Consider the following 57,671-nt stretch of genomic DNA (forward strand, 5'->3'; position numbering starts at 1 on the left):
AGGACGGCACTAACACCGATATGCCTCGGGGAGCTGTAAGTGAGCTGTGATCCGGGGATTTCCGAATGGGGAAACCCACTGTTCGTAATGGAGCAGTATCCATGTGTGAATTCATAGCACATGAGAAGGCAGACTCAGGGAACTGAAACATCTAAGTACCTGAAGGAAGAGAAAGCAAATGCGATTCCCCAAGTAGCGGCGAGCGAAACGGGAACAGCCCAAACCAGAAGGCTTGCCTTCTGGGGTTGTAGGACACTCTATACGGAGTTACAAAGGAATGGATTAGGCGAAGCGACCTGGAACGGTCCGCGAGACAGGGTAAGAGCCCCGTAGCTGAAAGTGCATTCCCTCCAGAGTGGATCCTGAGTACGGCGGAACACGTGAAATTCCGTCGGAATCCGGGAGGACCATCTCCCAAGGCTAAATACTCCCTAGTGACCGATAGTGAACCAGTACCGTGAGGGAAAGGTGAAAAGCACCCCGGAAGGGGAGTGAAAGAGATCCTGAAACCGTGTGCCTACAAGTAGTTAGAGCCCGTTAATGGGTGATAGCGTGCCTTTTGTAGAATGAACCGGCGAGTTACGATTGCATGCAAGGTTAAGGTGAGAAGCCGGAGCCGCAGCGAAAGCGAGTCTGAACAGGGCGAATGAGTATGCAGTTGTAGACCCGAAACCAGGTGATCTACCCATGTCCAGGGTGAAGGTAAGGTAACACTTACTGGAGGCCCGAACCCACGCACGTTGAAAAGTGCGGGGATGAGGTGTGGGTAGCGGAGAAATTCCAATCGAACCTGGAGATAGCTGGTTCTCTCCGAAATAGCTTTAGGGCTAGCCTCAAGATAGAGAATCCTGGAGGTAGAGCACTGTTTGGACTAGGGGCCCATCCCGGGTTACCGAATTCAGACAAACTCCGAATGCCAGTGATTTATGCTTGGGAGTCAGACTGCGAGTGATAAGATCCGTAGTCAAGAGGGAAACAGCCCAGACCACCAGCTAAGGTCCCCAAATATCCGTTAAGTGGAAAAGGATGTGGCGTTGCTTAGACAACCAGGATGTTGGCTTAGAAGCAGCCATCATTTAAAGAGTGCGTAATAGCTCACTGGTCGAGTGACACTGCGCCGAAAATGTACCGGGGCTAAACGGATTACCGAAGCTGTGGATGGACATCTGAGATGTCCGTGGTAGGAGAGCGTTCTAAGGGCGGTGAAGTCAGACCGGAAGGACTGGTGGAGCGCTTAGAAGTGAGAATGCCGGTATGAGTAACGAAAGACGGGTGAGAATCCCGTCCACCGAATGCCTAAGGTTTCCTGAGGAAGGCTCGTCCGCTCAGGGTTAGTCGGGACCTAAGTCGAGGCCGATAGGCGTAGACGATGGACAACAGGTTGATATTCCTGTACCACCTCCCCGCCGTTTGAGTAATGGGGGGACGCAGAAGGATAGGGTGAGCGTGCCGTTGGTTGTGCACGTCCAAGTTGTGAGATGAGAAACGAGGCAAATCCCGTTTCTGTATACATCAAGCAGTGATGGCAAGAGGTTTGACCTCAGAGTCCCTGATTTCACACTGCCAAGAAAAGCCTCTAGCGAGGCGGGAGGTGCCCGTACCGCAAACCGACACAGGTAGGCGAGAAGAGAATTCTAAGGTGAGCGAGTGAACTCTCGTTAAGGAACTCGGCAAAATGACCCCGTAACTTCGGGAGAAGGGGTGCTCTGGTAGGGTGAATAGCCCGAGAGAGCCGCAGTGAATAGGCCCAGGCGACTGTTTAGCAAAAACACAGGTCTCTGCAAAACCGTAAGGTGACGTATAGGGGCTGACGCCTGCCCGGTGCTGGAAGGTTAAGGGGAGTGCTTAGCGCAAGCGAAGGTGCGAACCGAAGCCCCAGTAAACGGCGGCCGTAACTATAACGGTCCTAAGGTAGCGAAATTCCTTGTCGGGTAAGTTCCGACCCGCACGAAAGGCGTAACGATCTGGGCACTGTCTCAACGAGAGACTCGGTGAAATTATAGTACCTGTGAAGATGCAGGTTACCCGCGACAGGACGGAAAGACCCCGTGGAGCTTTACTGTAGCCTGATATTGAATTTTGGTGCAACTTGTACAGGATAGGTAGGAGCCAGAGAACCCGGAGCGCCAGCTTCGGGGGAGGCGTCGGTGGGATACTACCCTGGTTGTATTGAACTTCTAACCCACAAGCCTAAGCGGCTTGGGAGACAGTGTCAGGCGGGCAGTTTGACTGGGGCGGTCGCCTCCTAAAGAGTAACGGAGGCGCTCAAAGGTTCCCTCAGAATGGTTGGAAATCATTCGCAGAGTGTAAAGGCACAAGGGAGCTTGACTGCGAGACGGACAGGTCGAGCAGGGTCGAAAGACGGACTTAGTGATCCGGTGGTTCCGCATGGAAGGGCCATCGCTCAACGGATAAAAGCTACCCCGGGGATAACAGGCTTATCTCCCCCAAGAGTCCACATCGACGGGGAGGTTTGGCACCTCGATGTCGGCTCATCGCATCCTGGGGCTGTAGTCGGTCCCAAGGGTTGGGCTGTTCGCCCATTAAAGCGGTACGCGAGCTGGGTTCAGAACGTCGTGAGACAGTTCGGTCCCTATCCGTCGCGGGCGCAGGAAATTTGAGAGGAGCTGTCCTTAGTACGAGAGGACCGGGATGGACACACCGCTGGTGTACCAGTTGTTCTGCCAAGAGCATCGCTGGGTAGCTATGTGTGGCCGGGATAAGTGCTGAAAGCATCTAAGCACGAAGCCCCCCTCAAGATGAGATTTCCCATTGCGCAAGCAAGTAAGATCCCTCAAAGACGATGAGGTAGATAGGTTCGGGGTGGAAGCGTGGCGACACGTGCAGCTGACGAATACTAATCGATCGAGGACTTAACCAACCAACTGAAACGCACGTTTCCCCCAATGTCGATTTATCCAGTTTTGAGCGAACAAGCTCAAAAAAGTCCAGTGATGATGGCAAAGAGGCCACACCCGTTCCCATCCCGAACACGGAAGTTAAGCTCTTTTGCGCCGATGGTAGTTGGGGGTCTCCCCCTGTGAGAGTAGGACGTCGCTGGGCAAGCAGCAAAGCCGTTACCGGTTCATTCCGGTAACGGCTTTTTTTGTATGAAAATTTTAAAAAAGGATTGAAATTATATTATAAAGGGAAAAAAGAAATGAGGTGAAGGTTTATGAAAGCTGGTTTATACAAAGTGAAAATTGTCGACAAAAGAACTGCGGTATTAGTTTCATTGAAAGACTCTGCTGAGCAATATACCTTTCCTGTGGAAAATTTCACTCACGATGTAAATAATGGGGATGTAGTAGAAGTGTGGCAAGAAGGTACACGTTGGAGAACTAAGTACGTTGAAGAAAAAACCCGTTCAGTATCGAGCCATACTAAAGATTTTATGAAACGGATGATGGATCAAGAATAAGGGGTCTCGGGATATTCTACCCGAGACTTTTTCTGTCCCAAACTAAGTATTTGATATCCGCAAAACGCTTATGTATAATTAAGTCAAATATAGTCAAAGTCAATCATTAGCGCATTAAAACGCTAAAGAGGTGAAAGCGATGCGGAATATTTCAGATATAATTGAAGGTTATTTAAAAGAGATTATCGAAATAAGCGGTAAGGACCATGTTGAAATTAAGCGAAGTGAAGTTGCAGAGAAATTTCAATGCGTTCCATCTCAAATTAATTATGTGATAAACACTAGATTTACATTAGATCGTGGATACTCTGTAGAAAGTAAGCGAGGCGGAGGCGGATATATTCGTATCAGGAAAATACGCCTTCATAAAAAATCAGATTTAATCGCTCAAATTATTAATCGATTGGAAACTGGTGCTTCACAAACTATGGCTGAAGATATTGTATGGAGGCTTTTAAGTGAAGAAGTTATATCAAAGCGTGAAGCTAAATTAATTTTGAGTGCCATTGATCGGTCTACTCTCAGGCTGCCTCTTCCTGTACGAGATGAAGTACGGGCGCGAATTTTAGTGGCTATGTTGTTTACTATTCAATATGAGTCGAATGGGCAAGGAGTGATCAAGTGATTTGTGAACAATGCGGGGAACGGCCAGCTACAGTGATCGTGAAGCAAAACCAGCAAGGCCATTTAACGGAACGGCATCTTTGTCACGTTTGTGCAGCAGAAAATCATAATATCAATTTTTCTTTTGACCAAGATCCGATGGCAATCCATAATTTATTAGCTAATTGGTTTCCGAAGCAGCAAGCAGCTGTTAGCCCTAAAAGAAAAGAAGTTCCAACATGCCCGTCATGTGGGTTTACTTTCCAAAAATTCTTGAGTCTTGGTAAGTTTGGCTGTGCTGAGTGCTATAGCACTTTCTCGCCTCAACTAACTGAGATTTTAAAGCGAGTACAGAATGGAAACACTGAACATACAGGGAAGATTCCTGCTTCGTATGGGACGACGTTGAAAATTAAAAAAGAAATAGAAGAACTGCGAAAACAAATGCAGGCTGCAATACAAGCTGAGAACTTTGAAGAAGCTGCACGGCTGCGTGATCAAGTAAAAGTCTTGAATGAGAAGCTTGAAGGAGGTGGGGACATTGGCAATTGACCGTTTCCTTCAACCACGGGCAAGCAGTTGGATGGCTAATAACGGTGAGCACGTGGATATAGCAATGAGTACAAGAATCCGGCTGGCCCGGAATTTAGAAGAATTTAAATTTCCTTACGCTTTTTCTGAAGATGAAGCATTAAAAGTCGATAAAGCTGTTTCTTCAGTTTTATTGGACCAAGGAAAAGAATTGGGATATGGGTTTACTCATATCAACGTTGAAGAATTGAATGATTTGCAACGTGAAGTGTTAGTGGAAAAGCATTTGATCAGCCCTTATTTAGCTAATAGCCAACATTCGAGTGCGGTATTATTGTCTGATGAAGAAGAGCTTAGCATCATGATTAATGAAGAAGATCATTTGCGAATCCAAAGTTTGCAGTCGGGTTTTCATTTGCAGGAAGCGTATGATATAGCAAATAAAATGGATTCGCTTTTAGAAGATCATCTTTCTTATGCTTTTCATGAGAAATTTGGTTACTTGACCAGCTGCCCTACTAATACTGGTACAGGTATGCGTGCTTCGGTCATGCTTCATTTACCTGCCTTGACTATGTCCCACCAAATCAACCGGATCATCCCGGCTATATCCCGTCTGGGGATGGTTGTTAGAGGGATTTACGGTGAAGGAAGTGAAGCGCTTGGTAATGTATACCAGATTTCCAATCAAGTAACATTAGGGAAATCGGAATATGAAATTTTGCAGGATTTGCAAAACATGACCGAGCAAATTATTGAACAGGAACGAAGAGCAAGGGAAGCTTTGAATGCAAATTCCCCATTGCTCTTAGAAGATAGGGTTTACCGGTCGTTGGGCGTTTTGACCCATGCCCGCCTGTTGAATACGGAAGAAGCTGCGACTTGTTTGTCAGATGTCAGACTCGGCATCGACCTCAATCTAATTACCGATGTGGACATGTCGATACTGAATGAATTGATGGTCTTTATGCAGCCTGCGTTTCTGCAGCAGTATGCAGGGCGTCCATTAGAAGCGAAGGAACGTGACCTTGCCCGAGCGAAATTGTTCCGGGAAAGGTTAGTCGATAACGGGATAAATAAAAAAGGAGAGGATTTTGCATGATGTTCAACCGATTTACGCAACGCGCACAGAAAGTTCTTCAATTAGCTCAAGAAGAGGCCATCCGCATGAAGCACGAATCGATCGGCACAGAGCATATTTTGCTTGGTTTGATCCGAGAAGGCGGCGGAATAGCTGCCAAAGCGCTTGAAGCGATTGAAGTGAATACACAATTGATTGAAGACGGTGTCAAAGAACTAGTCGGTGTCGGAGAAAAAGACGTCGGCCCGATCGTTCATTATACGCCGCGGGCTAAAAAAGTAATCGAGCTGTCTGTTGATGAATCCCGCAAGCTCGGCCATTCTTACATCGGCACAGAACATTTGTTGCTTGCGCTTATCCGTGAAGGTGAAGGCGTCGCTGCACGTGTTCTTGGGAATGCCGGTGTCAGCTTGAACAAAGCGCGCCAGCAAGTATTGCAGCTGCTCGGCAGCAATGAACAGGCTTCTACTGGCACGAGCCCGAATGCATCTGCCAATACGCCGACTCTGGATGGTTTGGCACGCGACTTGACACAAGTTGCGCGTGAAGGAAGCTTGGATCCTGTGATTGGGCGCAGTGACGAAATCACGCGTGTGATTGAAGTATTGAGCCGCAGAACAAAAAACAACCCGGTATTGATCGGGGAGCCTGGTGTCGGTAAAACTGCCATTGCAGAAGGACTTGCGCAACAGATTGTTAATAATGAAATTCCGGAGACACTTCGCGACAAACGCGTTATGGTTCTTGATATGGGTACGGTGGTTGCCGGAACGAAATACCGCGGTGAGTTTGAAGACCGCTTGAAAAAAGTGATGGATGAAATACGCCAAGCAGGCAATGTCATTCTCTTCATCGATGAGCTTCATACATTGATCGGTGCTGGCGGAGCTGAGGGTGCAATTGATGCTTCGAATATCTTGAAACCATCCCTTGCACGTGGCGAATTGCAGTGCATCGGTGCGACAACATTGGATGAGTACCGCAAGTACATCGAGAAAGATGCAGCGCTTGAGCGCCGTTTCCAACCGATTCAAGTGGACGAGCCGACGGTTGAAGAATCAATCGAAATCATCAAAGGCTTGCGTGACCGCTACGAAGCGCATCATCGCGTGAAAATTACTGATGAAGCGATTGTTGCGGCAGCGAAAATGTCTGACCGCTATATCTCTGACCGCTTCTTGCCGGATAAAGCGATCGATTTAATCGATGAGGCCGGTTCGAAAGTGCGTTTGCGTTCGTATACGACTCCACCAGATTTGAAAGAGCTTGAGGCGCGTCTTGAAGCTGCGCGTTCTGAAAAGAATGAAGCGGTGCAGAGCCAGGAATTTGAAAAAGCGGCTTCTCTTCGCGATGCCGAGCAGAAGTTGAAGGATGAGCTCGACCAGACGAAGAAAGAATGGAAAGAAAAGCAAGGCAAGGAAGAATCCGAAGTGACAGTTGAAGATATTGCGAAAGTCGTCTCTATGTGGACAGGCGTGCCGGTATCGAGATTGGCGCAGACAGAATCCGATAAATTGCTTAATCTAGAGCAGATCCTCCATAGCCGTGTCATCGGCCAGGATGAAGCGGTGACTTCGATTTCGAAAGCGATCCGCCGTGCGCGTGCCGGATTGAAAGATCCGAAACGCCCGATTGGTTCATTTATTTTCCTAGGGCCAACAGGCGTCGGGAAAACTGAGCTGGCGAAGGCTTTGGCTGAGTCGATGTTCGGCGATGAGGATGCGATGATCCGCATCGATATGTCCGAGTACATGGAACGCCATACAACTTCACGCCTTGTCGGTTCACCTCCAGGTTATGTCGGCTACGAGGAAGGCGGCCAACTGACGGAGAAAGTCCGCAGAAAGCCATATTCAGTAGTCTTGCTTGATGAAATCGAGAAAGCTCACCCTGAAGTCTTCAACATCCTTTTGCAAGTGCTTGAAGATGGGCATTTGACGGATTCTAAGGGACGCCGCGTCGATTTCCGCAATACGGTAATCATCATGACGTCGAACGTCGGTGCACAGGAATTGAAATACAATAAATATGTTGGCTTTAACTTGGAAGATACGAAAACAGATTATAAAGACATGAAGGGCAAGATGCTCGCGGAATTGAAGAAAGCGTTCCGTCCTGAGTTCTTGAACCGTGTCGATGATATGATCGTCTTCCATTCACTTGAAAAGAACGATTTGCGCAAGATTGTCGAGCTGATGACGCAGCAATTGACGGATCGTTTGAAAGAACAGGACATCGATCTGGAGCTGACAGAAGCAGCGCTTGATAAAATTGCCAAAGAGGGGTATGATCCGGAATACGGAGCACGTCCTTTGCGCCGCTCACTTCAAAAACATGTCGAAGACCGTTTGTCTGAAGAGTTGTTGAAAGGCACAGCAATTGCCGGGCAAAAAATCATCTTCGATGTACAAGGCGAAGAATTCATCGTCCGTACAAACGAAGGGGCCGTAGAGAAATCGTAACGATATCCCGCCCGCCGGATATGTCTCCGGCGGGCTTTTTCTATATATAGGAGGTAACTATGGCGAAGAAAAAAATAAAGTTCATCTGCCAGTCCTGCGGTTATGAATCTGCCAAATGGATGGGGAAATGCCCAGGTTGTGCAGCATGGAATACGATGACAGAAGAAACGGAAGTTGCAGCACCGAAAGGCACAAGGGGCGTATTCCAACATAGCGCGCCGCAAATCGCCCAAAAAGCGACACCGATCAATTCGATCGAAACGAAAGAAGAGCCAAGGACAAAAATGGAAATGGATGAATTGAACCGTGTGCTCGGCGGAGGCATTGTTTCGGGTTCTCTCGTGTTAATTGGGGGCGACCCAGGGATCGGGAAATCGACTTTGCTCTTGCAAGTATCGGCGCTTCTTGCGAAAGCTGGCAAGAAAGTGTTGTACATTTCAGGGGAGGAGTCGATTCGCCAGACAAAAATGCGGGCGGAGCGGCTGGATGCGGTGTCAGGAGACTTATTGATTTTTGCAGAAACCAATTTGGAGCTGATCCATCATACGATTGAAGAAGTAGCGCCGGATTTCGTGATTGTCGATTCGATCCAGACGGTCTATCATCCCGAAGTGACCTCTGCACCCGGCAGCGTGACACAAGTGCGCGAAAGTACGGCGGAATTGATGCGAGTAGCGAAAACGAAAAACATCGCGATTTTCCTGGTCGGGCACGTGACGAAAGAAGGCCAGATCGCAGGGCCCCGTATTTTGGAACATATGGTGGATACCGTGCTTTATTTTGAAGGGGAACGCCACCACACGTACCGTATTTTGCGCAGTGTGAAAAACCGCTTCGGTTCGACGAATGAAATTGCGATTTTTGAGATGCTGCAAGGTGGATTGAAAGAAGTATTGAATCCGTCCGAGCTGTTTTTGCAGGAACGTTCAAGCGGCACAGCGGGATCGACGGTTGTCGCTTCCATGGAAGGGACACGGCCGATACTGGTGGAGATTCAGGCATTGGTGACGCCGTCGAGTTTTAATTATCCGAAGCGGATGGCGACTGGAATTGACCAAAACCGGGTATCGTTATTAATGGCGGTGCTGGAGAAGCGCGTCGGTTTGATGCTGCAGTCACAAGATGCATATATTAAAGTGGCAGGCGGCGTGAAGCTGGATGAGCCGGCGATCGATTTGGCGGTGCTCGCGAGCATCGTCTCGAGTTTCCGGGATATTGCGCCGAAAGTGGATGATTGCATTATCGGGGAAGTCGGGTTGACCGGTGAGGTGCGCCGGGTGTCGCGCATCGAACAGCGCGTGCAGGAAGCAGCGAAGCTTGGATTCAAGCGTGCCATAATCCCGAAATCGAATATGGGCGGTTGGGATTTTCCGGAAGGAATCCGCGTCGTTGGTGTTGAAACTATAAACGAGGCGTTGAAGGAATTATTCCCGCAACAATAAGGGGCAGCAATGCCTCTTTTTTTCTATTAGCGGCAGGGCAAGGTTATGCAGAGAGTTTCGCATTTAAAACGTGTATAATATCAAGAGAAGGAGGTGGAATAGATGCTTCGGAAAATTATTCAGCTATTGTTTTTACTAATAGGCGCTACGGTCGGTATTTTGTTTTTGCCATATGCTTTTGAACTTATTTCTATCTCTAATAATCCATGGATCAACAACCCGTATGTCGCTGCCATTATCGGTGCTGCGATTTTTTATGTCTTGTCCTTATTGTTCGTCGATTCGATTGTCCATTTCATGAAATGGATGGAGGGCAAACTGCTCCATGCCCCGGCAGCGGATTTATTGTTCGGCACCATCGGGCTGATTATCGGTTTGGTGGTTGCCTTTTTGATCGGATTTGCGTTGAATACCATTGATGTGCCTTTGATTGCCACAGTGGCGCCGATCATTCTTTCCGTTGTTCTTGGCTATTTGGGATTCCAGGTCGGTTTCCAAAAGCGCGATGAACTGGCGGGAGTGCTCACGCCTGCAAAGCTTGCGAACGGCAAAAAGCCGGAAGATGAACCGGCGGAAAAGTCGATCTATAAATTGCTCGATACGAGCGTCATCATCGATGGGCGGATTGCGGATATTTCAGAGACCGGCTTTATGGAGGGAACCTTTGTTGTGCCGCAATTTGTCATTGCAGAGCTCCAGCATATTGCGGATTCATCCGACACGTTAAAGCGTACGCGGGGCAGGCGGGGGCTGGATATCCTGAAGCGCCTGCAGACAGAGCGCGTCGGGGCGATCATGATTACGGAAGAGGATTTCGGCGATGCGGCTGAAGTGGACATGAAGCTTATGCGCGCTGCCCAGAAGATGGGCGGGAAAGTTGTGACGAATGATTTTAATTTGAATAAAGTGTGTGAACTTCATAATGTGCCTGTTTTGAATATCAATGACCTTGCGAATGCGGTGAAGCCGGTCGTAATTCCGGGCGAGGAGATGCATGTGGTCGTCATCAAAGACGGCAAAGAGCAAAATCAGGGTGTGGCTTATTTGGATGACGGTACGATGATCGTCATCGAAGAAGGCAAAGGCCATATTGGCGAGGCGATCGATGTCGTGGTGACAAGCGTCTTGCAGACTTCTGCAGGGCGAATGATTTTTGCCAAGCCTAAGGGACTGGCTGTGAAGAAAAACGGATCAAAAAAATAAAGGATGTCTGTCATGAACTATACAGTCGTGTTGCCTGCTGCCGGCAGCGGGAAACGAATGAAAGCCGACCGCAATAAATTATTGCTTGAGCTCTCCGGCAAACCGATCTTCATTTATACATTGGAAGTGTTCGACCGGGACCCGGATTGCGAAGGCATGTGGCTTGCGGTCAAGGAAGATGAGCGCGAGCTGATCGAGAAGTATGTCGAGCGGTATGGAATCAAGAAAGTCAAAGGCTATGCTACAGGGGGTGCTGAGCGCCAGGACAGCGTGCGTGCGGGCCTTGAGATGGCAGGGCCGTGTGGAGTGGTGCTTGTGCATGACGCTGCGCGGCCGTTCATCAGCCCAGTCGTTGTCCGTGAATTGGTGGAGCGGGCTAATTTTTCGGGTGCTGCGATTGCCGGCGTGCCGGTAAAAGACACGATCAAAAAAGCCCGCCAAGGCGTCATTACGGAAACAGTGGACCGTGCGGAACTGTGGATGATCCAGACGCCGCAGGCATTTCGCTATGAATTGTTGATGGAAGCGGCGCAACGGGCTAAAGCCGACGGATTCCTCGGGACGGACGAGGCGATGCTCGTTGAACGCATGGGGCGTCCGGTACAGATTGTCGAAAGCACGTATGACAACGTCAAGATGACGACACCGGATGATTTGATTTACGGACAAGCGATTCTTGCGAGTCGATTACAGGAGGAATAATGATGATACGAATTGGACAAGGATACGATGTGCATCAATTGGCAGAAGGACGCCCGTTTATTTTAGGCGGCGTTGAAATCGAACACGACCGCGGGCTTCTCGGTCATTCGGATGCGGATGTGTTATTGCATACGATCACGGACGCAGCACTCGGCGCGATCGGCGGAGGAGATATCGGCAAGCATTTCCCGGATACAGACCCGGAATTCAAAGATGCCGATTCGAAGAAATTGCTGACGCATATTTGGGAATATGTAAAAGAACAGGGCTATGAACTCGGCAATGTCGATTGTACGGTCATTGCGCAAAAACCGAAGCTTGCCCCATACATCGAGCAAATGCGCGAGTCGATTGCGGAGCTATTGGAAGCGGATATTTCACAAGTGAACGTCAAAGCGACGACGTCCGAACACCTCGGCTTTACCGGCCGGGAAGAAGGAATCGCGGCGCTCGCGGTCATTTTGCTCAATCAGCGCCCGCTTTCGCTGGACGTTCCGGAGTGATAGAATAACTAAAGGATTAAGGCAATTTTAGGAGGAAATCAAATGACACAAGAAGTACGCGTACGCTATGCACCGAGCCCGACCGGCCATTTACATATCGGCGGAGCCCGCACAGCGCTATTCAATTATTTGTATGCACGCCATATGAATGGCAAATTCATCGTCCGCATCGAAGACACGGATACTGCCCGCAATATCGAGACGGGTGTCATGTCCCAGATCGATAACTTGAAATGGCTCGGCATCGAGCATGACGAATCGATTGATGTGGGCGGGGAATATGGGCCGTATCGCCAGATGGAGCGCTTGGATATTTACAAGAAATACGCTGATGAGCTATTGGCAAAAGGCGACATTTATAAATGCTTCTGTACGCCTGATACGCTCGAGAAAGAACGTGAAGCCCAGCGTGCCTCTGGTGTTGCGGCGCCTCAGTACAGTGGGACCTGCCGCAATTTGACGGCCGAAGAAGTCGCTGAAAAAGAAGCAGCAGGCGAAACCTATTCCCTTCGCATGAAAGTGCCGGCCGATGTCACGTATAAATTCGATGACATGGTGCGCGGCGACATTTCATTCGAATCAAAAGATGTCGGCGACTGGGTCGTCGTGAAAACGAACGGCATTCCGACGTATAACTTCGCAGTGGTCATCGATGACCATTTGATGAAGATCACCCATGTGTTCCGCGGCGAAGAGCATTTGTCGAATACGCCGAAACAGCAAATGGTCTACGATTCGTTCGGCTGGGAGCACCCGACTTATGGCCATATGACCTTGATCGTCAACGAAGACCGCAAGAAGCTATCGAAGCGTGACGAGTCGATCATCCAGTTCATTTCCCAGTACAAAGACCTTGGCTATATTCCGGAAGCGCTGTTCAACTTCTTTGCGCTGCTCGGCTGGTCACCGGAAGGCGAAGAGGAAATCTTCTCGAAAGAAGAATTGATCCGCATTTTCGACACCGAGCGTTTGTCGAAATCGCCATCGATGTTCGATAAGCAGAAATTGACGTGGATGAACAACCAATACATCAAGCAAATGTCGCTTGAAGAAGTCGTTGCCTTGGCGTTGCCGCATCTTCAAAAAGCGGGCAAACTGCCGGAAGAGCTATCCGAAGAACAAGCCCAGTGGGCAGAGAAATTGATCGCCTTGTACCATGATCAATTGAGCTTCGGCGCAGAAATCGTCGAATTGTCCGAGCTGTTCTTCACTGATGACCTGCATTACGGCGAAGCAGAAAAAGAAGTCTTGAGCGGCGAGCAGGTACCGGAAGTCATGGCCGCTTTCAAGGAGCAATTGGCGTCACTTGAGGCATTCGAGCCAGCTGAAATCAAATCCGCGATCAAAGCGGTGCAAAAAGCGACCGGCCATAAAGGGAAAAACCTCTTTATGCCGATCCGCGTCGTGACGACAGGCCAAACACACGGCCCGGAATTGCCGGATGCGATTGCGCTACTTGGCAAGGACAAAGCGATTGCGCGCGTCGGCCAATACGCAGGGGCATAAAGTTTTGACTTATGCGCATAAGCGTGTACAATGAATTTACCAATTATCAAAACGTTGACGGGAAGAAGTAAGGAAAGTATGCTCCAAAGAGAGGGTCATCATCGGCTGTAAGTGACCTGGGCCGCTGCGTTCCTGAAATGCCTCCCCGAGTGCTGAGTCGAATCAAGTAGACCAGACGTTTGCCTGCGTTAAAGGCTTCGAGAGAAAGGGACACGTCCTTTTAATCAGAGTGGAACCGCGCGGGAAAGCGTCTCTGTCAAGCAATTGACAGGGGCGCTTTTTATATTGGGACAGAAAGGAGCAAGCCGAATGTGGAAATTACTGAAAGAAGATATCGATGTCATTTTTGAACAAGACCCTGCTGCCCGCAGTTATTTTGAAGTGGTACTGACGTATGCTGGGCTGCATGCCATCTGGGCCCATCGTTTGGCGCATTTCTTCTTCAAGAAGAAACTGTTTTTTATCGCGCGGGCGATTTCCCAGATCAGCCGCTTTTTCACGGGGATTGAAATCCATCCGGGCGCGGTCATCGGTCGTCGTTTGTTCATCGACCATGGGATGGGTGTCGTCGTCGGGGAGACGTGTGAAATCGGCAACGATGTGACACTCTACCAAGGCGTGACGCTTGGCGGGACCGGTAAAGAACGCGGCAAACGTCATCCTACCTTAGCAGATAACGTGTTGGTCGCGACTGGCGCAAAAGTGCTCGGCTCGATTACGGTCGGTGAAAACTCCAAAGTCGGAGCGGGGTCGGTCGTCTTGAAAGACGTGCCGCCGAATTCGACAGTCGTCGGCATCCCCGGAAAAGTCGTCATCCAGGACGGCGTCAAAGTGAAAAAGCCGGATCTGAACCATCAGAATATGCCGGACCCTGTCATGGATAAATGCGATGGCATGGAAATGAAAATCGCCGCTTTGCAGCGGGAATTGGAGCAATTAAAACGACAAAACAACCAGCAACAGGAAGAAGGGAAAACCTTATGAGTATCCAGATTTTTAATTCATTGACGCGCCAAAAAGAAGCGTTCGTACCGCTGGAAGAAGGAAAAGTGAAAATGTATGTATGCGGGCCAACCGTTTACAATTATATCCACATCGGAAATGCCCGGCCGGTCATTGTCTATGACACGGTACGCCGTTATTTGGAATATCGCGGCTACGACGTGAAATACGTTTCGAATTTCACGGATGTTGATGATAAATTGATCAAAGCGGCCAATGAACTTGGCGAAGAAGTGCCGGAAATTGCGGAACGCTTTATCAATGCCTATTTCGACAACACGAAAGCGCTCGGCTGCGCAGAGGCGGATGTGCATCCCCGTGTTACAGGGCATATGCCGCAAATCGTCGAGTTTATCGAAGCGCTCATCGAAAAAGGCTATGCTTACGAATCGCAAGGCGATGTTTATTACCATACGCGTAAATTCGATGGGTATGGAAAATTATCCCACCAATCAGTGGATGAACTGAAGATTGGCGCCCGTATCGAAGCGGGGGACAAAAAGCAGGATGCCCTGGATTTCGTGTTATGGAAAGCGGCAAAACCTGGTGAAATTTCCTGGGAAAGCCCATGGGGCAAGGGACGCCCGGGCTGGCATATTGAATGCTCGGTGATGGCGAGAGAACACCTCGGCGATACGATCGATATCCATGCCGGTGGGCAAGATTTGACATTCCCGCACCACGAAAATGAAATTGCCCAATCGGAAGCTTATACTGGCAAGCCGTTTGCGCGTTATTGGATGCATAACGGGTATATCAATATTGAAAACGAAAAAATGTCCAAGTCATTGAATAACTTCGTGCTCGTCAATGACATTTTAAAAGAACTCGACCCGCAAGTGCTGCGCCTCTTCATGCTGTCGGTTCATTACCGCCATCCGATCAATTACTCCAAAGGGTTGGTAGAAGATGCGCAAGCGGGGATGGAGCGGATCCGCACAGCTTATGGCAATGTCAAACACCGCTTGGAGCATTCGGCCGGCCTTGGCGACCATAACGATATTTGGCTGTCAAAAATCGATGCGATCAAGCAGGAATTCATCGAAACGATGGACGATGATTTCAATACGGCGAATGCCATTTCGAAGTTGTTCGACCTGGCGAAACTGGCAAATACGTACCTGCTTGAGAAACAGACGGCTGAACTTATTCTTCAAACCTTCATTGGTGTGTTTGATGAGCTGGCGGGAGTTCTTGGCTTGCCGTTCGCGCAATCAGAGCTTTTGGATGCGGAAATCGAAGCGTTACTGGAAGAACGTATCGAAGCCCGCAAGAACCGCGATTTCGCACGGGCTGACGAAATCCGTGACCAATTAAAAGAGCAGAACATCATTTTGGAAGATACAGCACAAGGCACGCGCTGGAAGAGAGGCTAAGTGGCATGGCATTGAGAAAACAAGATGTTGACCAATTGAATGCCTTGGCACTTGCTTATATGGGCGATGCCGTTTATGAGACAGCGGTGCGTGCACATCTGCTCCACGCAGGCCGCGTCAAGCCGAATATCCTTCACCGGTCGTCCACGGCATTCGTTTCGGCGAAGTCCCAGGCGCTCATTTTGAAGCGTTTTGTCGATGAAGGCGTCCTGACAGAAACGGAACTTGCCGTCATGCGGCGGGGCCGCAACGCAAAATCCGGTTCAGTGCCGAGGAATACCGATGTCCAGACTTATAATTTCAGCACCGCCTTTGAAGCGGTGCTCGGCTGGCTGTATTTAAAAGAAGAGCAGGAGCGGCTGGATGAATTGATCAATTACGCGATCAGCATCGCCGAAGAGCCGAGAGGAGTGGTCAAATGACAGAGCAGACGCCTGAAATCATCGGAGGCAAGAACCCGGTGCTAGAAGCATTGCGCGCCAAGCGCGACATCAATAAAATCTGGATCGCGGAAGGCGTCCAGAAAAAGGGCATTGCAGAACTTCTGCAATTGGCGAAAGAGCAGAAGGTGCTGGTGCAATTCGTCCCGAAAAAGAAAATCGATGGATTGACCGACACGAACCATCAAGGAATCGCCGCTGCAGTCGCGGCTTACCGCTATGCAGAACTGGAAGAGTTGTTCGCAAAAGCCCAGGACAAGCAAGAAGATCCGTTCTTCCTTATCCTCGATGAATTGGAAGACCCGCATAATCTTGGGTCGATCATGCGTACGGCAGATGCAGTCGGCGCCCATGGCTTAATCATCCCGCAGCGCCGTGCAGTGGGCTTGACCGGCGTCGTTGCGAAATCATCGACCGGGGCGATCGAACACGTGCCGGTCGTGCGCGTGAATAATTTATCGCAAACGGTCGATGAATTGAAAAAACGCGGCGTATGGATCGCCGGCACCGACGCCAAAGAATCGGTGGATTACCGGCGCATGGATGCGACCTTGCCGCTTGCCGTCATCATCGGCAGCGAAGGCAAAGGCATGAGCCGCATCTTGCGCGATAAATGCGACTTTCTCTACCAATTGCCGATGGTCGGCCATGTCACTTCCTTGAACGCTTCGGTGGCGGCGAGTCTGTTGATGTACGAAGTCTACCGCAAGCGCCATCCACTCGGGTGACGCCATGAATATCCTGCTGGTGGATGGCTATAACATCATTGGCGATTGGGAAGAACTGAAAGCGTTGAAAAAAGAACGCCTAGCGGATGCGCGCGACAAGCTGATCGAACGGATGGCCGAGTATCAAGGATTCAAAGGCTGGCGGGTAATCGTTGTGTTCGATGCCCATCTGGTGCCCGGCATCGAAGCCAAAAACCTCCACAGCGATGTGGAGGTCATCTTCACCCGGTCAAGCGAGACGGCCGATGAACGAATCGAGAAACTGGCGGCCAGCCTGAACAGCCGGCGTGACCAAATTTACGTGGCCACATCCGATTCAACCGAACAATGGGTTATTTTCGCCAAAGGGGCGTTGCGCATCTCTGCGCGCGAACTGGAAATCGAAATGGAGGAAATCGACAAGCGCATTGCCAAAAAAGTGCGGGAGATTCAAGAGCAACGTTCCATTTCCAAAATCCCGCTCAAGGGGGAAGTGGCAGAAATTTTTGAAAAATGGCGCCGCGGCCTTAAATGAACTGTTGACGCTCAAATTTTTCTTCCTGTATACTGGAAATATCGAGGCTCACCCAATCGGAGGGATCACCCGTGGAAAATTTTGAGCAAGTTCGCAACCGTAACTTTACTGAAATGGCAGATGAAGAACTTGTCGGTCTGGTCCATAGCGGCAATACGGAAGCCTTGGATTTTCTCATCACCAAGTTCCGTCCGTTTGTGCGGATGAAAGCCCGTTCCTATTTTCTCATTGGCGCAGATAAGGAAGACATCATCCAGGAAGGAATGATCGGCTTGTATAAAGCCATTCGCGACTTCAGGAGCGATAAATTGTCTTCATTCCGCGCATTCGCGGAGCTGTGCATCGTCCGCCAGATCATCACCGCGATCAAGACAGCCACCCGCCAAAAGCACATACCGCTAAATTCCTATGTCTCTCTTGATAAGCCAATTTATGATGAAGAGTCGGACAGGACATTGATGGATGTACTCGCCGGAAGCGGCGCGGATGATCCGGAAGAGCTGATGATCCACAATGAAGAATTCCGTTATATGGAAGGCAAAATGGATGAAGTCCTGAGCGAACTGGAACGGGAAGTACTGACGCTGTATCTCGATGGGCAGTCTTATCAGGAAATCTCTGAAAAGCTGGAGCGGCATGTAAAATCAATCGACAATGCCCTGCAGCGGGTCAAGCGGAAACTTGAGCGGCATTTGCAGGCGAGTGAAAGCCGGTCCTCGTAAGTACTATTGACAGCAAGTTTTTATGATGATACTCTTGAAAAAGCTGTAAAATAGAGCAAGGTGAGAAAAATGGCTAAAAAAATCGTGTTGAGCTGCTCGAAATGTGCTTCCCGTAACTATACGGTACCTGCGAAAGCGGATTCAAGCACACGTTTGGAACTCAAAAAATTCTGTGCTCACTGCAACGAGCATACCGTGCATAAACAGACGAAATAATCATGCTTTGAATGCCGGACGATATAGAGTGATTTTGAAATTCGGAGGTTTTTACGATAATGGGTAACATTGGCGATTTCTTTAAAAATGTCGTTTCGGAAATGAGAAAAGTCAGCTGGCCAAGACGCAAGGAATTGACGCGCTACACAATCGTCGTCCTGTCAACGGTCATCTTCATGGCTCTTTTCTTCGCATTGATCGATACCGGCATATCGGAATTATTCCGTTGGTTCCTGGCACTGTAACACAGTCATAAGAATAACGAAAAATAGCCCGTCATTCCATGGAACGGGTTTTTTCATTTGTATAAAAAGGAGGGATGGACGCTTAGTCCGCTCGAATATGGAGAAAAATTGGTATGTAGTCCATACGTATTCCGGTTACGAAAACAAGGTGAAAGCAAACCTGGAAAAGCGCGTAGAAACAATGGGAATGGAAGATTTGATCTTCCGCGTCATCATCCCTGAAGAACAGGAAACAGATTTCAAGGACGGCAAAAAACGCACGGTGATGCGCAAAACCTTCCCGGGTTACGTGCTTGTCGAATTGATCATGACGGATGAGTCCTGGTATGTCGTCCGCAACACGCCGGGTGTGACCGGTTTTATCGGTTCATCAGGCGGGGGGCGAAACCGACACCGCTTCTTGAAGAAGAAGTCGACTTCATCCTCAAGCAAATGGGCATGACCGAACGCAAAGTGGACATCGATTTTGCGGTCGCGGATACAGTCGAAGTCATGGAAGGGCCATTCGCCAACTTCCAAGGGAAAGTCGAAGAGATCGACGATACGAAAGGCAAGGTCAAAGTGTCGATCGACATCTTCGGACGCGAAACGAAAATGGAACTCGATTTCGAGCAGGTCCAAAAAGTATAACGAGCCCCCTTGCTATTTCTTTGCAATGGTGGTATCATTTCATAGGTCAGAGCTGCCAAAGGGCAAGATCTGTACAAACCAATTAATTCTATCAACGAAAATCAAGTTGACGGACAGATATGAGTGGGAGGGGCGACCCTATTACCACATCACGGACTTAAGGAGGTGTGTTTCGTGGCTAAAAAAGTAGTTAAAGTCGTAAAATTGCAGATCCCTGCAGCAAAAGCTAACCCGGCGCCGCCAGTAGGGCCAGCACTAGGTCAAGCAGGTGTCAACATCATGGGCTTCTGTAAAGAATTTAACGCGCGTACTGCTGAACAAGCAGGACTTATTATTCCGGTTGAGATTTCGGTATTTGAAGACCGTTCATTTACTTTCATTACGAAAACTCCGCCAGCTGCAGTTCTATTGAAGAAGGCAGCAGGTATTGAATCAGGTTCAGGCGAACCGAACCGCAATAAAGTAGCGACTGTGAAACGCGACCAAGTTCGCGAAATCGCAGAAACTAAAATGCCAGATCTAAATGCCGCTTCAGTTGAAGCTGCAATGTTGATGGTTGAAGGTACTGCTCGCAGCATGGGCATTACAATCGAAGACTAATTTCAAGAAGTTGTTTTTGGATGGGTTGCGCAGTTCAACGCGAACAGCGCAGCCCTTAATCGTGGGAGGTTCAATCCGTTAGACCACAACAAGGAGGACGTTTAAAATGGCTAAAACAGGCAAAAAGCTGCAAGATGCAGCAAAATTGATCGACCGTTCTAAGCTCTACGATGCACAAGAAGCTATCGAACTTGCGAAAAAAACAAGCACAGTTAACTTCGATGCTACTGTAGAAGTCGCTTTCCGCCTAGGAATCGACACGCGTAAAAACGACCAGCAAATCCGCGGGGCAGTCGTGCTTCCAAACGGTACTGGTAAAACTCAAAGCGTTTTGGTTTTCGCTAAAGGTGACAAACTGAAAGAAGCTGAAGAAGCAGGAGCTGACTACGTTGGCGATGCTGAGTACATCCAAAAAATCCAACAAGGCTGGTTCGATTTCGACGTAATCGTCGCAACTCCGGACATGATGGGCGAAGTTGGTAAACTTGGGCGCGTTCTTGGACCAAAAGGTTTGATGCCAAACCCGAAAACAGGAACTGTTACATTTGATGTAGCGAAAGCTGTTCAAGAAATCAAAGCTGGTAAAGTGGAATACCGTGCTGACAAAGCCGGAATCATCCACGCGCCAATCGGCAAAGTGTCTTTCGAAGACAACAAACTTGCTGAAAACTTGCAAGCGATCTATGACGTGGTCTTGAAAGCGAAGCCATCTGCTGCTAAAGGCACGTACATGAAATCACTAAACGTAACGACTACTATGGGACCTGCTGTCAAAGTGGACCCTGCAAAAGTAGCAGTTAAATAAAATATTGACATTCTTTCGCAACTTCGTTATACTGGCGAAGTTGTGAAATAACCATTTGTACCGCAGACAGCAGGGGCGGCTTGCCGCTTAATGAATCCCTGCCGAGGACATGATGAATTCAGATTCCATCTTAATTGATGCTGATTTTATGCCTCTGTGTCTGCACTGGACCAGAGGCTTTTCTTATGGACGGACGGTATGAATGACAAATCTATAGGAGGTGCCCACATGAGCAAAGCAATTGAAACGAAAAAAGTTGTTGTGCAAACAATCGCTGACAAATTCGACGCTGCAGCATCTGTTGTCGTTGTTGATTACCGCGGATTGAACGTTGCCCAACTTACAGAACTTCGTAAACAGCTTCGTGAGGAAGGCATCGAGTTTAAAGTTTACAAAAACTCCATGACTCGCCGCGCGACAGAAGTTCACGGCCTTGAAGCGATCAACGAACACTTCACAGGACCGAACGCTATCGCATTCTCGAACGAAGACGTCGTTGCTCCTGCGCGAATCATTAACAACTTCGCAAAAGACAACGAAGCACTAGAAATCAAAGCCGGTATCATCGAAGGCAATGTTGCATCTGCAGATGAAATGAAAGCTCTTGCTGAACTTCCATCACGCGATGGCCTATTGTCTATGCTACTCAGCGTACTACAGGCTCCAGTCCGCAACTTCGCTGCTACAACCAAAGCAGTTGCAGACCAAAAAGAAGAACAGGGCGCTTAATCTCTTAGCATCCTGAGCATCACCAAAAAATTACCTATCATAGGAGGAAATTATAATGACACAAGAACAAATTCTAGACGCAATCAAAGAAATGACAGTTCTTCAACTTAACGACCTAGTAAAAGCAATCGAAGACGAGTTCGGCGTAACTGCTGCTGCTCCAGTTGCTGCAGCTGCTGCTGGTGGCGCTGCTGAAGCAGAGCAAACTGAATTCGACGTAGTCCTAGCTTCTGCTGGCGACCAAAAAATCAAAGTCATCAAAGTCGTTCGCGAAGTTACAGGTCTTGGCCTGAAAGAAGCGAAAGGTCTTGTTGACGAAGCTCCTAAAGCTCTTAAAGAAGGCGCATCTAAAGAAGAAGCTGAAGAAATCAAAGCTAAACTCGAAGAAGTTGGCGCTTCTGTAGAATTCAAATAAGATAATTTCACAATAAGAAAGAAAGCTCGTCAGTATTTACCGACGGGCTTTTTCTTCTTTTTAAATTCAATCCGGCGAGAACTTTGTGATTGTATGATAGAAGGAGGGCTCCGTATGTCCCAGCATTATTATTCCAAAAATCCTCAAACTAAAAGCAAACCCCAAGAGTGGACCTACACATTGCGGGGCGAGACGTTCCGGTTTCAAACGGATTCAGGCGTTTTCAGCAAAAATGATGTCGACTTCGGTTCGCGGCTATTGATTGAGGCGTTTGATGAACCAGTTATAGAAGGGCCTATCCTCGATGTAGGCTGCGGGTATGGACCGATCGGAATGGCTATCGCCAAAGCATTTCCACAAAGGCATGTGCACATGGTGGACATTAACGCCAGAGCCATTGAACTCGCACAAAAAAACACCGTCGTGAACGGCGTAGAAAATGTTTCGGTCTATGAAAGTGATGGGCTGTCGAATGTTAAGCAGGAAGGGTTCGGCGCTATCCTGACAAACCCGCCGATCCGGGCGGGAAAAGAAACGATTTTCCGTTTCTACGAGGAAGCATACGCGAAACTCGCGGATTCAGGGTCGTTATGGGTTGTCATCCAGAAAAAACAAGGTGCCCCTTCGACGCAGGAGAAATTACAGGGGTTGTTCGGCAACGTCCGGGTAGCCGATAAGAAGAAAGGTTACTTTATTTTCGAGGCCAGAAAAGTTTGACTTGACAAAATGCCTGTGATATTATAATGAAATGCAAAAATATTATTTTGAGGTCGTTTGCCCTTTTTCGGGCAGAGCATGACGGCCGATCTTTACATGTGTAAACCGAAAATGAGCTCATATGCGGTCTCGTTTTCTTTTTGTCTTTTCGATATCATACACTATTTTACAGATATCGCAAAGTCCTATAATCGTTTTATTGAGGGGTGAATAAGTTGACAGGTCAACTAGTTCAGTACGGTCAGCATCGTCAACGCAGAAGTTTTTCGAGAATCAGTGAAGTTCTAGATCTCCCGAATCTGATTGAGATCCAATCGTCTTCTTACGAATGGTTCTTAGAAGAAGGGCTTCGTGAAATGTTCCGCGACATTTCACCAATCGAAGATTTCACAGGGAACCTTTCCTTGGAATTCGTCGACTACAGCCTAGCGGATCCTAAGTACCCGGTTGATGAATCGAAAGAACGGGACGTCACTTACGCAGCGCCACTGCGTGTAAAAGTGCGCCTTCACAACAAAGAAACGGATGAAGTGAAAGAACAGGACGTCTTCATGGGTGACTTCCCATTGATGACAGAAACTGGAACTTTTGTCATCAATGGCGCTGAACGCGTCATCGTTTCGCAATTAGTACGCTCACCAAGCGTCTATTTCCACGACAAGACAGATAAAAACGGCAAACGTGGTTTTGGTGCCACTGTCATTCCAAACCGTGGTGCATGGCTTGAATATGAAACCGATGCAAAAGATGTCGTATACGTACGCATCGACCGCACCCGCAAATTGCCTGTGACGGTTCTTTTGCGTGCGCTAGGCTTTGGTTCCGACCAGGAAATCATTGACTTGCTCGGCGATAACGAGTATTTGCAGAACACATTGGAAAAAGACAATACTGAAAACACGGAGAAAGCGCTTCTTGAGATTTATGAGCGCCTACGCCCTGGAGAGCCACCGACAGTAGAAAGCGCAAAGAGCTTGCTCTACTCGCGTTTCTTCGACCCAAAACGCTACGATTTGGCGAATGTCGGCCGCTACAAGATGAACAAAAAGCTTCATATTAAAAACCGCTTGTTCAATCAGACGATTGCAGAAACGCTTGTCGATCCTGAAACGGGCGAAATTTTAGTAGAAGCTGGAACTGTTATTGACCGCCGTGTCCTTGACCGCCTGATCCCTAATCTGGAAAATGGAGTCGGTTTCCATACCGTTTCCCAAGCTGGAGGCGTGCTTGAAGACGACGTGACACTCCAATCCATTAAAATCTATGCGCCGAATGACGATGAACAAAAAGAAATTACCGTCATCAGCAATGCATATATCGAAGACAAGATCAAAAACGTAACGCCTGCAGATATCATCTCGTCTATCAGCTATTTCTTCAACTTGCTGCATGGCGTCGGCAATACAGATGATATCGACCACCTTGGTAACCGCCGTTTGCGTTCAGTTGGCGAACTTCTGCAGAATCAATTCCGTATCGGCTTGTCCCGTATGGAACGTGTTGTGCGCGAGCGTATGTCAATTAATGACACGCAATCGATCGTACCTCAGCAATTGATCAATATCCGCCCGGTTATTGCATCGATTAAAGAGTTCTTCGGCAGCTCCCAGTTGTCGCAGTTCATGGACCAAACGAACCCGCTTGCTGAATTGACGCATAAACGCCGTCTATCTGCGCTTGGGCCCGGTGGTTTGACGCGTGAGCGCGCCGGTTTTGAAGTGCGTGACGTTCACTACTCCCACTATGGCCGCATGTGCCCGATCGAAACGCCTGAGGGCCCGAACATCGGCTTGATCAACACGCTTTCAACATTTGCGAAAGTGAATAAATTCGGATTCATCGAAACACCTTATCGCCGCGTCGATCCGGAGACGAATAAAGTCACCGACCAGATCGATTATCTAACGGCTGATGAAGAAGACAACTATGTCGTCGCACAGGCGAACTCACGCTTGAATGAAGACGGATCGTTTGTCGAAGAAGAAGTCGTTGCACGCTTCCGCGGTGAGAACACCGTCTACAGCCGCTCGAGCATCGATTATATGGACGTTTCTCCAAAACAAGTCGTGTCGGTTGCGACTGCTTGTATCCCGTTCCTTGAAAACGATGACTCCAACCGTGCGTTGATGGGAGCGAACATGCAGCGTCAAGCTGTGCCTCTATTGAATCCGGAAGCTCCATTTGTCGGAACCGGCATGGAACATTTAGCTGCACGTGATTCCGGTGCTGCCGTGATCGCGAAGTATGGCGGAATTGTCGAATACGTGGAGGCAAAAGAGATCCGCGTTCGCCGCATCGAAAACGTAGAAGGCAATGAAGTCAAAGGCGATGTGGATACGTACCGCCTGCAAAAATTCATCCGTTCGAACCAAGGTACCAGCTACAACCAGCGCCCGATTGTCAAAGTCGGCGACCGCGTAGAAAAACGCGATATCCTGGCTGATGGCCCTTCAATGGAACGCGGTGAAATGGCGCTTGGCCGTAACGTGCTTGTCGGATTCATGACTTGGGACGGCTTTAACTATGAGGATGCGATCATCATGAGTGAGCGCCTCGTCAAAGATGACGTCTACACGTCGATCCATATCGAAGAATACGAATCAGATTCCCGTGATACAAAGCTCGGGCCTGAAGAAATCACGCGTGATATCCCGAACGTCGGCGAAGATGCTCTACGCAACTTGGACGACCGCGGCATTATCCGTGTCGGTGCTGAAGTGAAAGATGGCGACATCCTGGTCGGTAAAGTAACGCCTAAAGGGGTTACAGAACTGACAGCAGAAGAACGCCTGCTTCATGCAATCTTCGGTGAAAAAGCGCGTGAAGTTCGCGATACTTCCTTGCGTGTGCCTCACGGTGCAGGCGGGATCGTGCTTGATGTGAAAATCTTCAACCGCGAAGATGGCGATGAATTGCCGCCGGGCGTGAATCAATTGGTCCGTGCTTATATTGTCCAAAAACGGAAAATCTCCGTCGGGGACAAGATGGCCGGACGCCACGGGAACAAAGGTGTTATCTCCCGCATCTTGCCGGAAGAAGATATGCCGTTCATGCCGGATGGCACGCCGATCGATATCATGTTGAACCCGCTTGGTGTTCCTTCCCGTATGAACATCGGGCAGGTGCTTGAACTTCACTTGGGCATGGCTTCCCGTTCTCTTGGCCTTCACATGGCTTCATCGGTATTCGATGGCGCGAATGAAGAAGATGTCTGGGAAACGATGGAAGAAGCCGGAATGCCGCGCGACGGAAAAACCATCCTTTATGATGGCCGCTCCGGTGAGCCATTCGACAACCGCGTATCTGTCGGGATCATGTACATGATCAAACTGGCACACATGGTTGACGATAAACTCCATGCACGTTCAACCGGGCCATACTCGCTCGTTACACAGCAGCCACTTGGCGGTAAAGCGCAATTTGGCGGTCAGCGTTTCGGGGAGATGGAAGTTTGGGCACTTGAAGCATACGGTGCTGCGCATACCCTCCAGGAAATCTTGACGGTGAAATCAGATGACGTGGTCGGCCGTGTGAAAACGTATGAAGCTATTGTCAAAGGCGAAAGTGTTCCAGAACCAAGCGTTCCGGAATCATTCAAAGTATTGATCAAAGAGCTTCAGAGTTTGGGTATGGACGTCAAAATGCTCACAATCGACGATGAAGAAATCGAATTGCGCGATTTGGATGAAGAAGACGATCTTCAACCTGCAGATTCACTGAACATCTTGCCAATCGCTGACGAAGAATCACCAGTAGGCACGATTGAATAACGTATATATAGAAGAAACCGTCCGGCACAGCGCCGGGCGGAAACTTATCGATTCAGCCATAAACGAGGAAGAGCCGTACAGAAACTCGAGACAAAAGGGAGGTAGGCTCCTTGATAGATGTAAATAATTTTGAGTATATGAAAATCGGATTGGCATCACCCGATAAAATTCGCTCATGGTCCTATGGGGAAGTCAAGAAACCAGAAACAATCAACTACCGTACGTTAAAGCCTGAAAAAGACGGTTTGTTCTGTGAACGTATTTTCGGTCCTACAAAAGATTGGGAATGCCATTGCGGAAAATACAAACGCGTCCGTTATAAAGGCGTAGTCTGTGACCGCTGTGGCGTAGAAGTGACCCGTTCAAAAGTGCGCCGTGAGCGCATGGGCCATATCGAGCTTGCAGCACCGGTTTCCCATATTTGGTATTTTAAAGGAATCCCTAGCCGCATGGGCCTTATCTTGGATATGTCCCCGCGTTCTTTGGAAGAAGTTATCTACTTCGCTTCGTATGTAGTGATCGACCCGGCAGATACGCCGCTCGAGAAAAAACAACTTCTTTCCGAAAAAGAATATCGCGCATACCGCGATAAATTCGGCAAGAAATTCCAAGCTGCAATGGGTGCTGAAGCGATCAAACGTTTGCTTCAGGAAATTGACTTGGAGCGCGAAACCGATGCATTGAAGGAAGAACTTAAATCTGCTCAAGGCCAGCGCCGCACACGTGCGATCAAACGCCTTGAAGTAGTTGAGTCTTTCCGCAACTCCGGCAACAACCCGGACTGGATGATCTTGGACGTCCTTCCGGTTATCCCGCCGGAATTGCGTCCGATGGTTCAGCTTGACGGCGGCCGTTTTGCGACTTCTGATTTGAACGACCTTTACCGCCGTGTCATCAACCGCAACAACCGCCTCAAGCGTTTGCTTGACCTTGGTGCGCCAAGCATCATCGTCCAGAACGAAAAACGCATGCTTCAAGAAGCGGTCGATGCGTTGATCGACAATGGCCGTCGCGGCCGTCCGGTTACAGGACCTGGTAACCGTCCGTTGAAATCTCTTTCTCACATGTTGAAAGGGAAACAAGGACGCTTCCGCCAGAACTTGCTCGGAAAACGTGTCGATTATTCCGGACGTTCTGTAATCGTCGTCGGCCCGAACTTGAAGATGTATCAATGCGGCCTGCCGAAGGGCATGGCGATTGAACTCTTTAAGCCGTTCGTCATGAAAGAATTGGTTGAACGTGGGCTTGCTCATAACATCAAGAGCGCGAAGCGTAAAATCGAGCGTCTCCATTCGGAAGTTTGGGACGTACTGGAAGATGTCATCAAGGAGCATCCGGTTCTCTTGAACCGCGCACCGACGCTTCACCGACTCGGTATCCAAGCGTTTGAGCCGACACTCGTTGAAGGCAAGGCCATCCGCCTTCACCCGCTCGTTTGTACAGCTTATAACGCTGACTTTGATGGTGACCAAATGGCTGTTCACGTACCGCTTTCGTCTGAAGCACAAGCGGAAGCCCGTCTTCTTATGCTAGCAGCGCAGAACATCTTGAACCCGAAAGACGGAAAACCGGTCGTAACGCCTTCTCAGGATATGGTTCTTGGAAACTACTACTTGACGCTTGAGCGCAAAGGCGCAACAGGCGAAGGGGCTACGTTCTCCGGTCCTGAAGAAGTTTTGATTGCCTATCAAACTGGGCATGTGCATTTGCACACGCGCATTGCCGTTCAGGCAAATTCCGTCAATAACCCAACGTTTACGGAAGAACAAAACAAAATGCTTCTTTTGACTACGGTCGGGAAAGTCATTTTCAATGAAATTCTTCCGAAATCGTTCCCTTATATCAATGAACCGACCGATTACAACTTGCAAGTGGAAACGCCAGCGAAATACTTCGTCCCAACAACGACGGATGTCCGCAAGCATATCCAGGAGTCAGAACTTGTAACGCCGTTCAAGAAGAAAATCCTTGGTGAAATCATCGCAGAAGTGTTCAAACGTTTCCATATTACGGAAACTTCCCGTATGCTTGACCGCATGAAGAGCCTTGGATTCAAATATTCGACACAAGCCGGCATCACGGTTGGTGTGGCGGATATCGTCGTCTTGCCTGACAAAGGTGAAATCTTAGTCGAAGCTCAAAACAATGTAGATAAAGTGATGAAGCAGTTCCGCCGTGGATTGATTACGGAAGAAGAGCGCTACACACGCGTTATCTCGTATTGGAGCAACGCAAAAGATATCATCCAGGAAAAACTGATGGCATCCCTTGATACGCTTAACCCGATTTATATGATGAGTGATTCCGGAGCGCGTGGTAACGCGTCCAACTTCACGCAGCTTGCGGGTATGCGCGGACTCATGGCCAACCCGGCCGGCCGCATCATCGAACTTCCGATCAAATCTTCCTTCCGTGAAGGTCTGACGGTACTCGAATACTTCATCTCGACTCACGGTGCACGTAAAGGCCTTGCCGATACAGCGCTGAAAACCGCTGACTCCGGTTACTTGACTCGCCGTCTTGTCGATGTTGCACAAGATGCGATTGTCCGTGAAAATGATTGCGGAACTGACCGTGGCCTGCTTGTTGGCGCCCTCATGGAAGGCACGGAAGTTATCGAAGAACTGGAAGAACGGATCATCGGCCGCCATGCGAAGAAGACGATTCGCCATCCGGAAACAAAAGAAGTCATTGTGGAAAGAGACGCACTCATCACTCAAGACCTGGCCCGCCTCGTAGTGGAAGCCGGAATTGAAGAAGTGACGATCCGCTCTGCCTTCACATGTAATACAAAACACGGCATTTGCAAAAAATGCTACGGTACGAACCTTGCTACAGGCGACGAAGTGGAAGTTGGCGAAGCAGTCGGAATCATCGCTGCCCAGTCCATCGGTGAGCCAGGTACACAGCTCACGATGCGTACATTCCACACAGGCGGCGTAGCAGGAGACGATATCACACAAGGTTTGCCGCGTATCCAGGAAATCTTCGAATCCAGAAATCCGAAAGGGCAAGCCGTCATTTCTGAAATCACCGGTACCATTACCGAGATTGATGAAATCCGTGAAGGCCAGAAGGAAATCACGATTCAAGGCGATGTGGAAACACGCAAATACTTGGCACCTTATAATGCTCGCTTGAAAGTCCAAGTAGATGATACGATCAAGCGCGGTGAAGTGCTGACGGACGGTTCTATCGATCCGAAGCAATTGCTTCAGGTCAAGGAAGTTCAATCTGTCCAGTTGTATCTATTGAAAGAAGTTCAAAAAGTTTACCGCATGCAAGGGGTAGAAATCGGCGATAAGCACGTTGAAGTTATGGTCCGTCAAATGTTCCGTAAAGTTCGCGTCATTGAAGCCGGAGATACCGACTTGCTGCCAGGCTCCCTTCTTGATATTCATCAGTTCACAGAAGCGAACGAAAAAGCAGTCCTTGCCGGCAATATGCCAGCAACTAGCCGACCTGTCATCCTTGGGATCACGAAAGCTTCCCTCGAAACAGAATCGTTCTTGTCTGCTGCGTCCTTCCAAGAAACGACACGTGTCCTTACCGATGCGGCGATCAAAGGAAAACGCGACGAGCTTCTCGGGCTTAAAGAGAATGTCATCATCGGGAAATTGGTTCCTGCAGGTACTGGCATGCAACGCTACCGCCAGATCGAAATCGAGCAAAGCGAAAAAGCCGAGCAAGAAGAGATTGTCGGAAGCGAATCATAAGCTAGAAAAACAAATCCCGGAAGAGCATCCAGCTCTCCGGGATTTTTTTTGGAATTCCAGTTGACAGTTGCAGTTAAGGAATGATAGTATATTAAAGGTTGATGATTATCGATCTCTGCATGTCAGGAGCATGATCGTCAGGTACTAAGCAAAACAGTAAAAGCATTCAGCTTTTCTGGATGCAGCCATGATGGCATTACTGGATACCGGTTTTTGTGTGAAATCACAAAGACTTTGTTTTTTACCCAAAAATGAACCACCTGGATATGTGGTATTAGAACACCTTTTGAGAGGAGGAAAAATCGATGCCTACAATTAACCAATTGGTTAACAAGCCTCGTAAACCGAAAAGCACTAAATCAGACTCACCAGCGTTGAACAAGGGGTATAACAGCTTCAAAAAGTCACAGACTAACTTGAGCTCTCCGCAAAAACGCGGCGTCTGCACACGTGTTGGAACGATGACACCAAAGAAACCAAACTCCGCATTGCGTAAATACGCGCGTGTACGTTTGACAAACCAAATTGAGGTCAACGCATATATCGGCGGTGAAGGCCACAACCTTCAAGAGCACAGTGTTGTTCTTATCCGCGGCGGTCGCGTAAAAGACCTTCCGGGTGTACGTTACCATGTTGTACGCGGCGCACTTGATACTGCTGGAGTAAACGGCCGTATGCAAGGACGCTCTAAATATGGAACAAAACGCCCTAAAGCAAAAAAATAATAACAATGAATTAACGATAGTTTTCGTTGAAAGGAGGAACATACATGCCTCGTAAAGGTCCTGTAGCTAAACGTGACGTGTTGCCAGATCCGATTTATAGTTCGAAATTGGTAACTCGTTTGATTAACAAAATGATGGTCGACGGAAAAAGAGGTACTTCTCAAAAGATCCTCTACGGTGCGTTCGAACTAATTAAAGAACGCAGCGGGAAAGATCCGATCGAAGTATTCGAACAAGCTTTGGAAAACATCATGCCGGTTCTTGAAGTTCGCGCTCGCCGCGTTGGTGGTGCCAACTACCAAGTACCAGTTGAAGTTCGTCCAGAACGCCGTACGACTCTTGGACTTCGCTACCTAGTGAACTACTCACGTCTTCGTGGGGAGAAAACGATGGAAGAGCGTCTAGCTAACGAAATCCTAGATGCAGCCAACAACACTGGTGCTTCCGTTAAAAAACGCGAAGATATCCACAAAATGGCAGAAGCCAACAAAGCATTTGCTCATTACCGCTGGTAATTTCTTGCGAAACTTAAAATCTTATTTCAAGACGGAAGGAGAAAGACCATATGCCTAGAGAGTTCTCCTTAGACCATACACGTAATATCGGAATCATGGCTCACATCGATGCCGGTAAAACGACTACTACGGAGCGTATTTTGTATTACACAGGCCGTATCCACAAAATCGGCGAAACGCACGAAGGTGCTTCTCAAATGGACTGGATGGAGCAGGAGCAAGAGCGTGGAATCACGATCACATCTGCTGCGACAACAGCTGCATGGGAAGGCCACCGCGTAAACATCATCGATACTCCAGGACACGTAGACTTCACGGTTGAAGTTGAACGTTCATTGCGCGTACTTGATGGTGCTGTTACGGTTCTTGATGCCCAATCAGGCGTTGAGCCGCAAACAGAAACTGTATGGCGTCAAGCGACAACATATGGGGTTCCTCGTATCGTATTCATCAACAAGATGGATAAAATCGGTGCAGACTTCCTGTATTCAGTAGGCACTCTTCATGATCGCCTGCAAGCTAACGCACACCCGATTCAATTGCCAATCGGCGCAGAAGATGAGTTCTCAGGGATCATTGACCTTGTAAACATGAACGCACGTTTCTACGCAAACGATTTGGGAACTGAAATCACTGAAGGGGAAATTCCTGAAGAGTATAAAGAGCAAGCGGAAGAATACCACACGAAATTGGTAGAAGCAGTCGCTGAGCTTGATGAAGACTTGATGGAAAAATACCTTGGCGGCGAAGAACTTACTGTTGACGAACTTAAAGCTGCAATCCGTAAAGGAACGCTTGACGTTGAGTTCTACCCAGTAGTTTGCGGAACTGCTTTCAAAAACAAAGGTGTTCAATTGATGCTCGACGCAGTAATTGACTACCTTCCATCTCCACTAGACGTTCCGCCAATGACAGCGGTCCGTCCGGATTCAGACGAAGAAGTATTGCGTAAAGCATCTGAAGACGAGCCTTTCTCTGCTCTGGCATTTAAAGTAATGACAGACCCATATGTAGGGAAATTGACGTTCTTCCGTGTTTATTCCGGTACTTTGAAATCTGGTTCATACGTTCAGAACTCTTCTAAAGGCAAGCGTGAGCGCGTAGGACGTATCCTGCAAATGCACGCAAACTCCCGTGAAGAGATCGCTGAAGTATATTGCGGAGACATCGCTGCTGCGATCGGCCTGAAAGATACTTCAACAGGTGATACGCTATGCGACGAAAAAGACCAAGTAATTCTTGAGCGCATGGTCTTCCCGGAACCGGTTATCTCACTTTCAGTAGAGCCGAAATCCAAAGCGGACCAGGACAAGATGGGCCAAGCCCTTGCGAAATTGCAAGAAGAAGACCCGACTTTCCGTGCGCACACAGATCAGGAAACTGGTCAAACGATTATCGCTGGTATGGGTGAACTTCACCTTGATATCCTCGTTGACCGTATGAAACGTGAATTCAACGTTGAAGCAAATGTCGGAGCTCCTCAGGTATCTTACCGTGAGACATTCCGCCAGTCTGCAAAAGTTGAAGGTAAGTTCGTACGTCAATCCGGTGGCCGTGGTCAGTTCGGACACGTTTGGATCGAATTCGCTCCAAACGAAGAAGGCGCTGGCTTTGAATTCGAAAATGCGATTGTCGGCGGTGTTGTTCCACGTGAATACATCCCAGCAGTTGAAGCGGGTCTTCGCGACTCTCTTGATAACGGTGTTGTTGCCGGTTATCCATTGATCGACATTAAAGCGAAATTGTTCGACGGATCTTACCATGATGTTGACTCCAACGAGATGGCATTTAAAGTAGCCGCTTCTATGGCACTGAAAAACGCTGTATCGAAAGTTAACCCGGTAATCCTTGAGCCGATCATGAAAGTTGAAATTGTAATCCCTGAGGAATACCTTGGCGACATCATGGGTGACGTTACGTCTCGCCGTGGACGCGTAGAAGGTATGGATGCTCGCGGTAACGCGCAAGTGGTCCGTGCAATGGTTCCACTTTCTGAAATGTTCGGTTATGCAACAAACTTGCGTTCGAACACGCAAGGACGCGGTGTGTTCTCTATGCACTTCGACCACTACGAAGAAGTGCCGAAATCCATCGCTGAAGAAATTATCAAGAAAAATAAAGGCCAATAATTGAATTTTGACCTTTAATCAAGTATAAATAGTTTGTATGCCCAATCTGCAGCTTGCTGCATGTTGGGTACTCAAACTACTACTATTAACTTACATTCTGAGGAGGATATTTCTAATGGGTAAAGCTAAATTTGACCGTTCTAAAACACACGCTAACATTGGTACAATCGGACACGTTGACCATGGTAAAACAACTTTGACTGCAGCAATCGCTACAGTTCTTGCTAGAGCATCAGGCGGGGAAGCTCGTTCTTACGACCAAATCGATAACGCACCTGAAGAAAAAGAGCGCGGTATCACAATCAACACTTCTCACGTCGAGTACGAAACTGAAACACGCCACTATGCACACGTTGACTGCCCAGGTCACGCCGACTATGTTAAAAACATGATCACTGGTGCTGCACAAATGGACGGCGGGATCCTAGTAGTATCTGCTGCTGACGGCCCAATGCCACAAACTCGTGAGCACATCTTGCTTTCACGTCAAGTAGGCGTACCTTACCTTGTAGTATTCATGAACAAATGCGACATGGTAGACGACGAAGAGCTTCTTGAACTAGTTGAGATGGAAGTTCGTGACCTATTGTCTGAATATGACTTCCCTGGCGATGACATCCCAGTCATCAAAGGTTCTGCGCTTAAAGCCCTTGAAGGCGAGCCAGAATGGGAAGAAAAAATTCTTGAGTTGATGGCTGCAGTTGACGAGTACATCCCAACTCCAGAACGCGACACTGACAAGCCATTCATGATGCCAGTTGAGGACGTATTCTCAATCACTGGCCGTGGTACAGTAGCAACTGGCCGTGTTGAGCGTGGACAAATCAAAGTCGGCGACAACGTTGACATCATCGGTCTTACTGAAGAGCCAAAATCTACAACTGTTACAGGTGTAGAAATGTTCCGCAAATTGCTTGACTATGCTGAAGCTGGCGACAACATCGGCGCACTTCTTCGCGGTATTTCCCGTGACGACGTTCAGCGTGGACAAGTTCTTGCTAAACCAGGCTCAATCACTCCACACACAAACTTCAAAGCTGAAGTTTATGTTCTTTCAAAAGAAGAGGGTGGACGCCACACTCCATTCTTCACAAACTACCGTCCGCAGTTCTACTTCCGTACAACTGACGTAACTGGTGTTTGTAACCTTCCTGAAGGCGTAGAAATGGTTATGCCTGGCGATAACATCGAAATGGATGTTGAGCTAATCTCTCCAATCGCGCTTGAAGAAGGTACTAAGTTCTCTATCCGTGAGGGTGGACGTACTGTAGGCGCTGGCGTTGTAGCTTCTATCCAGAAGTAATCCGCTTGTGTTCAAAACCCCCAACTCATTATGAGTTGGGGGTTTTTTGCGTTTTTTTTAAAATTAAAAATGAAAATTATGTGACAGGATACAGGGTTTAGAGGCTGGACGATCCGTTTAATCGCTGAAGGCATGGTATTGCAAATCCTCGATAAGGGTGGACTTTTCTATTTTTCATACGCAATATATCGCATTTCCATAAAATATTCAAACTTTTTTAAAAATATTTAAAACCGCGCTGCATCAACAATGTAAACGGATACAAATGATTTCAATGTTCAGAATTAGCAAAAAAATCTCATTTTGTTTGTTGACACCCTTTGGAATAGGCGATATGATAGCAACAATTTAACAAGACAAAGCATTCGCAGCGCCAATCCCCATAAAAAATTTCGGAGAAAGAAGTGGACATCATGACTGAACAAGTAATCTATATGAACGGTGAATTTGTAAAAAAGGAAGATGCCAAGGTTTCAGTTTATGATCATGGCTTCCTCTACGGCGATGGAGTCTTCGAAGGCATCCGTTCCTATAATGGGAATGTCTTTCGTTTAGAAGAGCATCTTGAGCGCCTTTACGATTCGGCTAAATCAGTGATGCTTGAAATTCCGCATACTTTCGAAGAAATGACGCAGCTGGTCGTGGAAACGCTCCGGCAAAACAAATTGAAGGATGCCTATATCCGCTTAGTCGTCTCTCGGGGTGTGGGAAATCTAGGGCTCGATCCATTCAGTTGTGCAAAGCCGAATGTCATCGTCATCGCAGAACCGCTTTCTTTATTCCCGAAAGCCTTGTACGACAGCGGCATTGAAATCGTCTCAGTCGCTTCAAGAAGAAGCCGCTCAGACGTCCTTAGCCCAAAAGTGAAGTCACTCAACTATATGAACAACATCCTAGTGAAGATCGAAGCAAGCTTGGCGGGTGTTTCCGAAGCGCTTATGCTGAACGACCAAGGCTATGTAGCGGAAGGGTCGGCCGATAATATCTTCATCGTCCGGAAAAATAAACTGCTGACGCCTCCCGGTTATGTGGGAGCGCTTGAAGGGATCACACGCAACGCCATCATGGAAGTGGCAGCTGAAAAAGGCTATCAAATCGAAGAGGGCGTCTTTACCAGACACGATGTCTATGTAGCGGATGAAGTGTTCCTGACAGGGACGGCAGCAGAAGTCATCGCCGTCATCAAAGTCGATGGACGCGTAATCGGCGACGGCAAGCCAGGGCCTGTCACGAATGACCTGTTGGAAGCATTCCGGGAGCTCGTGCAGCAGGATGGCGTGAAAGTATATAACGCAGAACATTTAAACGCAGTATAAATTCATAAGATCAATTCAATGACGAGGTTAAAGCAAATGGAATACAGCATTTACAGAGAGCCGGGGTGGTGGAAGCCGGCAATGCTGCCAGATGCGACATCCCCTCTGAGTGGAATGCTGAACGGCTCCAGCCTTCTAGGTGTTCCCGGTGACTGCAAGTGACGGGTTATCGTTATCAGCGGATAAGAAATTATCCATGAGGCTGCAGCTCGCAGCGAAATAGGGTGGTACCATGAAGCTTTTTCATCCCTATGCAAAGAAGAGGTCTTCTTTGTGTAGGGATGGAAAAGCTTTTTCATTTGGCACTTCCGAAGACTTAAGAAGAAGGAGGCGGAAAGATTGGGAGTAAACGTAAAGGTCAGAGAAGAACTCAAACAAGGATTATCCGGCAGCGGGGCGGACGTATTGATTCAATCATTGAAACAGCAGGGTGTTGAGATCATTTTTGGCTACCCAGGAGGTGCGGTTCTGCCAATCTATGATGCCTTGCATCGAAACCCGATCCGCCACATCTTAGCGAGACATGAACAAGGCGCAATCCATGCGGCGGAAGGATACGCCAGGGTTTCCGGAAAACCGGGAGTGGTCATCGCCACGTCCGGGCCGGGGGCGACGAACCTTGTCACCGGGATTGCGGACGCCATGCTCGATTCCTTGCCGCTCGTCGTCTTCACCGGGCAAGTTGCCACATCGGTCATCGGCACCGACGCTTTCCAGGAAGCGGATATCGTGAGCATCACCCAGCCGATCACGAAACATAATTATCAGGTGAAAAAAGCGGAAGATCTTCCGCGAATCATCAAAGAAGCATTCTTCATCGCTTCGACAGGGCGCCCGGGACCGGTAGTTGTTGATATCCCGAAAGATGTATCGACGATGCTGTTCGCCGGAAGCGAAGAACAGGCGGATGCAGATGTCTACTTGCCGGGCTATCAACCAACCACTTCACCGAATTATCTGCAGATCCAAAAGGCAGTGCAATTGCTGTCGAAAGCGAAAAAGCCGGTGATCCTGGCAGGCGCCGGGGTATTGGCCGCGAGAGCTTCAGAAGAGCTTCAAGTCTTTGCGGAGCATCATCAAATCCCGATCGTAAATACTTTGCTTGGGCTCGGTACGGTCGGCGGCGATCATGAATTGTTCCTCGGGATGGGAGGCATGCACGGAACATACGCAGCGAATACGGCGATTTGCGAATGTGATGTGTTGCTCAATATCGGAGCCCGTTTCGACGATAGGCTCACGGGGAATCTAGCCTCGTTCGCGCCGAACGCGGAAGTCATCCATATCGATATCGATCCGGCGGAAATCGGGAAGAATGTCCCGACAGCGATCCCGATCGTATCGGATGCCAAAGCGGCATTGGTCGAGCTATTGAAAAGCAATTTCGAAAGCCCCGACGCAACAGAATGGCGCGTTAAGCTCCATGCATACCAAGAAGCTTACCCGCTTCAGTATCACCAAAAAGAACGGGTTGGCATCATGCCCCAGCAAGCGGTCGAATTGATCCACCGATTGACCGGAGGCGACGCGATCGTCACGACGGACGTCGGCCAGCACCAAATGTGGACAGCCCAGTATTACCGATTCAATAACCCACATAATTGGGTCACATCCGGCGGGCTAGGGACGATGGGCTTCGGCTTCCCGGCAGCAATCGGGGCGAAGTTCGCAAGACCGGAAGAAACGGTGGTGGCTGTTGTCGGTGATGCCGGATTCCAGATGACGATGCAGGAATTATCGCTATTGCAGGAATACCGCTTACCGGTGAAAATCGTCATCCTGAACAACCAAAGCCTCGGCATGGTCCGGCAGTGGCAGGAAACCTTCTACGAGGAACGCTATTCCCAGTCGATGATGCCGGTGCAGCCGGATTTCGTGAAACTAGCGGCCGCTTATGATCTCGATGGCTATAAAGTCGAAACGATGGAAGAAGCGGAAGAAGTATTCAAAAAAGCGTTTGAATCAGATGGCCCAGCGCTCATCGATTGCCGGGTAATCCAACTCGAATGTGTCTACCCGATGGTGGCGCCAGGCAAAGGGCTCAACGAAATGATCGGGGTGAAAGGCGAATGAAGCGAGTAATCACAACGACGGTCATCAACCAGAGCGGCGTCTTGAACCGGGTCACCGGGCTGTTGATGAAACGCCAATTCAATATTGAAAGCATTTCGGTCGGCCATACCGAGCAAGCAGGCATTTCCAAAATGACGTTTGTCGTCAATGTGGAAGATGAAGGGAAGCTCGAGCAATTGCTCAAACAGCTGCAAAAGCAAATCGATGTGCTGAAAGTGAATGACATCACCGATAAGGCGATGGTCATGAGGGAACTCGCACTGATCAAAGTGGTCGCACCGCCAGCTGCGCGCAGCGAGATTTACAGCATTGTGGAACCGTTCCGCGCGACCGTGGTCGATATGAGCAAAAACGTCACCACGTTCCAAGTGACAGGCGACCCGGAGAAGATCGAAGCCTTCATCGATTTGATGAAGCCTTATGGCATCAAGGAATTAACGAGAACCGGCGTATCCGCTTTTGTCAGGGAAACACAAAAAGCCCATACACCGCAATTGAACATCCTTTAAACTAAAACCCCAAACTCGAGGAGGAAATTAAAAATGGCAAAAATGTATTATAACCAAGACGTAAATGACCAGGCTCTAAAAGGACAGACAATCGCGGTGATCGGCTATGGTTCACAAGGGCATGCACACGCGCAGAACTTAAATGATTCAGGATTCAAAGTAGTGGTCGGTGTAAGACCCGGCAAATCATTCGACCAGGCGAAGCAAGACGGCCTGGAAGTGGCGACAGTCGCGGAAGCGGCACAAGCCGGCGACGTCATCATGGTCCTTGTGCCGGATGAGCGCCAGACACAAATCTACGAAGAGTCAATCAAGCCACATCTAACGGCTGGAAAGTCACTCGTCTTTGCACATGGCTTCAATGTTCATTTCAACCAAATCGTGCCGCCGAAAGATGTGGACGTCTTCCTTGTCGCCCCTAAAGGCCCGGGACATCTTGTCCGCAGAACGTTCGAAGCAGGAGCAGGCGTACCGGCGTTATTCGCAGTGCATCAAGATGTATCAGGCAATGCGAAAGACACCGCTTTGGCTTATGCAAAAGGGGTCGGCGCAGCCCGTGCAGGGATCCTCGAGACAACGTTCAAGGAAGAGACGGAAACGGACCTATTCGGTGAACAAGCGGTACTATGCGGCGGGGTGACCTCACTCGTCAAAGCCGGATTTGAAACTTTGGTGGAAGCGGGCTATCAGCCGGAACTGGCATACTTCGAATGCTTGCACGAACTAAAATTGATCGTTGACCTCATGTATGAAGGCGGTATGTCCGGCATGCGCTACTCGATTTCCGATACAGCGCAGTGGGGAGATTTCGTCTCCGGACCGCGCATTGTCGATGCCGATACAAAAGCCCGCATGAAAGACGTTTTGACGGATATCCAAACCGGCAAGTTCGCCAAAGGCTGGTTGCTTGAGAACCAATTGAACCGCCCGGAATTCACGGCGATCGAAAACGCCGAAGCGGAACACCAGATCGAACAAGTCGGCCGCGAATTGCGTGCGATGATGCCATTCGTCAATGAAAACAAAAAACCAAAAGAGGTGGCTGCCAATGTCTCAAATTGATATTTTCGATACGACACTACGGGACGGAGAACAGTCGGCCGGGATCAACTTGAATACAGCTGAGAAAATCGAAATCGCCCGCCAGCTCGAACGTCTAGGCGTGACGATTATCGAATCGGGGTTCCCGGCTTCATCGCCAGGAGACTTCGACGCAGTGCAGCGGATCGCAGGTACCGTAAAGAACTCTATCGTAACGGGACTGTCCCGCTCCATGAAAGCGGATATCGACCGGACATGGGAGGCCTTGAAGGGAGCGGAACAACCGCATATCCATATCTTCTTGGCGACCTCGCCCATCCATATGGAACATAAATTGATGAAAACACCGGAACAGGTCGTCGACATCGCTGTCGAATCTGTCCGCTACGCGAAAAAATTCTTCCCGCTTGTCCAGTGGTCGGCGGAAGATGCTTCCCGTTCCGACCCGGAGTTCCTAGCGCACATCATCAAGAAAGTCATCGAAGCAGGCGCGACGACAGTCAATCTGCCGGATACGGTAGGTTATGCGACGCCGGAAGAATACGGGGCGATGTTCCGTTATATGACGGAAAACGTACCGGGCATCGAAAACGTCAAGCTGTCCGCGCATTGCCATAACGATTTGGGCATGGCGACAGCGAACACGCTTGCTGCGATTGAAAACGGCGCGACGCAAGTCGAAGGCACGATCAATGGCATCGGTGAACGGGCAGGGAACGTCGCGTTGGAAGAAATTGCGGTAGCGCTCCACATCCGCAAGCAGTTCTATGAAATCGAAACCGGCATTAATTTGAATGAAATCAAACGCACGAGCCAATTGGTCAGCCAATTGACCGGCAGCATCATCCAGCCGAACAAAGCAGTCGTCGGGAAGAACGCCTTTGCGCATGAATCCGGCATCCATCAGGACGGCATGTTGAAAAACCCACTGACCTATGAAATCATCACGCCGGAATTGATCGGCGATGCGGCAACGGAACTGGTCCTTGGCAAACATTCCGGCAGGCACGCATTCCGCGACCGCGCAGTGAAGATGGGCTTCGAGTTGCCTGATGCCAAATTGAATGAAGCGTTCATCGAGTTCAAGAAACTCGCGGACCGCAAAAAGCAGATCACTGAAGACGATTTGTTCGTATTGCTGACCGACCAGCAAATCAATGATACGGAAACACCTATTTATGAGCTAGAAAGCGTGCAAGTGCAATACGGCACGGCGAACATCCCGACGGCGACAGCATCCGCTATCGGCCCGGACGGCACCATGATCCACGAAGCAGCAACAGGATCAGGGTCGGTCGAAGCGATCTTCAATACACTCGAACGCATCGTCGAAGGCAAAGTGCACATCCTGGACTATCGTGTGACATCCATCGGCAAAGGCCGCGATGCACTCGGGGAAGCCGTCATCAATATGAGCTACGACGGGGAGACCGTGACAGGCCGCGATGTCGCACAAGACGTGTTGGAAGCGACCGCGAAAGCGTATTTCAATGCAGTGAACCGACAGCTCGTAAAACAGGGGAATAAAACGAAGATCCAAGCAGTATAATCAAGCAAACCCACAGAGGAGGAATTACTATGGAAAAGACAATCGCGGTATTGCCAGGAGACGGCATCGGACCAGAAGTAACAGAGGCGGCAGTGAAGGTGCTAAAATCCATTGCGATGCGCTATGGGCACACATTCCATTGGAACTTCGCGGCCATCGGTGGAGCGGCAGTCGATGAATTCGGCAGCCCGCTGCCAAAAGAAACCGTTGAAGCGTGTGAAGCGAGCGATGCCATCCTCCTCGGTGCGGTAGGCGGCCCGAAATGGGACAACAACCCCGCAGAACAGCGCCCTGAAAAAGGGCTCTTGAATATCCGCAAACACTTCGATTTGTTTGCCAATGTCCGCCCGGTCAAGGCGGTACCGGCACTTCTCGGATCGTCCCCATTAAAAGAAGAAATTGCGCGTGAAGTGGACATGGTCATCGTCCGTGAATTGACTGGCGGATTGTATTTCGGGGAACCGAAACGCCATAACGAGAACTCCGCGGTCGATACACTCGTTTACACACGTGTGGAAATCGAGCGCATCGTCGACCAGGCATTCGAAATGGCCCGTTCGCGCCGCGGCAAACTGGCTTCGGTCGATAAAGCGAACGTCTTGGAATCGAGCAAGCTTTGGAGAAAAGTCGTCGAAGAACGCAAAGCGGGTTATCCGGATGTGGAAGTCGAACATATGCTAGTCGATTCGGCTGCCATGAAACTGATCACCAATCCACGGGCATTCGACGTCGTGGTAACAGAGAACATGTTCGGCGACATCTTGAGCGACGAAGCATCGGTCATCACTGGCTCACTCGGCATGCTGCCGTCCGCGAGCATCCGTTCAGACGGCTTCGGTTTATACGAACCGGTACACGGCTCGGCACCGGATATCGCAGGCCAAAACAAAGCAAACCCGTCGGCAGCGATGTTGTCGGCAGCGATGATGCTGCGCCAATCATTCGGCATGGATTCGGAAGCATCGGCCATTGAAGAAGCGGTCATGAGCGTCTTGGATGACGGCTATTGCACAGGCGATTTGTCGGCTTGCGGCAATAAAGTCATCTCGACGGAACGCTTCGTGGAAAAAGTCATCGAAGAATTGGAACGGGAATTCGTGTCGGAACACATCATGTTTTCCTACGTGTAAATGGAAGGGGCACTCTGCTATGGCAAAAACGATTATTGAAAAAATCTGGGAACAGCATATTGTATTCGAAGAGCCGGGAAAACCCGACCTGTTGTATATCGACCTTCATCTCTTGCATGAAGTCACTTCCCCGCAGGCATTTGAAGGCTTGCGCTTGAACGGGCGGAAAGTGCGGCGCCCGGACCTGTGCTTTGCGACGATGGACCATAACGTACCGACGCGCAACCGCTCCGTGATCAAAGACCCGATTTCCCGCAAGCAAATCAAGACGCTTCAGGAAAACTGCGACGAGTTCGGGGTGCCGCTTGCTGGGATCAATCACCCCGACCAAGGCATCGTCCACGTCATCGGGCCGGAACTCGGCCTCACGCAGCCAGGCAAGACGATCGTCTGCGGCGATAGCCATACGTCCACGCACGGTGCGTTCGGCGCGTTGGCATTCGGCATCGGGACAAGTGAAGTGGAGCATGTCTTATCGACACAGACACTTTGGCAATCCAAACCGAAAACGATGGAGATCCGCATCGACGGCGAACTGGGCTTCGGTGTTTCCGCAAAAGACATCATCCTTGCGATCATCTCGAAGTACGGCGTCGATATGGGAACCGGCCATATCATTGAATACACCGGGGAAGCGATCCGCAATTTGTCGATGGAAGAACGCATGACAATTTGCAATATGTCCATCGAAGCGGGCGCCCGCGCCGGTCTTGTCAGCCCAGATGAAACAACAGTCGAATATTTGCGCGGCAGAAGACATGTTCCGGAAGGCGAAGCATTTGAACGTGAAGCTGAGCGCTGGCTGGCGCTTGCGACAGATGAAGGCGCAAGTTACGACGTGTCGCACACCATACATGCGGACGACATTTCCCCGTTCGTCACATGGGGCACCAACCCATCGATGGGTTCCGGCATCGCTGAACACGTGCCGACAGCGGCAGATTACGACAAGCAGGAAGACCGGGACGCGTTGCGCCAGGCACTTGCTTATATGCAGTTGGAAGAAGGCGCTCCGTTATCGTCCATCGACATCCAACACGTCTTTATCGGTTCCTGCACGAATGCGCGCCTTAGCGACCTGCGGGCAGCGAGTGAAATCGTCAAAGGCAGGACAGTGCATCCGTCGGTCACGGCGATTGTCGTACCGGGTTCTGAGACCGTCAAGCGCGCAGCTGAAGCGGAAGGGCTTGACGAGGTGTTCTTGCAGGCTGGCTTTGAATGGCGCGAAACAGGCTGCAGCATGTGCCTCGCCATGAATGAGGATGCTGTGCCGGCAGGCGAACGCTGCGCATCTACTTCCAACCGTAATTTCGAAGGGCGCCAAGGCGCAGGCTCCATGACGCATTTGGTGTCACCCGTTATGGCGGCAGCGGCAGCGATCGAGGGGCATCTGACAGATGTCCGAAAGTTTATGAAAGAACCTGTGCCACAAGCATAACGGAAGGAGGAACTGGATTTGAAAGCCATCAATGAAATTTCGAGCGTCTTGACGCCGCTCGACCGCAAAAACGTCGACACTGACCAGATCATTTCAAAGGAATTCCTCAAGCGCATCGAACGCACGGGGTTCGGCAAGTATTTGTTCTACCATTGGCGTTTCAACGCTGACGGTACGCCGAATAAGGACTTTGTCTTGAACGACCCGCGCTTCCAAGATTCCGAGATCCTTGTGGCGCAGGAAAACTTCGGCTGCGGCTCCTCCCGTGAACACGCGCCGTGGGCTATCCTCGACTACGGATTCCGCGTGGTCATCGCGCCGAGCTATGCAGATATCTTCTATAATAACTGCGTGAAAAACGGCATCTTGCCGATCCGCCTGCAAGAAGCGGAAGTCACGGCCTTGCTGGAAAAAGGCAAACAAGCGCCATATCGGCTCGACGTTGACTTGAAACAGCAAACGGTGACAGCAGAAGACGGCACCAGCTATTCATTCGACATCGACCCGTACTGGAAAGAAATGCTGTTGAACGGCTGGGATGAGATCGCCTTGACGATTCAATACGATGCCTATATCCAGGCGTACGAAGAAAAGATGCGGCAAGCCCAATAACGCCCGCTCTTTGCCTTTTGGCAAGGAGCGTTTTTTTATGCCAGTTGGGAGCGGGTTTGCTGTGTTGACATCATTGGACAGTTTTGTTACTTTAGTAAAGTGCTTTAACGCTTTAGCAAACTAAAGGAGAAATGAACAATGAATGCAGTTATTATCGCAGTTTTAGTGATGCTTGTATTAAGCTTGCTCCGTGTCAACGTCGTCTTTGCCTTATTGATCGGCGCACTCGCCGGAGGGCTCAGCGGAGGGCTCAACTTCACTGATACTTTGACTTCCTATACAGACGGGCTGGGCGCTGGGGCCACCATCGCGCTCAGCTATGCCATGCTCGGCGGATTCGCCGTTGCGATTTCGCGCACCGGCATACCGGAATTGCTCGTTGCGGGTGTATTGAAGATGGTCAATAAAGAAGGGGAGGCGACACGCGAGAACTTGGCGAAAGCGCTCATCATCTTTGCGCTGTTCGCGATGGCGATTTTCTCGCAAAACCTGATCCCAATCCACATTGCCTTCATCCCGCTCTTGGTGCCGCCGATTCTGCACATCCTGAATGAATTACGCATCGACCGCCGGCTCATTGCTTCTGTCCTGACATTCGGGCTGACAGCACCGTATATTCTATTACCGTATGGCTTCGGCTTGATCTTCCATGAAATTCTCGCCACACAGATGGAACTGGCGGGCATGCCGATCGATATGGCGGATATCCCGAAAGCGATGGCGCTGCCGGTCGCAGGCCTATTCCTTGGTTTAGTGGTGGCGGTCTTCGTGTCTTACCGCAAGCCACGTGAATACCGGGCGGTGGAAGCGGCTACTATTATAGAAGAAACTCCAAAACGGACCGCTTCCATGAAAGACATCATCGTGACCGTCATCGCCTTGATCGCGGCGCTCTTTGCGCAGATCCAGAGCGATTCGATGATCATCGGCGCACTTGCCGGAATCCTGATCCTCTATGTCTTCGGGGCGATGAAGTGGAAAGAGGCGGATGACGTTCTGACAGCGGGCATGCGCATGATGGCATTCATCGGCTTCGTCATGATCTCGGCGAATGGATTCGCTTCGGTCATCCAAGCGACCGGGGCCATCGACTCGCTCGTTGAAAGTGCGGCGGCTATCTTCGGCGACAATAAAGGCCTGGCAGCGCTCGCCATGCTGATCGTCGGATTGTTCGTCACGATGGGCATCGGCTCATCGTTCTCGACGATTCCGATCATCGCCGCGATCTTCGTCCCGCTCAGTGTCGAGTTCGGCTTCTCGACGCTGGCGATCATCGCATTGATCGGGACAGCCGGCGCGCTCGGCGATGCCGGATCGCCTGCATCCGATTCGACACTTGGACCAACAGCGGGCTTGAACGTCGATGGCCAGCACAATCACATCTGGGACACAGTCGTCCCGACCTTCATCCACTACAACATTCCGCTCGTCCTGTTCGGCTGGATTGCGGTCATGTTTTTAGGGTGAGTCCGAAAGATTTCGACTATTACCGTATCGGTTGAAACTGAAAAGAATCCTGCTATACTAGTAAAAGCGAATGAAAAAGAATTTCGTGCAAAGTCTTGCGGAATTCTTTTTTATTTTGTATAATGGTGAATGTTGGTCTTTGACTGCGAAGAAGCGAGAGGTTACCGACACACCCGGCCGCTTTGCCATGGCGAGTGTGAGGAAAATTTTCGTGGAGAAGTCTATCCCAAAAATAGGCGAAAAGGGAGGGAAAATAATGGCAAAACAAAAAATTCGTATCCGTTTGAAAGCATATGATCACAGAATCCTGGATCAGTCTGCTGAAAAGATTGTTGAAACTGCTAAACGTTCAGGTGCTAGCGTATCAGGTCCGATACCGTTGCCGACTGAAAAGTCCGTTTACACAATCTTGCGAGCTGTCCACAAATACAAAGATGCTCGCGAACAATTCGAAATGCGCACACACAAACGTCTGATCGATATCGTTAACCCGACACCACAGACTGTTGACGCGCTAATGAAACTGGATCTACCATCCGGCGTTGATATTGAAATCAAACTATAATTGGTAAACGAAAATACAAAACATAAAATTTTGCAGGAGGTGTGACGACATGACCAAAGGAATCTTAGGTAGAAAAATCGGTATGACGCAAGTTTTTGCTGAGAACGGTGATTTGATCCCTGTAACTGTAATCGAAGCTACTCCAAACGTAGTGCTTCAGAAAAAGACAGTTGAAGTGGATGGCTACGAATCGGTACAACTTGGTTTTGATGACAAGCGCGAAAAGCTTTCGAACAAACCAGAGAAAGGCCACGTAGCAAAAGCAAACACTGCTCCTAAGCGCTTCATTCGCGAACTTCGCAATGTAAACTTAGCTGATTACGAGATTGGTCAGGAAGTCAAAGTAGATGTATTCGCAGAAGGCGATGTAGTAGATGTAACAGGAACTACGAAAGGTAAAGGTTTCCAAGGTGTTATCAAACGCCACGGACAATCACGCGGGCCGATGAGTCACGGTTCACGCTACCACCGTCGTCCTGGTTCAATGGGGCCTGTTGCTCCGAACCGCGTATTCAAACAGAAGAAATTGCCTGGTCAAATGGGCGGCAACACGGTCACTATCCAAAACCTTCACATCGTGAAAGTGGATGCTGAGCGCAACTTGCTTCTTATTAAAGGGAATGTTCCTGGTGCACGCAAATCACTAATCCGTGTTAAGTCGGCTATCAAAGCTAACTAATCACAGTTGAAGAAAGGAGGAAACAAGAATGCCTAAAGTAGCTTTACTAAACCAAACTGGTTCACAAGTTGGCGATATCGAATTGAACGATCTTGTCTTCGGCATTGAACCAAATGAATCTGTACTTTTTGATGCAGTCGTTGCACAACGTGCTTCTTTGCGTCAAGGTAACCATAAAGTCAAAAACCGTTCTGAAGTAGCCGGTGGCGGAAGAAAGCCATGGCGCCAAAAAGGAACTGGACGTGCCCGTCAAGGTTCGATCCGTTCACCACAATGGCGCGGAGGCGGTACCGTATTCGGACCGACACCACGCAGCTACAGCTATAAACTTCCTAAAAAAGTCCGCCGTTTAGCGCTTCGTTCTGCATTGTCTTCGGCAGTAGCGAACGAAAACCTATTGGTACTTGAAGGATTGGCTTTCGACGCACCGAAAACAAAGGAATTCACTAAGCTTGTGAATGACTTGTCTGTCGGCACGAAAGCATTGTTCGTAACAGCTGACCTTGATGAGAACGTGGCACTATCTGCACGCAACATCAAAGGCATGACAGTTGTTCCGGCTAACGGAATCAACGTATTGGACTTGCTTGGCCATGACAAAGTCGTCATGACTAAAGGAGCCGTAGAAAAAATCGAGGAGGTGCTTGGTTAATGGAAGCACGTGACATTCTAAAGCGTCCAGTCATTACCGAGCGTTCTTCTGAGGTAATGGCGGAGAAGAAGTACACTTTTGAAGTGGACGTTCGCGCTAACAAAACTCAAGTCAAACATGCAGTTCAGGAAGTCTTCGGCGTTCAAGTTGAGAAAGTCAACATCATGAACTACAAAGGCAAATTCAAACGCATGGGCAGACACGCAGGCTACACGAACAAACGCCGCAAAGCGATCGTGAAATTGACTGCTGATTCAAAAGACATCGAACTATTCGAAATGTAATTGCATAAGTTCTGAACAAGAACTAATCAAAGAAGGAGGGAAACAACGTGGGGATTAGAAAATATAAACCTACCACTAACGGTCGTCGTAACATGACTAGTTCGGATTTCGCGGAAATCACAACGAACAAGCCTGAAAAGTCGCTTTTGCAACCGACGAAGCGTAAAGGCGGCCGTAACAACCAAGGTAAAATCACTGTACGCCACCACGGGGGCGGACATAAGCGCCAATACCGCGTGATCGATTTCAAACGTAACAAAGACGGCATTCCAGGACGCGTTGCTACGATCGAATACGATCCGAACCGTTCTGCGAATATCGCACTTATCCATTACGCTGACGGAGAAAAACGTTACATCCTTGCACCTAAAGGCGTTGAGGTTGGCACGCAAATCATGTCAGGACCGGAAGCAGACATCAAAGCAGGTAACGCTTTGCCATTGATTAACATCCCAATGGGTTCTACTATCCACAACATCGAGTTGAAACCAGGCGGAGGCGGCCAATTGGTACGTTCTGCAGGAGCTTCAGCACAAGTGCTTGGTAAAGAAGGAAAGTACGTAACTGTCCGCTTGCAATCAGGCGAAGTTCGCATGATCCTTGCTACTTGCCGCGCAACAATCGGCGCTGTCGGAAACGAGCAGCACGAATTGATCAACATCGGTAAAGCAGGACGCAACCGCTGGAAAGGCAACCGCCCAACAGTCCGCGGATCTGTCATGAACCCGAACGATCACCCACACGGTGGTGGTGAAGGACGTTCGCCAATCGGACGTAAATCGCCAATGTCTCCATGGGGCAAACCGACTCTTGGGTACAAAACACGCAAGAAAACGAACAAATCCGATAAATTTATCGTGCGTCGCCGCAAAAAATAATTTGATTACGCTGCGGTTCATCGAAAGAACCGTGGTGCAATCACGAAGGGAGGATCCCAAATGGGTCGCAGCTTGAAAAAAGGACCTTTTGTAGACGATCATCTTATGAAGAAAGTCGAAGCACAAAAGGATTCTGAGAAAAAACAAGTGATCAAAACTTGGTCCCGCCGTTCTACAATTTTCCCGACATTCATCGGGCAGACAATTGCAGTATACGATGGCCACAAACACATCCCTGTATACGTGACTGAAGATATGGTAGGCCATAAACTTGGTGAATTTGCTCCAACACGCAAATACGCAAGCCATGGTGCAGACGATAAGAAAACAAGACGTTAATTGAGAGGAGGATTTCCCCATGCAAGCAAAAGCTGTTGCTAGAACAGTACGTATTGCTCCTCGTAAAGTCCGTTTAGTAGTAGATTTAATCCGAGGCAAGCAAATCGGTGAAGCGGTCGCGATTTTGAACCACACTCCTAAAGCAGCATCCATTGTTGTTGAGAAGTTGTTGAAATCTGCAGCTGCTAACGCTGAACACAATTACGAAATGAACATCGAGAACCTTGTCATCAGCGAAGTATTCGTTGACGAAGGGCCGACTTTGAAGCGTTTCCGTCCACGTGCAATGGGACGTGCGAGCGCGATCAACAAACGCACAAGCCACATCACACTAGTGGTATCTGAGAAGAAGGAGGGATAATTCGTGGGACAAAAAATTCATCCAATTGGAATGCGAATCGGAATCATCCGTGACTGGGAGTCGAAATGGTACGCTGAAAAAGACTACGCGACACTCCTTCACGAAGATTTGAAAATCCGTGAATACATCGAAACACGTTTGAAAGAAGCTTCCGTTTCGAAAATCGAAATCGAGCGCGCTGCAAACCGTGTAAACGTAACAATCCACACTGCGAAGCCAGGTATGGTAATCGGTAAAGGTGGCTCTGAAGTAGAAGTACTTCGTACGCAACTGAACGCGATGACTGGCAAGCGTGTCCACATCAACATCGTAGAAATCAAACGAGCTGACCTTGATGCGAAATTGGTCGCTGAAGGAATCGCACGCCAGCTAGAAAACCGTGCATCTTTCCGCCGTGCTCAAAAACAAACGATCCAACGCACTATGCGTGCAGGCGCTAAAGGGATCAAAACTCAAGTATCTGGACGTCTAGGCGGAGCTGACATTGCCCGTGCTGAGTCCTACAGCGAAGGAACTGTTCCGCTCCATACATTGCGCGCTGACATCGACTATGCGCACGCTGAAGCAGACACTACTTATGGTAAGCTTGGCGTAAAAGTATGGATCTACCGCGGTGAAGTCCTTCCAACCAAGAAGAATTCTGAGGAAGGAGGCAAATAATATGTTATTGCCAAAACGCGTAAAATATCGTCGTGAACACCGTGGCAAGATGCGCGGAGAAGCGAAAGGCGGCAAAGAAGTCGCATTCGGCGAATATGGCCTGCAGGCTCTTGAGTCTTCATGGATCACTAACCGCCAAATCGAATCTGCCCGTATCGCTATGACACGTTACATGAAACGTGGCGGTAAAGTCTGGATCAAGATTTTCCCTCACAAGCCATACACGAAAAAGCCTCTTGAAGTACGGATGGGTTCCGGTAAAGGTTCACCTGAAGGCTGGGTAGCGGTTGTAAAAACCGGTAAAATTATGTTCGAAATCGCTGGAGTATCTGAAGAAGTTGCACGCGAAGCATTGCGTCTTGCCTCTCACAAACTGCCAGTGAAAACGAAATTCGTAAAACGCGAAGAAATTGGTGGTGAATCGAATGAAAGCTAAAGAAATCCGTGACCTAACCACTGCTGAAATCGAACAAAAAGTGAAATCACTGAAAGAAGAGCTTTTCAACCTTCGCTTCCAATTGGCTACTGGTCAATTAGAAAACACGGCTCGCATCCGCGAAGTACGTAAAGCGATTGCCCGTATGAAAACTGTGATTCATGAAAGAGAACTCAGTGGCAACAACTGATAATTCGAGAGGAGGTTGCAAGTATGTCTGAGCGTAACCAACGCAAAGTATACACAGGCCGCGTCGTGTCTGACAAAATGGATAAAACCATCACAGTAATGGTTGAAACTCAAAAGAAGCACGCGCTTTATGGCAAACGTGTAAAATACTCTAAGAAATTCAAGACTCATGATGAGAACAACGAAGCGAAAATGGGCGACATCGTTCGCATCATGGAAACTCGTCCACTATCAGCTACGAAACGTTTCCGTTTAGTGGAAGTCGTCGAAAAAGCTGTCATCATCTAATTTAAATAAGTTCGGAATCCTAAAAGTTCCGGAGGGAGGTTACCTAAGTGATCCAACAGGAAAGTCGTTTAAAAGTTGCAGACAACTCGGGTGCTCGTGAAGTACTTACGATTAAAGTGCTTGGTGGTTCTGGTCGCAAGACAGCAAACATCGGTGACGTAATCGTTTGTACCGTGAAAAAAGCAACACCAGGTGGCGTTGTTAAGAAAGGTGAAGTCGTTAAGGCTGTCATCGTTCGCACGAAAAGCGGAGCTCGCCGTAAAGACGGTACTTACATCAAATTTGATGAAAATGCATGTGTGATCATCCGCGACGATAAAGGTCCACGCGGAACACGTATCTTCGGACCAGTTGCACGTGAACTTCGTGACAACAACTTCATGAAGATCGTTTCACTTGCTCCTGAAGTTCTATAAAACATCCAACGTGCGATACCAAGGAGGTGCGACAGAATGCATGTAAAAAAAGGCGATACAGTTAAGGTCATCTCTGGGAAAGACAAAGGCAAAACAGGAGTTGTTTTGACTGCTCTACCTAAGAAAGACCGTGTGCTCGTTGAAGGTGTTAACATCGTCAAAAAGCATACAAAACCGAACCAGGCAAGCCCGCAAGGCGGAATTGTCAGCCAAGAAGCTGCGATCCACGTATCAAACGTGATGGTAGTTGACCCTAAATCCGGCGAGCCGACTCGCGTAGGATATAAAATGGAAGACGGCAAAAAAGTTCGTGTTGCAAAAAAATCCGGTGAAAAATTAGATAAATAAAATTCCTGAATGAGGGGAGGTACAAACATGAACCGCCTACAAGAAAAATATGTGAACGAAATCACACCTGCTCTAGTGAGCAAGTTTGAATATTCCTCAGTAATGCAGGCACCGAAAGTTGACAAGATTGTCATCAACATGGGTGTCGGCGAAGCTGTCCAAAACACAAAATCACTTGATTCTGCTGTTGAAGAATTGCAGATGATCACTGGTCAAAAGCCGGTCATCACAAAAGCTAAGAAATCTATCGCTGGCTTCCGCCTTCGTGAAGGCATGCCAATCGGATGTAAAGTTACACTACGCGGTGAGCGTATGTATGACTTCCTGGACAAATTGATTGCGATCTCACTACCACGTGTACGTGACTTCCGCGGTGTATCGAAAAAATCTTTCGACGGACGCGGCAACTACACACTTGGTGTGAAAGAACAATTGATCTTCCCTGAAATCGATTATGATAAAGTTTCTAAAGTACGCGGTATGGATATCGTAATTGTGACAACTGCGAACTCTGATGAAGAAGCTCGTGAGTTATTGACACAATTCGGTATGCCGTTCCAAAAGTAAAGATGAGGGAGGCGTAAACGTGGCTAAAAAATCAATGATTGCTAAACAAAAACGCACGCCAAAGTATAAAGTACAAGAGTACACACGCTGTGAACGATGCGGACGTCCGCATTCAGTCCTGCGCAAATTCAAACTTTGCCGTATTTGTTTCCGTGAACTTGCTTACAAGGGACAAATTCCTGGCGTCAAAAAAGCCAGCTGGTAATCCCCTAAATTGGGAAGGAGGTAAATGTAATGACAATGACAGATCCGATTGCAGATATGCTGACACGCATTCGTAACGCAAACATGGTTCGTCACGAGAAATTGGAGCTTCCGGCTTCCAACGTGAAAAAAGACATCGCTGAAATCCTGAAGCGCGAAGGTTTCGTACGTGACGTAGAATATGTTGAAGATGATAAACAAGGCATGATCCGCATTTTCCTTAAATACGGTGCCAACAACGAGCGCGTCATCACTGGCTTGAAACGCATTTCAAAACCAGGACTACGCGTATACGCTAAAACTGATGAGGTGCCTCGCGTACTGAACGGTCTTGGAATCGCTCTAGTATCGACATCACAAGGTTTGGTAACTGACAAAGAAGCCCGCGCGAAAAAAATCGGCGGCGAAATCATAGCTTACGTTTGGTAAGAAGCAACAAACGAATGGAGGTGCAACAGAATGTCACGTGTAGGTAAAAAACCAATCGAGGTTCCTGCTAACGTTACCGTTACTGTCGGAGAAGGCAATAACGTAACTGTAAAAGGACCGAAAGGCGAGCTCACTCGCTCATTTAACCCAGATATCACGATCACGCAGGAAGACAATGTATTGACATTGTCACGCCCATCAGATTCCAAAGACCACCGCACAAACCACGGTACAACCCGTGCATTGCTCGCGAACATGGTTATCGGAGTATCTGAAGGCTTCTCCCGCTCACTTGAACTAGTCGGTGTAGGTTACCGTGCCCAGCTACAAGGCAAGAAATTGGTCTTGAACGTTGGATACTCTCATCCGGTGGAATTCACTCCGGAAGAAGGAATCGAAATCGAAGTACAAGGCAACACGAAAGTCGTCGTTAAAGGAATCAACAAAGAGTTGGTCGGAGCACTTGCTTCAAACATCCGTGCTACTCGCCCGCCAGAGCCGTATAAAGGCAAAGGGATCCGTTACGAAGACGAGAAAGTTCGCCGCAAAGAAGGTAAAACAGGTAAATAATGCTGCTTAGGCAGGCTGAAAGGAGTGACCTCAGTGATTACGAAACTCGATAAAAATGCATCCCGTAAGAAACGTCACGCCCGCGTACGTTCTAAAATCACGGGAACAGCTGAACGTCCGCGTTTGAACATTTTCCGCTCAAACAAATACATCTACGCTCAATTGATCGACGATGTAAACGGCGTAACGCTTGCTAGCGCATCATCTGCAGACAAAGATTTTTCTCTTGAATCAAAAGGCAATGTCGAAGCGGCTGCTAAAGTCGGTGAAACGATTGCAAAACGCGCAGTGGAAAACGGCTTGAAATCAGTTGTTTTTGACCGCGGTGGTTATCTATATCATGGACGTGTACAAGCTTTGGCTGAAGCTGCACGTGAAAACGGCTTAGAATTTTAAAAGAAGGAGGGACACATATAATGCGTCGTATTGATCCAAACAAACTTGAACTTGAAGAACGCGTAGTTACGATTAACCGCGTAGCGAAAGTTGTAAAAGGTGGACGTCGTTTCCGTTTCTCCGCATTGGTTGTTGTAGGCGACAAAAATGGTAAAGTCGGTTTTGGGACTGGGAAAGCACAAGAAGTTCCAGAAGCAATCCGTAAAGCTATTGAAGATGCGAAGAAGAACTTGATCGAAGTACCTATGGTTAAAGGTACTACTCCACATCTAGTGACCGGGCGCTTCGGTGCCGGCTCGATTCTTATCAAACCTGCTTCACCAGGTACTGGTGTTATCGCTGGTGGTCCTGTACGTGCGGTATTGGAGCTTGCAGGAGTACAAGACATCTTGTCTAAATCTCTTGGTTCCAACACACCGATCAACATGGTCCGTGCTACTATCAACGGTTTGACTCAACTGAAGAGCGCTGATGAAGTTGCAAAACTTCGCGGTAAAACTACAGAAGAGTTATTCCAATAAGGGAGGGAAATTACATGGCTACTAAACTAGAAATTACCCTCACTAAGTCTGTGATCGGTTCAAAGCCGGCACAGCGCAAAACAGTCCAGTCACTAGGCCTGCGTAAAATGCATCAAACAGTTGAGCACCAAGACAATGCCGCAGTTCGCGGAATGCTTGATAAAGTCGCTCACTTAGTCACTATCAAAGAAGTTTAATCCCTGATTTCTATAGAAGGAGGTGCCAACCACATGAAACTTCACGAATTAAAACCAGCAGAAGGTTCACGCAGCTCACGCAAGCGTATCGGACGCGGAATCGGTTCAGGTACTGGTAAAACTGCCGGTAAAGGTCATAAAGGTCAAAAAGCCCGTTCAGGCGGCGGTGTCCGTCCAGGATTCGAGGGTGGTCAAAACCCATTGTTCCGTCGTTTGCCGAAGCGTGGATTCACGAACATCAACCGTAAAGACTACACTGTCGTAAATCTTGACGTGTTGAACCGTTTCGAAGAAGGCACAGAAATTACACCTGCATTGTTGATCGAAACAGGTGTTGTGAGCAAAGAGCGTTCTGGTATCAAGATCCTTGGTAACGGAAGCTTGGACAAGAAATTGTCTGTACAAGCCCACAAATTCTCTGCATCAGCTAAAGAAGCGATTGAAGCTGCCGGCGGTCAAACCGAGGTGCTTTAATGTTTCAGACAATCTCTAATCTTATGCGCGTATCTGATATTCGAAATAAAATTTTCTTTACTTTAGCAATGCTCATCATCTTCCGTATCGGGACATTCGTTCCGGTGCCGAACGTTGATGCGTCAGTACTCCAAGCTACTGATCAGATGGGTCTGATCGGTTTCTTGAATACTTTCGGCGGAGGCGCCCTAGCCAACTTCTCGATTTTGGCGATGGGGATCATGCCTTACATTACGGCATCGATCATCGTGCAGCTTCTGCAGATGGATGTTGTGCCGAAATTTGCTGAGTGGGCGAAACAAGGCGAAGTCGGAAGACGGAAACTTGCGCAATTCACTCGTTACTTTACAATCGTTCTTGCCTTCATTCAGGCGATCGGCATGTCTTATGGATTCAACCAAATGTACGGTGGTACATTGATCCAAGACGATTCGATTGCGACGTATGTGGTAATCGCTATCGTACTGACAGCAGGAACAGCATTTCTATTGTGGCTTGGTGAGCAGATCACGGCAAAAGGCGTGGGGAACGGTATTTCGATTATCATCTTCGCAGGGATTGTCGCTGCAGTACCAGGAGCAATCAACCAACTTTATGCGCAGCAGATCCAAGGGGCTGGCGACCAGCTTCCGATCAACATTGTCATCATGGCATTGCTCGCACTCGCAGTTGTTGCAATTACTGTATTGGTCATTTACGTCCAACAAGCGTTGCGTAAAATCCCGATCCAGTATGCCAAGCGTGTCGCTGGCCGTGGCCAGAGCTCGAATGGGCAGCAAACGCATTTACCTTTGAAAGTAAACGCGGCCGGAGTTATCCCGGTAATCTTTGCAGTGGCGTTCATCATCACGCCGCAAACCATCGCTTCTTTCTTTGGTGCCAACGCGTTTACGGAGGCAATCCAGAATACGTTTGATTACACGCGTCCTGTCGGCATGATCATCTATGTCGCCTTGATCATCGCATTCACGTATTTCTATGCATTCATTCAGGTCAATCCTGAAAACGTGGCGGACAACTTGAAAAAGCAAGGTGCATACATTCCGGGAATCCGTCCGGGTAAAAATACGCAAGATTATTTAACAAGTGTGCTTTACCGCCTAACTTTTGTAGGAGCGATCTTCCTCTCAGTTATCTCGGTTCTGCCAATTTTCTTCATCAACGTCGCAAACCTGCCTCAATCTGCACAGATTGGCGGCACCAGTTTGCTGATTGTCGTCGGGGTAGCCCTCGAGACGATGAAGCAATTGGAATCGCAGCTTGTGAAACGTCATTACAAAGGCTTTATGAAATAATCAATGGAGGGGAACGTGCAAACGTTCCTTATCCACTTGTCTGAGGGGGCAAAACGTATGAACATTGTGTTGATGGGTCTACCAGGTGCCGGCAAAGGCACGCAAGCAGACGAAATTGTCAAGAAGTACGACATCCCTCATATTTCGACAGGCGATATGTTCCGTGCGGCCATCAAAGGCGGTACGGCGCTAGGCCTGGAAGCAAAGTCGTTCATGGATCAAGGTGCCTTGGTGCCTGACGAAGTGACGATCGGTATCGTCCGAGAGCGACTCAGCCAAGCGGATTGTGAGAAAGGCTTCCTGTTGGATGGCTTTCCACGCACAGTCCCTCAAGCTGAGGCGCTGGAATCTCTTCTGGCTGATCTTGGCAAACGAATCGAGCATGTCGTAAACATCCAAGTTGAACAAGACGAATTGATTGCACGTTTAACAGGCCGTTGGATTTGCAAAGTTTGTGGAACTGCTTACCATACTGTCTTCAATCCTCCTGCAACAGCAGGTGTGTGCGATAAAGATGGCGGAGAGCTCTACCAACGCGAAGACGACAAGCCTGAAACCGTCACGAAGCGTTTAGAAGTTAACATGCAACAAACTCAGCCGCTTCTCGACTTCTATGAAGAGAAAGACGTGCTGACCAATATAGATGGACAGCAGGACATTGATAAAGTATTTGCTGACATTGATGCTCTTCTAAAGGGCGACCGAGGCTAAGTCCCCGGCGCCGGGCGCAGTTAGTTGCCTCCATGTGGCTTTAAGGAGCACCGGAGATATGAATTTTCGTGAGCTGCAAAAGCAAACAAGGCCTGATTATATGAAACCGGTGAGGCTCGTTGCTCCGTGCAATTCCGCACCGGAGGTAGTATAATGGGTTTCGTGGAAGCATCTGTGTAACGGGTTTGGAACTCATCCAAGGCAGTCCGGGCAGTCGAGGATACGTGGGTCAGACTGGTAACCGGAACCCCCGAACTCCGCTGTCAGAAGTGGGGCGAGGAACCCGGAGAAGGTCTTTCAAATGTCACTCATGCATTCCTTGTGAA

The 57,671-nt window shown here is 48.8% G+C and carries 60 protein-coding genes, 2 rRNA genes, 2 pseudogenes and 2 other annotated features (1 of these 66 cut by a window edge); all 64 genes and pseudogenes read left to right on the top strand.

The genetic code is table 11. The features are described from left to right. Positions 1-2,881 (top strand): 23S ribosomal RNA (locus tag BBI15_RS00460); it begins 52 nt to the left of the window's first position. Between the two features lie 66 nt (positions 2,882-2,947). Next, positions 2,948-3,063: ribosomal RNA gene (rrf, locus tag BBI15_RS00465) — 5S ribosomal RNA — on the top strand. Between the two features lie 112 nt (positions 3,064-3,175). Then, the gene (locus BBI15_RS00470) at positions 3,176-3,421 is read left to right on the top strand and encodes a hypothetical protein (protein ID WP_068871286.1); all 246 of its coding nucleotides are present in this window, start codon (positions 3,176-3,178) and stop codon (positions 3,419-3,421) included. A 139-nt stretch (positions 3,422-3,560) separates the two neighbouring features. Continuing rightward, a complete protein-coding gene (locus tag BBI15_RS00475) occupies positions 3,561-4,046 on the top strand; it encodes a CtsR family transcriptional regulator (RefSeq protein WP_068871288.1) in 486 nt (161 codons plus the stop codon). Beyond that, complete coding sequence (locus BBI15_RS00480; RefSeq protein WP_068871290.1) at positions 4,043-4,576, top strand: UvrB/UvrC motif-containing protein; 534 nt, start codon at positions 4,043-4,045, stop codon at positions 4,574-4,576. The genes BBI15_RS00475 and BBI15_RS00480 overlap by 4 nt, the downstream gene beginning before the upstream one ends. After that, a complete protein-coding gene (locus tag BBI15_RS00485; RefSeq protein WP_068871292.1) occupies positions 4,566-5,657 on the top strand; it encodes a protein-arginine kinase McsB in 1,092 nt (363 codons plus the stop codon). Before BBI15_RS00480 ends, BBI15_RS00485 begins: the two co-directional genes overlap by 11 nt. Further along, a complete protein-coding gene (locus BBI15_RS00490; protein WP_068871294.1) occupies positions 5,654-8,098 on the top strand; it encodes an ATP-dependent Clp protease ATP-binding subunit in 2,445 nt (814 codons plus the stop codon). The genes BBI15_RS00485 and BBI15_RS00490 overlap by 4 nt, the downstream gene beginning before the upstream one ends. A gap of 59 nt (positions 8,099-8,157) precedes the next feature. Further along, positions 8,158-9,540: a DNA repair protein RadA gene (gene radA, locus BBI15_RS00495; RefSeq protein ID WP_068871296.1), complete on the top strand. Its 1,383-nt coding sequence runs from the start codon at positions 8,158-8,160 to the stop codon at positions 9,538-9,540. 102 nt (positions 9,541-9,642) lie between these two features. Then, entirely contained in the window at positions 9,643-10,743 is a 1,101-nt protein-coding gene (locus BBI15_RS00500) for a PIN/TRAM domain-containing protein (RefSeq protein WP_068871298.1), read from the top strand. Between the two features lie 12 nt (positions 10,744-10,755). Beyond that, positions 10,756-11,445 (top strand): 2-C-methyl-D-erythritol 4-phosphate cytidylyltransferase, encoded by a 690-nt coding sequence (gene ispD, locus BBI15_RS00505; protein ID WP_068871300.1) that lies wholly within the window; start codon positions 10,756-10,758, stop codon positions 11,443-11,445. Positions 11,446-11,447: 2 nt separating this feature from the next. Further along, complete coding sequence (gene ispF, locus BBI15_RS00510) at positions 11,448-11,948, top strand: 2-C-methyl-D-erythritol 2,4-cyclodiphosphate synthase (RefSeq protein WP_068871302.1); 501 nt, start codon at positions 11,448-11,450, stop codon at positions 11,946-11,948. Positions 11,949-11,990: 42 nt separating this feature from the next. Further along, complete coding sequence (gltX, locus tag BBI15_RS00515) at positions 11,991-13,454, top strand: glutamate--tRNA ligase (RefSeq protein WP_068871304.1); 1,464 nt, start codon at positions 11,991-11,993, stop codon at positions 13,452-13,454. A gap of 45 nt (positions 13,455-13,499) precedes the next feature. Next, positions 13,500-13,712, top strand: a binding site (T-box leader). A gap of 51 nt (positions 13,713-13,763) precedes the next feature. Continuing rightward, positions 13,764-14,438: a serine O-acetyltransferase gene (gene cysE / locus BBI15_RS00520; RefSeq protein WP_068871306.1), complete on the top strand. Its 675-nt coding sequence runs from the start codon at positions 13,764-13,766 to the stop codon at positions 14,436-14,438. Then, the gene (gene cysS / locus BBI15_RS00525) at positions 14,435-15,832 is read left to right on the top strand and encodes a cysteine--tRNA ligase (RefSeq protein ID WP_068871308.1); all 1,398 of its coding nucleotides are present in this window, start codon (positions 14,435-14,437) and stop codon (positions 15,830-15,832) included. The genes cysE and cysS overlap by 4 nt, the downstream gene beginning before the upstream one ends. Positions 15,833-15,837: 5 nt before the next feature. Continuing rightward, positions 15,838-16,254, top strand: coding sequence for a Mini-ribonuclease 3 (locus tag BBI15_RS00530; protein ID WP_068871311.1), 417 nt, complete (start codon positions 15,838-15,840; stop codon positions 16,252-16,254). After that, positions 16,251-17,000: a 23S rRNA (guanosine(2251)-2'-O)-methyltransferase RlmB gene (gene rlmB / locus BBI15_RS00535; RefSeq protein ID WP_068871313.1), complete on the top strand. Its 750-nt coding sequence runs from the start codon at positions 16,251-16,253 to the stop codon at positions 16,998-17,000. The genes BBI15_RS00530 and rlmB overlap by 4 nt, the downstream gene beginning before the upstream one ends. A gap of 4 nt (positions 17,001-17,004) precedes the next feature. Continuing rightward, positions 17,005-17,514: an NYN domain-containing protein gene (locus BBI15_RS00540; RefSeq protein WP_068871315.1), complete on the top strand. Its 510-nt coding sequence runs from the start codon at positions 17,005-17,007 to the stop codon at positions 17,512-17,514. Between the two features lie 113 nt (positions 17,515-17,627). Then, on the top strand, positions 17,628-18,236 hold the full coding sequence (sigH, locus tag BBI15_RS00545) for an RNA polymerase sporulation sigma factor SigH (RefSeq protein WP_232787237.1): 609 nt from the start codon (positions 17,628-17,630) through the stop codon (positions 18,234-18,236). Positions 18,237-18,305: 69 nt separating this feature from the next. Beyond that, the gene (gene rpmG / locus BBI15_RS16210; RefSeq protein ID WP_084632681.1) at positions 18,306-18,452 is read left to right on the top strand and encodes a 50S ribosomal protein L33; all 147 of its coding nucleotides are present in this window, start codon (positions 18,306-18,308) and stop codon (positions 18,450-18,452) included. Positions 18,453-18,511: 59 nt separating this feature from the next. Further along, positions 18,512-18,697, top strand: a complete 186-nt coding sequence (gene secE, locus BBI15_RS00550) for a preprotein translocase subunit SecE (RefSeq protein WP_068871319.1) — start codon at positions 18,512-18,514, stop codon at positions 18,695-18,697. A 97-nt stretch (positions 18,698-18,794) separates the two neighbouring features. Beyond that, positions 18,795-19,327 (top strand): annotated as a pseudogene (gene nusG, locus BBI15_RS00555) (transcription termination/antitermination protein NusG). Positions 19,328-19,501: 174 nt separating this feature from the next. Further along, positions 19,502-19,927 carry a 50S ribosomal protein L11 gene (gene rplK / locus BBI15_RS00560; protein ID WP_058382184.1) on the top strand — a complete coding sequence of 142 codons (426 nt, stop codon included), beginning with the start codon at positions 19,502-19,504 and terminating at the stop codon, positions 19,925-19,927. 106 nt (positions 19,928-20,033) lie between these two features. After that, positions 20,034-20,732 (top strand): 50S ribosomal protein L1, encoded by a 699-nt coding sequence (gene rplA, locus BBI15_RS00565; RefSeq protein WP_068871321.1) that lies wholly within the window; start codon positions 20,034-20,036, stop codon positions 20,730-20,732. A 42-nt stretch (positions 20,733-20,774) separates the two neighbouring features. Next, positions 20,775-20,925: a sequence feature (ribosomal protein L10 leader region), on the top strand. A gap of 35 nt (positions 20,926-20,960) precedes the next feature. Then, positions 20,961-21,461, top strand: coding sequence for a 50S ribosomal protein L10 (gene rplJ, locus BBI15_RS00570; protein ID WP_068871323.1), 501 nt, complete (start codon positions 20,961-20,963; stop codon positions 21,459-21,461). 55 nt (positions 21,462-21,516) lie between these two features. After that, positions 21,517-21,876 (top strand): 50S ribosomal protein L7/L12, encoded by a 360-nt coding sequence (gene rplL / locus BBI15_RS00575; RefSeq protein WP_068871325.1) that lies wholly within the window; start codon positions 21,517-21,519, stop codon positions 21,874-21,876. Positions 21,877-21,990: 114 nt separating this feature from the next. Next, entirely contained in the window at positions 21,991-22,593 is a 603-nt protein-coding gene (locus tag BBI15_RS00580; RefSeq protein WP_068871326.1) for a class I SAM-dependent methyltransferase, read from the top strand. A gap of 215 nt (positions 22,594-22,808) precedes the next feature. Next, a complete protein-coding gene (gene rpoB, locus BBI15_RS00585; protein WP_068871328.1) occupies positions 22,809-26,363 on the top strand; it encodes a DNA-directed RNA polymerase subunit beta in 3,555 nt (1,184 codons plus the stop codon). Between the two features lie 110 nt (positions 26,364-26,473). Next, positions 26,474-30,079: a DNA-directed RNA polymerase subunit beta' gene (gene rpoC / locus BBI15_RS00590; protein WP_068871330.1), complete on the top strand. Its 3,606-nt coding sequence runs from the start codon at positions 26,474-26,476 to the stop codon at positions 30,077-30,079. A gap of 305 nt (positions 30,080-30,384) precedes the next feature. Further along, the gene (gene rpsL / locus BBI15_RS00595; protein WP_058382177.1) at positions 30,385-30,804 is read left to right on the top strand and encodes a 30S ribosomal protein S12; all 420 of its coding nucleotides are present in this window, start codon (positions 30,385-30,387) and stop codon (positions 30,802-30,804) included. Between the two features lie 44 nt (positions 30,805-30,848). Beyond that, positions 30,849-31,319, top strand: a complete 471-nt coding sequence (gene rpsG / locus BBI15_RS00600) for a 30S ribosomal protein S7 (protein WP_068489151.1) — start codon at positions 30,849-30,851, stop codon at positions 31,317-31,319. 50 nt (positions 31,320-31,369) lie between these two features. Next, complete coding sequence (gene fusA, locus BBI15_RS00605) at positions 31,370-33,448, top strand: elongation factor G (RefSeq protein ID WP_068871332.1); 2,079 nt, start codon at positions 31,370-31,372, stop codon at positions 33,446-33,448. A 115-nt stretch (positions 33,449-33,563) separates the two neighbouring features. Then, complete coding sequence (gene tuf / locus BBI15_RS00610; RefSeq protein WP_068871334.1) at positions 33,564-34,751, top strand: elongation factor Tu; 1,188 nt, start codon at positions 33,564-33,566, stop codon at positions 34,749-34,751. 413 nt (positions 34,752-35,164) lie between these two features. Further along, positions 35,165-36,067, top strand: coding sequence for a branched-chain-amino-acid transaminase (ilvE, locus tag BBI15_RS00615; RefSeq protein ID WP_068871336.1), 903 nt, complete (start codon positions 35,165-35,167; stop codon positions 36,065-36,067). A 339-nt stretch (positions 36,068-36,406) separates the two neighbouring features. Then, positions 36,407-38,140, top strand: coding sequence for a biosynthetic-type acetolactate synthase large subunit (ilvB, locus tag BBI15_RS00620; protein ID WP_068871338.1), 1,734 nt, complete (start codon positions 36,407-36,409; stop codon positions 38,138-38,140). Beyond that, positions 38,137-38,649 (top strand): acetolactate synthase small subunit, encoded by a 513-nt coding sequence (gene ilvN / locus BBI15_RS00625; protein ID WP_068871340.1) that lies wholly within the window; start codon positions 38,137-38,139, stop codon positions 38,647-38,649. Before ilvB ends, ilvN begins: the two co-directional genes overlap by 4 nt. A 30-nt stretch (positions 38,650-38,679) precedes the next feature. Further along, positions 38,680-39,711, top strand: a pseudogene (gene ilvC, locus BBI15_RS00630) (ketol-acid reductoisomerase); the annotation flags it as partial. Next, positions 39,698-41,239 (top strand): 2-isopropylmalate synthase, encoded by a 1,542-nt coding sequence (locus BBI15_RS00635; RefSeq protein ID WP_068871344.1) that lies wholly within the window; start codon positions 39,698-39,700, stop codon positions 41,237-41,239. The pseudogene ilvC and the gene BBI15_RS00635, both read left to right, overlap by 14 nt. Before the next feature lie 29 nt (positions 41,240-41,268). Beyond that, positions 41,269-42,369, top strand: coding sequence for a 3-isopropylmalate dehydrogenase (gene leuB / locus BBI15_RS00640; protein ID WP_068871346.1), 1,101 nt, complete (start codon positions 41,269-41,271; stop codon positions 42,367-42,369). A gap of 19 nt (positions 42,370-42,388) precedes the next feature. Then, positions 42,389-43,807, top strand: coding sequence for a 3-isopropylmalate dehydratase large subunit (gene leuC / locus BBI15_RS00645; protein WP_068871348.1), 1,419 nt, complete (start codon positions 42,389-42,391; stop codon positions 43,805-43,807). A gap of 18 nt (positions 43,808-43,825) precedes the next feature. Further along, the gene (gene leuD, locus BBI15_RS00650; protein ID WP_068871350.1) at positions 43,826-44,419 is read left to right on the top strand and encodes a 3-isopropylmalate dehydratase small subunit; all 594 of its coding nucleotides are present in this window, start codon (positions 43,826-43,828) and stop codon (positions 44,417-44,419) included. Between the two features lie 138 nt (positions 44,420-44,557). Then, complete coding sequence (locus BBI15_RS00655; protein ID WP_068871352.1) at positions 44,558-45,886, top strand: Na+/H+ antiporter family protein; 1,329 nt, start codon at positions 44,558-44,560, stop codon at positions 45,884-45,886. Between the two features lie 256 nt (positions 45,887-46,142). Then, positions 46,143-46,451, top strand: coding sequence for a 30S ribosomal protein S10 (gene rpsJ, locus BBI15_RS00660; RefSeq protein ID WP_068459695.1), 309 nt, complete (start codon positions 46,143-46,145; stop codon positions 46,449-46,451). Positions 46,452-46,500: 49 nt separating this feature from the next. Next, positions 46,501-47,130, top strand: a complete 630-nt coding sequence (rplC, locus tag BBI15_RS00665; RefSeq protein ID WP_068871354.1) for a 50S ribosomal protein L3 — start codon at positions 46,501-46,503, stop codon at positions 47,128-47,130. 28 nt (positions 47,131-47,158) lie between these two features. Beyond that, positions 47,159-47,782: a 50S ribosomal protein L4 gene (gene rplD / locus BBI15_RS00670; protein ID WP_068871356.1), complete on the top strand. Its 624-nt coding sequence runs from the start codon at positions 47,159-47,161 to the stop codon at positions 47,780-47,782. After that, positions 47,782-48,066: a 50S ribosomal protein L23 gene (gene rplW, locus BBI15_RS00675; protein ID WP_068871358.1), complete on the top strand. Its 285-nt coding sequence runs from the start codon at positions 47,782-47,784 to the stop codon at positions 48,064-48,066. Before rplD ends, rplW begins: the two co-directional genes overlap by 1 nt. Before the next feature lie 47 nt (positions 48,067-48,113). After that, the gene (gene rplB / locus BBI15_RS00680) at positions 48,114-48,944 is read left to right on the top strand and encodes a 50S ribosomal protein L2 (protein ID WP_068871360.1); all 831 of its coding nucleotides are present in this window, start codon (positions 48,114-48,116) and stop codon (positions 48,942-48,944) included. 60 nt (positions 48,945-49,004) lie between these two features. After that, positions 49,005-49,283: a 30S ribosomal protein S19 gene (gene rpsS / locus BBI15_RS00685; protein WP_068871362.1), complete on the top strand. Its 279-nt coding sequence runs from the start codon at positions 49,005-49,007 to the stop codon at positions 49,281-49,283. 19 nt (positions 49,284-49,302) lie between these two features. Next, complete coding sequence (gene rplV, locus BBI15_RS00690) at positions 49,303-49,644, top strand: 50S ribosomal protein L22 (RefSeq protein WP_058382159.1); 342 nt, start codon at positions 49,303-49,305, stop codon at positions 49,642-49,644. Between the two features lie 3 nt (positions 49,645-49,647). Then, complete coding sequence (rpsC, locus tag BBI15_RS00695; RefSeq protein WP_068871364.1) at positions 49,648-50,304, top strand: 30S ribosomal protein S3; 657 nt, start codon at positions 49,648-49,650, stop codon at positions 50,302-50,304. Position 50,305: 1 nt separating this feature from the next. Then, positions 50,306-50,740 carry a 50S ribosomal protein L16 gene (rplP, locus tag BBI15_RS00700; RefSeq protein ID WP_058382157.1) on the top strand — a complete coding sequence of 145 codons (435 nt, stop codon included), beginning with the start codon at positions 50,306-50,308 and terminating at the stop codon, positions 50,738-50,740. Further along, positions 50,730-50,930 carry a 50S ribosomal protein L29 gene (gene rpmC, locus BBI15_RS00705; protein WP_068871366.1) on the top strand — a complete coding sequence of 67 codons (201 nt, stop codon included), beginning with the start codon at positions 50,730-50,732 and terminating at the stop codon, positions 50,928-50,930. Before rplP ends, rpmC begins: the two co-directional genes overlap by 11 nt. 23 nt (positions 50,931-50,953) lie before the next feature. Beyond that, positions 50,954-51,217: a 30S ribosomal protein S17 gene (gene rpsQ, locus BBI15_RS00710; RefSeq protein ID WP_058382155.1), complete on the top strand. Its 264-nt coding sequence runs from the start codon at positions 50,954-50,956 to the stop codon at positions 51,215-51,217. A gap of 47 nt (positions 51,218-51,264) precedes the next feature. Next, positions 51,265-51,633, top strand: a complete 369-nt coding sequence (gene rplN, locus BBI15_RS00715) for a 50S ribosomal protein L14 (protein ID WP_033542790.1) — start codon at positions 51,265-51,267, stop codon at positions 51,631-51,633. A gap of 36 nt (positions 51,634-51,669) precedes the next feature. Continuing rightward, on the top strand, positions 51,670-51,981 hold the full coding sequence (rplX, locus tag BBI15_RS00720; protein ID WP_058382154.1) for a 50S ribosomal protein L24: 312 nt from the start codon (positions 51,670-51,672) through the stop codon (positions 51,979-51,981). 27 nt (positions 51,982-52,008) lie between these two features. After that, positions 52,009-52,548, top strand: coding sequence for a 50S ribosomal protein L5 (gene rplE / locus BBI15_RS00725; protein ID WP_068871368.1), 540 nt, complete (start codon positions 52,009-52,011; stop codon positions 52,546-52,548). 19 nt (positions 52,549-52,567) lie between these two features. Beyond that, positions 52,568-52,753, top strand: a complete 186-nt coding sequence (rpsN, locus tag BBI15_RS16215) for a 30S ribosomal protein S14 (protein WP_084632683.1) — start codon at positions 52,568-52,570, stop codon at positions 52,751-52,753. 29 nt (positions 52,754-52,782) lie between these two features. Continuing rightward, positions 52,783-53,181: a 30S ribosomal protein S8 gene (gene rpsH / locus BBI15_RS00730; RefSeq protein ID WP_068459709.1), complete on the top strand. Its 399-nt coding sequence runs from the start codon at positions 52,783-52,785 to the stop codon at positions 53,179-53,181. A 30-nt stretch (positions 53,182-53,211) separates the two neighbouring features. Beyond that, on the top strand, positions 53,212-53,751 hold the full coding sequence (gene rplF, locus BBI15_RS00735; RefSeq protein ID WP_068871370.1) for a 50S ribosomal protein L6: 540 nt from the start codon (positions 53,212-53,214) through the stop codon (positions 53,749-53,751). Between the two features lie 33 nt (positions 53,752-53,784). Then, positions 53,785-54,147: a 50S ribosomal protein L18 gene (gene rplR / locus BBI15_RS00740; RefSeq protein ID WP_068871372.1), complete on the top strand. Its 363-nt coding sequence runs from the start codon at positions 53,785-53,787 to the stop codon at positions 54,145-54,147. Positions 54,148-54,167: 20 nt separating this feature from the next. Next, entirely contained in the window at positions 54,168-54,668 is a 501-nt protein-coding gene (gene rpsE, locus BBI15_RS00745) for a 30S ribosomal protein S5 (protein WP_058382149.1), read from the top strand. A gap of 14 nt (positions 54,669-54,682) precedes the next feature. Then, positions 54,683-54,865, top strand: a complete 183-nt coding sequence (gene rpmD, locus BBI15_RS00750) for a 50S ribosomal protein L30 (protein WP_038701926.1) — start codon at positions 54,683-54,685, stop codon at positions 54,863-54,865. 33 nt (positions 54,866-54,898) lie between these two features. Further along, the gene (rplO, locus tag BBI15_RS00755) at positions 54,899-55,339 is read left to right on the top strand and encodes a 50S ribosomal protein L15 (RefSeq protein ID WP_058382147.1); all 441 of its coding nucleotides are present in this window, start codon (positions 54,899-54,901) and stop codon (positions 55,337-55,339) included. Then, positions 55,339-56,634: a preprotein translocase subunit SecY gene (gene secY / locus BBI15_RS00760; RefSeq protein ID WP_068871373.1), complete on the top strand. Its 1,296-nt coding sequence runs from the start codon at positions 55,339-55,341 to the stop codon at positions 56,632-56,634. The genes rplO and secY overlap by 1 nt, the downstream gene beginning before the upstream one ends. 57 nt (positions 56,635-56,691) lie before the next feature. After that, on the top strand, positions 56,692-57,345 hold the full coding sequence (locus tag BBI15_RS00765; RefSeq protein WP_068871375.1) for an adenylate kinase: 654 nt from the start codon (positions 56,692-56,694) through the stop codon (positions 57,343-57,345). Positions 57,346-57,671 lie beyond the last annotated feature (326 nt).

The organism is Planococcus plakortidis, from assembly GCF_001687605.2.
Taxonomy (GTDB): Bacteria; Bacillota; Bacilli; order Bacillales_A; family Planococcaceae; genus Planococcus; species Planococcus plakortidis.

What these genes read in the sequence shown, in the direction of transcription:
- BBI15_RS00475 (WP_068871288.1), top strand. Translation starts at nt 3,561, where the DNA reads ATGCGGAATATTTCAGATATAATTGAAGGTTATTTAAAAGAGATTATC.
- rplJ (WP_068871323.1), top strand. Translation starts at nt 20,961, where the DNA reads ATGAGCAAAGCAATTGAAACGAAAAAAGTTGTTGTGCAAACAATCGCT.
- BBI15_RS00580 (WP_068871326.1), top strand. Translation starts at nt 21,991, where the DNA reads ATGTCCCAGCATTATTATTCCAAAAATCCTCAAACTAAAAGCAAACCC.
- leuC (WP_068871348.1), top strand. Translation starts at nt 42,389, where the DNA reads ATGGCAAAAACGATTATTGAAAAAATCTGGGAACAGCATATTGTATTC.
- rpsE (WP_058382149.1), top strand. Translation starts at nt 54,168, where the DNA reads ATGCGTCGTATTGATCCAAACAAACTTGAACTTGAAGAACGCGTAGTT.
- cysS (WP_068871308.1), top strand. Translation starts at nt 14,435, where the DNA reads ATGAGTATCCAGATTTTTAATTCATTGACGCGCCAAAAAGAAGCGTTC.
- BBI15_RS00635 (WP_068871344.1), top strand. Translation starts at nt 39,698, where the DNA reads ATGTCTCAAATTGATATTTTCGATACGACACTACGGGACGGAGAACAG.
- cysE (WP_068871306.1), top strand. Translation starts at nt 13,764, where the DNA reads ATGTGGAAATTACTGAAAGAAGATATCGATGTCATTTTTGAACAAGAC.
- BBI15_RS00530 (WP_068871311.1), top strand. Translation starts at nt 15,838, where the DNA reads ATGGCATTGAGAAAACAAGATGTTGACCAATTGAATGCCTTGGCACTT.
- BBI15_RS00470 (WP_068871286.1), top strand. Translation starts at nt 3,176, where the DNA reads ATGAAAGCTGGTTTATACAAAGTGAAAATTGTCGACAAAAGAACTGCG.
- rplE (WP_068871368.1), top strand. Translation starts at nt 52,009, where the DNA reads ATGAACCGCCTACAAGAAAAATATGTGAACGAAATCACACCTGCTCTA.
- gltX (WP_068871304.1), top strand. Translation starts at nt 11,991, where the DNA reads ATGACACAAGAAGTACGCGTACGCTATGCACCGAGCCCGACCGGCCAT.
- rplP (WP_058382157.1), top strand. Translation starts at nt 50,306, where the DNA reads ATGTTATTGCCAAAACGCGTAAAATATCGTCGTGAACACCGTGGCAAG.
- tuf (WP_068871334.1), top strand. Translation starts at nt 33,564, where the DNA reads ATGGGTAAAGCTAAATTTGACCGTTCTAAAACACACGCTAACATTGGT.
- ispD (WP_068871300.1), top strand. Translation starts at nt 10,756, where the DNA reads ATGAACTATACAGTCGTGTTGCCTGCTGCCGGCAGCGGGAAACGAATG.
- rpmD (WP_038701926.1), top strand. Translation starts at nt 54,683, where the DNA reads ATGGCTACTAAACTAGAAATTACCCTCACTAAGTCTGTGATCGGTTCA.
- ispF (WP_068871302.1), top strand. Translation starts at nt 11,448, where the DNA reads ATGATACGAATTGGACAAGGATACGATGTGCATCAATTGGCAGAAGGA.
- rplA (WP_068871321.1), top strand. Translation starts at nt 20,034, where the DNA reads ATGGCTAAAACAGGCAAAAAGCTGCAAGATGCAGCAAAATTGATCGAC.
- rpmC (WP_068871366.1), top strand. Translation starts at nt 50,730, where the DNA reads ATGAAAGCTAAAGAAATCCGTGACCTAACCACTGCTGAAATCGAACAA.
- rplF (WP_068871370.1), top strand. Translation starts at nt 53,212, where the DNA reads ATGTCACGTGTAGGTAAAAAACCAATCGAGGTTCCTGCTAACGTTACC.
- rplL (WP_068871325.1), top strand. Translation starts at nt 21,517, where the DNA reads ATGACACAAGAACAAATTCTAGACGCAATCAAAGAAATGACAGTTCTT.
- rplC (WP_068871354.1), top strand. Translation starts at nt 46,501, where the DNA reads ATGACCAAAGGAATCTTAGGTAGAAAAATCGGTATGACGCAAGTTTTT.
- rpsQ (WP_058382155.1), top strand. Translation starts at nt 50,954, where the DNA reads ATGTCTGAGCGTAACCAACGCAAAGTATACACAGGCCGCGTCGTGTCT.
- BBI15_RS00500 (WP_068871298.1), top strand. Translation starts at nt 9,643, where the DNA reads ATGCTTCGGAAAATTATTCAGCTATTGTTTTTACTAATAGGCGCTACG.
- rplX (WP_058382154.1), top strand. Translation starts at nt 51,670, where the DNA reads ATGCATGTAAAAAAAGGCGATACAGTTAAGGTCATCTCTGGGAAAGAC.
- rplV (WP_058382159.1), top strand. Translation starts at nt 49,303, where the DNA reads ATGCAAGCAAAAGCTGTTGCTAGAACAGTACGTATTGCTCCTCGTAAA.
- rpsS (WP_068871362.1), top strand. Translation starts at nt 49,005, where the DNA reads ATGGGTCGCAGCTTGAAAAAAGGACCTTTTGTAGACGATCATCTTATG.
- rlmB (WP_068871313.1), top strand. Translation starts at nt 16,251, where the DNA reads ATGACAGAGCAGACGCCTGAAATCATCGGAGGCAAGAACCCGGTGCTA.
- rpsG (WP_068489151.1), top strand. Translation starts at nt 30,849, where the DNA reads ATGCCTCGTAAAGGTCCTGTAGCTAAACGTGACGTGTTGCCAGATCCG.
- BBI15_RS00540 (WP_068871315.1), top strand. Translation starts at nt 17,005, where the DNA reads ATGAATATCCTGCTGGTGGATGGCTATAACATCATTGGCGATTGGGAA.
- BBI15_RS00655 (WP_068871352.1), top strand. Translation starts at nt 44,558, where the DNA reads ATGAATGCAGTTATTATCGCAGTTTTAGTGATGCTTGTATTAAGCTTG.
- ilvE (WP_068871336.1), top strand. Translation starts at nt 35,165, where the DNA reads ATGACTGAACAAGTAATCTATATGAACGGTGAATTTGTAAAAAAGGAA.
- rplO (WP_058382147.1), top strand. Translation starts at nt 54,899, where the DNA reads ATGAAACTTCACGAATTAAAACCAGCAGAAGGTTCACGCAGCTCACGC.
- rplW (WP_068871358.1), top strand. Translation starts at nt 47,782, where the DNA reads ATGGAAGCACGTGACATTCTAAAGCGTCCAGTCATTACCGAGCGTTCT.
- secY (WP_068871373.1), top strand. Translation starts at nt 55,339, where the DNA reads ATGTTTCAGACAATCTCTAATCTTATGCGCGTATCTGATATTCGAAAT.
- rpmG (WP_084632681.1), top strand. Translation starts at nt 18,306, where the DNA reads ATGGCTAAAAAAATCGTGTTGAGCTGCTCGAAATGTGCTTCCCGTAAC.
- BBI15_RS00765 (WP_068871375.1), top strand. Translation starts at nt 56,692, where the DNA reads ATGAACATTGTGTTGATGGGTCTACCAGGTGCCGGCAAAGGCACGCAA.
- leuB (WP_068871346.1), top strand. Translation starts at nt 41,269, where the DNA reads ATGGAAAAGACAATCGCGGTATTGCCAGGAGACGGCATCGGACCAGAA.
- rpsL (WP_058382177.1), top strand. Translation starts at nt 30,385, where the DNA reads ATGCCTACAATTAACCAATTGGTTAACAAGCCTCGTAAACCGAAAAGC.
- rpsH (WP_068459709.1), top strand. Translation starts at nt 52,783, where the DNA reads ATGACAATGACAGATCCGATTGCAGATATGCTGACACGCATTCGTAAC.
- secE (WP_068871319.1), top strand. Translation starts at nt 18,512, where the DNA reads ATGGGTAACATTGGCGATTTCTTTAAAAATGTCGTTTCGGAAATGAGA.
- radA (WP_068871296.1), top strand. Translation starts at nt 8,158, where the DNA reads ATGGCGAAGAAAAAAATAAAGTTCATCTGCCAGTCCTGCGGTTATGAA.
- BBI15_RS00490 (WP_068871294.1), top strand. Translation starts at nt 5,654, where the DNA reads ATGATGTTCAACCGATTTACGCAACGCGCACAGAAAGTTCTTCAATTA.
- fusA (WP_068871332.1), top strand. Translation starts at nt 31,370, where the DNA reads ATGCCTAGAGAGTTCTCCTTAGACCATACACGTAATATCGGAATCATG.
- ilvN (WP_068871340.1), top strand. Translation starts at nt 38,137, where the DNA reads ATGAAGCGAGTAATCACAACGACGGTCATCAACCAGAGCGGCGTCTTG.
- rplD (WP_068871356.1), top strand. Translation starts at nt 47,159, where the DNA reads ATGCCTAAAGTAGCTTTACTAAACCAAACTGGTTCACAAGTTGGCGAT.
- sigH (WP_232787237.1), top strand. Translation starts at nt 17,628, where the DNA reads ATGGCAGATGAAGAACTTGTCGGTCTGGTCCATAGCGGCAATACGGAA.
- rpsJ (WP_068459695.1), top strand. Translation starts at nt 46,143, where the DNA reads ATGGCAAAACAAAAAATTCGTATCCGTTTGAAAGCATATGATCACAGA.